Annotated in this window: 36 protein-coding genes (1 of these 36 running past the window's edge); 12 read left to right on the top strand and 24 right to left on the bottom strand. The window is 38.0% G+C overall.

All coding sequences use genetic code 11. The features are described from left to right. Nucleotides 1-528: 528 nt before the first annotated feature. The 3 genes from ATS74_RS18675 to ATS74_RS18665 form a co-directional block, all read right to left on the bottom strand. Nucleotides 529-3,675: a DEAD/DEAH box helicase gene (locus ATS74_RS18675; protein WP_058550362.1), complete on the bottom strand. Its 3,147-nt coding sequence runs from the start codon at nucleotides 3,673-3,675 to the stop codon at nucleotides 529-531. Nucleotides 3,676-4,102: 427 nt separating this feature from the next. Beyond that, complete coding sequence (locus tag ATS74_RS18670; protein ID WP_058550361.1) at nucleotides 4,103-5,065, bottom strand: hypothetical protein; 963 nt, start codon at nucleotides 5,063-5,065, stop codon at nucleotides 4,103-4,105. 15 nt (nucleotides 5,066-5,080) lie between these two features. Continuing rightward, nucleotides 5,081-6,319, bottom strand: coding sequence for an AAA family ATPase (locus tag ATS74_RS18665; RefSeq protein WP_058550360.1), 1,239 nt, complete (start codon nucleotides 6,317-6,319; stop codon nucleotides 5,081-5,083). A 773-nt stretch (nucleotides 6,320-7,092) separates the two neighbouring features. Here ATS74_RS18665 and ATS74_RS18660 point away from each other — a divergent pair. Continuing rightward, nucleotides 7,093-8,307 carry a hypothetical protein gene (locus ATS74_RS18660; protein WP_033021802.1) on the top strand — a complete coding sequence of 405 codons (1,215 nt, stop codon included), beginning with the start codon at nucleotides 7,093-7,095 and terminating at the stop codon, nucleotides 8,305-8,307. Nucleotides 8,308-8,377: 70 nt separating this feature from the next. On the opposite strand, the gene ATS74_RS18655 is transcribed toward ATS74_RS18660, so the two are convergent. Continuing rightward, on the bottom strand, nucleotides 8,378-9,253 hold the full coding sequence (locus tag ATS74_RS18655) for a DNA replication terminus site-binding protein (protein WP_058550359.1): 876 nt from the start codon (nucleotides 9,251-9,253) through the stop codon (nucleotides 8,378-8,380). A gap of 938 nt (nucleotides 9,254-10,191) precedes the next feature. Here ATS74_RS18655 and ATS74_RS18650 point away from each other — a divergent pair. Further along, on the top strand, nucleotides 10,192-11,541 hold the full coding sequence (locus ATS74_RS18650) for a class II 3-deoxy-7-phosphoheptulonate synthase (RefSeq protein WP_002962128.1): 1,350 nt from the start codon (nucleotides 10,192-10,194) through the stop codon (nucleotides 11,539-11,541). A 60-nt stretch (nucleotides 11,542-11,601) separates the two neighbouring features. On the opposite strand, the gene ppsR is transcribed toward ATS74_RS18650, so the two are convergent. Then, nucleotides 11,602-12,411 carry a posphoenolpyruvate synthetase regulatory kinase/phosphorylase PpsR gene (gene ppsR, locus ATS74_RS18645; protein ID WP_058550358.1) on the bottom strand — a complete coding sequence of 270 codons (810 nt, stop codon included), beginning with the start codon at nucleotides 12,409-12,411 and terminating at the stop codon, nucleotides 11,602-11,604. Between the two features lie 154 nt (nucleotides 12,412-12,565). Here ppsR and ppsA point away from each other — a divergent pair, with 154 nt between their 5' ends. Further along, nucleotides 12,566-14,941, top strand: a complete 2,376-nt coding sequence (ppsA, locus tag ATS74_RS18640; RefSeq protein ID WP_058550357.1) for a phosphoenolpyruvate synthase — start codon at nucleotides 12,566-12,568, stop codon at nucleotides 14,939-14,941. 686 nt (nucleotides 14,942-15,627) lie between these two features. Beyond that, the gene (gene ydiJ, locus ATS74_RS18635; protein ID WP_058550356.1) at nucleotides 15,628-18,675 is read left to right on the top strand and encodes a D-2-hydroxyglutarate dehydrogenase YdiJ; all 3,048 of its coding nucleotides are present in this window, start codon (nucleotides 15,628-15,630) and stop codon (nucleotides 18,673-18,675) included. 145 nt (nucleotides 18,676-18,820) lie between these two features. Here the strand turns inward: ydiJ and ATS74_RS18630 are convergent, their stop codons facing one another. Then, complete coding sequence (locus ATS74_RS18630; RefSeq protein WP_058550355.1) at nucleotides 18,821-20,020, bottom strand: cation:proton antiporter; 1,200 nt, start codon at nucleotides 20,018-20,020, stop codon at nucleotides 18,821-18,823. Further along, nucleotides 20,020-21,231 (bottom strand): tyrosine-type recombinase/integrase, encoded by a 1,212-nt coding sequence (locus ATS74_RS18625; protein WP_058550354.1) that lies wholly within the window; start codon nucleotides 21,229-21,231, stop codon nucleotides 20,020-20,022. Before ATS74_RS18625 ends, ATS74_RS18630 begins: the two co-directional genes overlap by 1 nt. A gap of 141 nt (nucleotides 21,232-21,372) precedes the next feature. Between ATS74_RS18625 and ATS74_RS18620 the strand changes: the two genes are divergently transcribed. Together ATS74_RS18620 and ATS74_RS18615 are read left to right on the top strand one after the other, a co-directional pair. After that, nucleotides 21,373-21,936 carry a YSC84-related protein gene (locus ATS74_RS18620; protein ID WP_058550353.1) on the top strand — a complete coding sequence of 188 codons (564 nt, stop codon included), beginning with the start codon at nucleotides 21,373-21,375 and terminating at the stop codon, nucleotides 21,934-21,936. A 167-nt stretch (nucleotides 21,937-22,103) separates the two neighbouring features. After that, nucleotides 22,104-22,502, top strand: a complete 399-nt coding sequence (locus ATS74_RS18615; RefSeq protein ID WP_152996134.1) for a hypothetical protein — start codon at nucleotides 22,104-22,106, stop codon at nucleotides 22,500-22,502. Between the two features lie 316 nt (nucleotides 22,503-22,818). On the opposite strand, the gene ATS74_RS18610 is transcribed toward ATS74_RS18615, so the two are convergent. The 4 genes from ATS74_RS18610 to ATS74_RS18595 form a co-directional block, all read right to left on the bottom strand. After that, nucleotides 22,819-23,841: a patatin-like phospholipase family protein gene (locus tag ATS74_RS18610; RefSeq protein ID WP_058550351.1), complete on the bottom strand. Its 1,023-nt coding sequence runs from the start codon at nucleotides 23,839-23,841 to the stop codon at nucleotides 22,819-22,821. A gap of 139 nt (nucleotides 23,842-23,980) precedes the next feature. Beyond that, nucleotides 23,981-25,387, bottom strand: a complete 1,407-nt coding sequence (locus tag ATS74_RS18605; protein ID WP_058550350.1) for an alanine/glycine:cation symporter family protein — start codon at nucleotides 25,385-25,387, stop codon at nucleotides 23,981-23,983. Between the two features lie 126 nt (nucleotides 25,388-25,513). Further along, nucleotides 25,514-26,425: a citrulline utilization hydrolase CtlX gene (gene ctlX / locus ATS74_RS18600; RefSeq protein ID WP_058550349.1), complete on the bottom strand. Its 912-nt coding sequence runs from the start codon at nucleotides 26,423-26,425 to the stop codon at nucleotides 25,514-25,516. Beyond that, nucleotides 26,422-27,504, bottom strand: coding sequence for an ornithine cyclodeaminase (locus ATS74_RS18595; protein ID WP_058550348.1), 1,083 nt, complete (start codon nucleotides 27,502-27,504; stop codon nucleotides 26,422-26,424). The genes ctlX and ATS74_RS18595 overlap by 4 nt, the downstream gene beginning before the upstream one ends. 167 nt (nucleotides 27,505-27,671) lie before the next feature. Between ATS74_RS18595 and ATS74_RS18590 the strand changes: the two genes are divergently transcribed. Next, nucleotides 27,672-28,103, top strand: coding sequence for an Lrp/AsnC family transcriptional regulator (locus ATS74_RS18590; protein WP_058550347.1), 432 nt, complete (start codon nucleotides 27,672-27,674; stop codon nucleotides 28,101-28,103). Nucleotides 28,104-28,148: 45 nt separating this feature from the next. On the opposite strand, the gene ATS74_RS18585 is transcribed toward ATS74_RS18590, so the two are convergent. From ATS74_RS18585 to ATS74_RS18575, 3 genes are all read right to left on the bottom strand, one after another. Next, the gene (locus ATS74_RS18585) at nucleotides 28,149-29,144 is read right to left on the bottom strand and encodes a patatin-like phospholipase family protein (RefSeq protein ID WP_058550346.1); all 996 of its coding nucleotides are present in this window, start codon (nucleotides 29,142-29,144) and stop codon (nucleotides 28,149-28,151) included. Nucleotides 29,145-29,440: 296 nt separating this feature from the next. Further along, nucleotides 29,441-30,430: an LLM class flavin-dependent oxidoreductase gene (locus ATS74_RS18580; protein WP_082660689.1), complete on the bottom strand. Its 990-nt coding sequence runs from the start codon at nucleotides 30,428-30,430 to the stop codon at nucleotides 29,441-29,443. Between the two features lie 140 nt (nucleotides 30,431-30,570). Then, on the bottom strand, nucleotides 30,571-31,314 hold the full coding sequence (locus tag ATS74_RS18575) for a siderophore-interacting protein (protein WP_058550344.1): 744 nt from the start codon (nucleotides 31,312-31,314) through the stop codon (nucleotides 30,571-30,573). Between the two features lie 124 nt (nucleotides 31,315-31,438). Here ATS74_RS18575 and ATS74_RS18570 point away from each other — a divergent pair, with 124 nt between their 5' ends. The 3 genes from ATS74_RS18570 (at nucleotide 31,439) to ATS74_RS18560 (ending at nucleotide 33,602) form a co-directional block, all read left to right on the top strand. After that, the gene (locus ATS74_RS18570; protein ID WP_058550372.1) at nucleotides 31,439-31,858 is read left to right on the top strand and encodes a MarR family winged helix-turn-helix transcriptional regulator; all 420 of its coding nucleotides are present in this window, start codon (nucleotides 31,439-31,441) and stop codon (nucleotides 31,856-31,858) included. Nucleotides 31,859-31,938: 80 nt separating this feature from the next. Next, nucleotides 31,939-32,352 carry a S24 family peptidase gene (locus ATS74_RS18565; protein WP_058550343.1) on the top strand — a complete coding sequence of 138 codons (414 nt, stop codon included), beginning with the start codon at nucleotides 31,939-31,941 and terminating at the stop codon, nucleotides 32,350-32,352. After that, nucleotides 32,340-33,602, top strand: a complete 1,263-nt coding sequence (locus ATS74_RS18560) for a Y-family DNA polymerase (RefSeq protein ID WP_058550342.1) — start codon at nucleotides 32,340-32,342, stop codon at nucleotides 33,600-33,602. The genes ATS74_RS18565 and ATS74_RS18560 overlap by 13 nt, the downstream gene beginning before the upstream one ends. A 34-nt stretch (nucleotides 33,603-33,636) precedes the next feature. Here ATS74_RS18560 and ATS74_RS18555 read toward each other — a convergent pair whose 3' ends face one another. From ATS74_RS18555 to ATS74_RS18530, 6 genes are all read right to left on the bottom strand, one after another. Continuing rightward, entirely contained in the window at nucleotides 33,637-34,104 is a 468-nt protein-coding gene (locus ATS74_RS18555) for a hypothetical protein (RefSeq protein ID WP_058550341.1), read from the bottom strand. 145 nt (nucleotides 34,105-34,249) lie between these two features. Continuing rightward, the gene (locus ATS74_RS18550; protein WP_058550340.1) at nucleotides 34,250-40,558 is read right to left on the bottom strand and encodes a M4 family metallopeptidase; all 6,309 of its coding nucleotides are present in this window, start codon (nucleotides 40,556-40,558) and stop codon (nucleotides 34,250-34,252) included. 202 nt (nucleotides 40,559-40,760) lie between these two features. Further along, entirely contained in the window at nucleotides 40,761-41,276 is a 516-nt protein-coding gene (locus tag ATS74_RS18545; protein WP_058550339.1) for a DUF4240 domain-containing protein, read from the bottom strand. Next, nucleotides 41,276-41,467 (bottom strand): YwbE family protein, encoded by a 192-nt coding sequence (locus ATS74_RS18540; RefSeq protein WP_058550338.1) that lies wholly within the window; start codon nucleotides 41,465-41,467, stop codon nucleotides 41,276-41,278. The genes ATS74_RS18545 and ATS74_RS18540 overlap by 1 nt, the downstream gene beginning before the upstream one ends. Before the next feature lie 59 nt (nucleotides 41,468-41,526). Then, nucleotides 41,527-41,808, bottom strand: coding sequence for a hypothetical protein (locus ATS74_RS18535; protein WP_058550337.1), 282 nt, complete (start codon nucleotides 41,806-41,808; stop codon nucleotides 41,527-41,529). A 3-nt stretch (nucleotides 41,809-41,811) separates the two neighbouring features. Continuing rightward, entirely contained in the window at nucleotides 41,812-42,024 is a 213-nt protein-coding gene (locus tag ATS74_RS18530) for a hypothetical protein (RefSeq protein ID WP_058550336.1), read from the bottom strand. Between the two features lie 223 nt (nucleotides 42,025-42,247). Here ATS74_RS18530 and ATS74_RS18525 point away from each other — a divergent pair, with 223 nt between their 5' ends. Beyond that, nucleotides 42,248-43,057: an ion transporter gene (locus ATS74_RS18525; protein ID WP_058550335.1), complete on the top strand. Its 810-nt coding sequence runs from the start codon at nucleotides 42,248-42,250 to the stop codon at nucleotides 43,055-43,057. Between the two features lie 87 nt (nucleotides 43,058-43,144). Here ATS74_RS18525 and ATS74_RS18520 read toward each other — a convergent pair whose 3' ends face one another. Beyond that, the gene (locus ATS74_RS18520) at nucleotides 43,145-44,269 is read right to left on the bottom strand and encodes a DUF748 domain-containing protein (protein WP_058550334.1); all 1,125 of its coding nucleotides are present in this window, start codon (nucleotides 44,267-44,269) and stop codon (nucleotides 43,145-43,147) included. A 277-nt stretch (nucleotides 44,270-44,546) separates the two neighbouring features. Between ATS74_RS18520 and ATS74_RS18515 the strand changes: the two genes are divergently transcribed. Then, nucleotides 44,547-45,707 (top strand): GGDEF domain-containing protein, encoded by a 1,161-nt coding sequence (locus ATS74_RS18515; RefSeq protein ID WP_058550333.1) that lies wholly within the window; start codon nucleotides 44,547-44,549, stop codon nucleotides 45,705-45,707. Nucleotides 45,708-45,762: 55 nt separating this feature from the next. Here the strand turns inward: ATS74_RS18515 and asd are convergent, their stop codons facing one another. From asd to ATS74_RS18500, 3 genes are all read right to left on the bottom strand, one after another. Beyond that, nucleotides 45,763-46,902, bottom strand: a complete 1,140-nt coding sequence (asd, locus tag ATS74_RS18510) for an aspartate-semialdehyde dehydrogenase (RefSeq protein WP_058550332.1) — start codon at nucleotides 46,900-46,902, stop codon at nucleotides 45,763-45,765. Nucleotides 46,903-47,105: 203 nt separating this feature from the next. Then, nucleotides 47,106-49,808 (bottom strand): TonB-dependent receptor domain-containing protein, encoded by a 2,703-nt coding sequence (locus tag ATS74_RS18505; protein WP_058550331.1) that lies wholly within the window; start codon nucleotides 49,806-49,808, stop codon nucleotides 47,106-47,108. 63 nt (nucleotides 49,809-49,871) lie between these two features. Continuing rightward, nucleotides 49,872-52,383, bottom strand: the 3' portion of a protein-coding gene (locus tag ATS74_RS18500) for a hypothetical protein (RefSeq protein ID WP_058550330.1). It continues 1,577 nt past the right edge of the window; 2,512 of the gene's 4,089 nt are visible here — the last part of the coding sequence; its start codon lies beyond the right edge, outside the window; its stop codon occupies nucleotides 49,872-49,874.

Raw genomic sequence — 52,383 nt, 5'->3', positions numbered from 1 at the left:
ATAAAAAAAGCCAGCTAAACTAGGCTGGCTCAATCATTACTAAACTTAGTAACTAAACGGGGGAAATCAACATGAAGCTTGTGTTAACTGCAATTAATCAACAAGCGTAATAGTAGACGCCCAACTTTAAATTAAGTTCAAAACTATAAATAAATATTTTTAAATATAATAATTAAGAAAAATTACAGGCATAAAAAAGCCAGCTAAAAGGCGCTGGCTCAGTGGTTACTAAAATTAGTAACTAAATAGGGGGAATCAACATGAAAACTTGTATTAACTGCAATTAATCAACAAGCATAATAGTAGACGCCCAACTTTAAATTAAGTTCAAAAATAATGATAAATATTTTAAATATAATAATTAAGGAAAATTACAGGCATAAAAAAGCCAGCTAAAAAGTGCTGGCTCAGTGGCTACTAAAATTAGTAACTAAATAGGGGGGAAATCAACATGAAAACTTGTATTAACTGCAATTAATCAACAAGCATATTAATAGACGCTTATTTTTTAATTTAGTTCATTAATATTTAATTTTTAATGAGTGATAACATTTGTTGCTCATCAAACTGTGTAAAACTCATAGATTTTTCGGTAAATAAAGCATCTACAAGCGCTTGCTTATCTTGCTGCATTTTAAATACTTTTTGCTCGATTGAATTGCTCATTATTAGTTTATATACAAATACGGGATTAGTTTGGCCTATACGATATGCCCTGTCGGTGGCTTGCTTTTCTACAGCTGGGTTCCACCACGGATCAAAATGAATAACAGTATCGGCTTGCGTTAAATTTAAGCCAGTGCCACCGGCTTTTAAACTAATTAAAAACACCGATGTTTTACCACTTGTAAACTCATCTATTACTTTATCGCGATGACGAGTTTGCCCTGTTAGCATACTAAAATTAATGTGTATTTCTTCAAGGCGTTTAGCTATTAAATCAAGTGCCGATGTAAACTGGCTAAAAATAATTATTTTACGACCAAGGCTTAACATAAGCGGTAAATGTGTTGCGAGCCACTCAAGCTTTGCTGATCCTGCTTGGGTTTCTGGGTCTATTAATTTTGGGTGGCAACAAATTTGTCTTAACTTTAATAGCGCTTCTAAAAAAGCCAACTTACTTTTTTGCACGCCTTGCTCTGCAAATAAGTCTATAAGCTTTTCTTCCAATGAGCGTGTAATGCCTTGATACATTTCTTTTTGCTTAGGCTCAAACTCAAACTCTTTTGTTAACTCTGTTTTTTCTGGTAGCTCTTGAGCAACTTGCGCTTTAGTACGGCGCATTATAAAAGGCATAATTAAGGCTTTTAGCTGCTCTGCACGATCCATATCAGCTTCGCGCTCGATAGGCGTTTGAAAATGTTGTTTAAAATGAGCCTGCGAGCCAAGTAGTGACGGCATAGCAAAGTCGAGTAATGACTTAAGTTCAAGTAAGTTATTTTCAATAGGGGTACCGCTTAAACATAATTTAAACTCGGCATTTAAGCGTTTGACTAAACGCGAAACCTGCGCTGTATTATTTTTAATATATTGAGCTTCATCGAGTATAATATTTTCAAAATAAAGCGGTGAATAGTACGCTATGTCGCGCTTTAAAAGCGGATAGGTTGTAAGTATACACTGCGCCTGAGCTAGGTGCTGTAATGGCTCATTTCGCTGAGCACCAAAAATAGTCGTTACTTTTAAACTTTTAGCAAATTTAGTGATCTCGTTTTGCCAATTACTAACTAAGCTCGTAGGGCATACTATAAGTGTAGGCCCAGCTTGAGGGCGGTTAAAAGTGCTCGCTAAAAAAGCGATTACCTGAAGTGTTTTTCCAAGCCCCATATCGTCGGCTAAAATCCCACCTAACTGATGGCGCTTTAAAAAGCTAAGCCAATCTACGCCTTGTTGTTGATACTCCCTAAGAGTAACGGAGTCGTTTAACCCATGTAAAGCAACAACAGGCATAGCGTAGTCTGTGCTATTTAGCTCTAATAAATATCGCTCTAAAGAATCGTCGTGTAGCTCTACATTTATAGCTGTTTGCTTTACCAGTTCAGGTAAGTACGATAGCGGTATATTAAATTCATCTCGCGTTTTTACAAATTCAAAACGTTCTTTAAATTCGTTAATTAAGTTAATTGCTGATTTATTAATAACCCCAAATTGTCGGCCTACTGGGTAGTAATAAAATAATTCACTTTGTCGATTTAATGACTGATATAGCGGATCAGTATTGGTAAAAAGAGGGGTCGCTTTTGCTTCACCAAGCAAAACTTTACAGTGCATTTGATGCCCTGCAGCGCGATGAACATGCAAGCTAACTTCCGATTGAGGATTAGGACTACTAACTTTGCTTACACTTACTTGCCAGCCCCGCTCTTTAAAACTAGGAAACACTTCAAATATAAGCCAGTGCAAATGAATAGGAGATTGTTTTATAAATACAAATTCACTTTGTAAACCCCCTTTACAAAATTCGAAACCGAGATTAGTAAGCTCATTGGTTACTGTATTTTCAAAAGCACTATTTATTGTATTAGCAGGGGCAGAGCCTGCTAAATAGTTTTTATTTTTATACTTAAATAATAATGAAAGCGATAAACCGCGCTCACCCATTGTTATTTTTAATACCGCATTACTAGAAGGCTTAGGCAAACTAGGCTGTAAATTAGTTGGATGCGGAATAACACCCACACCAAAATTATCCGCTAGTTGTTTATAAATACGATCAAAATTAGCATCGTGCAGGGCAGGCATGGTTTGTAGATGAGCAATTTCGTCACCACTTAATGGAGTACGAATGCGCCCAGCTTTTAAATGGTCTAAGTCTATATATGTAGGAGGCGTAGTTTTTAACAATGCCCAATTTTGGCTTTGCTCAAGCTTGATAACTAATTGCGAAAGGTCTTTATTTTGTTCCCAATTAAAACTCAATGCTTGACCAGTTTGAGCCTTTATAGGCACACGAGAACGTTGAAAAAACAAACGTTCTGTTGCGATTAACTGCTGCAAAGCACTAAAGCCCCATTGGCCTTTAAGCTCAATGTTTCCGACTGCATTTTGCGAGCGGATCCAACTAAATAATCTAAAATCGCTTTCGAGTAAATCGTTTGGAGTAACAAAGCTATTGAGCTGTTGCTCGGTAAGGTTTCTTCCTAGGGTGTAATTTTTTTTGTTTTCAACATTAGCTATTTTTGGTGTTAAAAATACTTTGTTATTTTCAATATCTAAAACAAATAAAAGTACTTGCGATGGCGTTTTTTTATCGTTGCTTTTAAGTGCACTTAACTCGCTAAACCAATCATTTATAAAGTAGTCTTCTCCGTACTCACCAGAGTGTTCTATTTTAAGTTTAAATAAAATGGCAGCCAAATGGCGACATTTGGTTTTTGCGTTACATGTACAATGAGTGTCAACAGAATAACCAGTTGGTACTTTACTGATCTCAATACGTTGATTAAACGATGAACCGTTATCGCCTTGAACCGTAGAGTCCACAACAGAAAAGTTTGGTGTGTGCTCAAGCCAGCTAATTTGACCATTTTTATAATACTCTTTGCCTTTATCAAGAACACTTTCGCGAAAAAGCTTTTTTATAAAGCGTTCAGACAGGGGAAACTGAGTTGCCTGCTCATTTTTTATTTCTTCAAAAATAGCCATTAAATCATTTTTTGATAAGTTAGCAGACATGTCACTCTAAGCATTAAATTTTAAAAATAATTCTGCCAGTATATGCCTTATGTGCGTTGAGCTAAAGCAATATTAACGCAATACAAACTGGTTGGAGCTGATAGGTTAGTAAAAAATCGGTTTATAGCTAAATATGAGCAAAAATTTTTACTAACTGAAATTTAAAACACAGCAAGCTCACAACTTGTATACAAGTTAACAACAAAACAAGGGGCATTACAGATCATAATTTTACTAACGCAGTGGGTTAAACGTGTTTGAAGCAATAAAAGTAACAATTAAGTTAGTAAAAAATTGATCTTCGGTGGGTACGTAAGGATTTTTGAGGCTGTTGGTTGGCAACAAGATCAGATTTTTACCAACTTAAGTATCTGCCAGATCACTATTTAACTAACTAAACAGCACCGGCAGATCATTATTATACTAGCTAATTAAAAGCACCTAAAAGCTTTGTAAGCTGTTCTAAACGCTTATCAGTCATAACTTTATTATCTATTTTAATAGAAACATCACCGCTTTTAATATTACGCTGTACTGATATAAATTTGTTTTCAAGGACTGCTTCACGTTTTGCAGCAACTTCAGGCTCTGCAGTTAGGCGCTTAGTTATAGCCATAGCACGCTTGTCGTCGCTTGTAATAGCATTAAGCTCTTCATCGTTAGCAAGTGCATTAACAAGCTGGTTAAACGCAGCTTCGTCTCGCTCCTTTGCAATTACCAGCTTTTTAGCTACTTCACGACCAACATGATTAGCTGTAGGATAAAGAGAAATAACATCAGCAGGAATTTGCTCATATGCTTTTACCGCATCAGCAATCGCAGTGTGTGAAACACCTTCAATGGTCGCTATTTCACGGTACGAGCCTTTTTTACCTTGCTCAATTAATTCATTTTTAGTTTGCTGATAAGCTTGGCCGAGTTCCCATAAGCTAGGCGCGATGTATTGATCAGACGATACAGCTAAAATTTTAGCATCTTGATCTGTAAAATCAGTAGAGCTAAGCACTAAGTAATCGGCGTTACCTAAAATACAAGCTTTTCGTCTACGTGAGCCTGCTAGTACTAAGCTAGTATCATTTTGCTCCCATAAAAGTGCTGGGTGTTGGTTACGACCATCTTCGCTAATAGCAGGTAATATATCCGATACCGACTTTTCGTTAAGCAGCGCTTGAACACGGCGGTTTTTACCATAAACCTGGGTACTTGCTTCAATATCGCTGTGTGGGATCACTTTACAAACTAGGGTAATTTCGCGCGTAGGATCACTTGGAGCAGGCATTCTAATTACATCGCCAGCGCTGGCTTGCTCTAAAAGTGCATCAAGACTGCTGTTACCTACAGCTGTTGCAAATGGATCTAAGCGGGTGTCGTTTTTACGTTTTCTAGCCATTTTTATTTAACATCCTTACTTAGGGGTATTGAGTGATGATTGAGTAGACTGCCAATTTGATCGAATTAACATTTCAAGTTCATCTACTACGTCTTTGATATTTTCTTGAGCACGCATTAGTGACTCTCGGCTTGCTAAACTATCAGACGCTTTTTGATCAAAAATAGTATTAAAAGACGATGAACTAGCGGTAATTGCAGAGCTATGGTTAATTGGATAACTCATTACTTGGCGACCAAAAGCACTGCGAACATCTTTTACTATATCGCGTTGAGAGTGATTACCTTTTACATAGTTGGTCACCAAAAATTGCATAAAGTCCCAACCATTATGGCCTAGGGCTGCAACAGTATGATAAATCTCACCTAATCGTTTTAAGTATTTATTGTTAGCATCAAAATCAACAGCTTCTGGATGAACAGGAATAAGCATAGCAGTAGATGCCATTAAGGCGTTATAAAACATAAAGTTAAGGGTAGGGGCTGTATCAATTAATATAATGTCAAACTCATCTTTAACGGGGTTTATTACTTTTTCAAGTAACTTATGATAATGGCGAGTTTGCTCATAATTAGAGGTATCTTTGAGTAAAGTAGCAGTTTCGTGCTCAAAATAAAAATCGTCCATACCTGATGGTAAAACACGAATATTAGGAATATGGGTTGGTAAAAATGAATTAGAAACAAACTCTGGCCAAGTTTCACCTTCGTCTAAATCAATACAATCACGCATTAAATCGCCAACAGTAATTGGATCGTGCTCACTTGAAGGAAAGAAGCTTGATGATGAACCTTGCGGATCTAAATCAATTATACCAATACGATAACGTTTGATATTTGTAGTTGCTAAAGCAGCTGCAATATTAACCATGCTCGTTGTTTTACCACAGCCACCTTTAAGCGAATTAATTACTATAACTTGTAATTTGTCGTCATCAGTACGGTGATCTGGCTTAATATCCATAATATCAGCCATAGCAAAAATGTTTACTAAAGTGTAAGCATAGTGGCCATTAGCACCGCGTTTTATATTAAGATCGTCAAAATCACCGTTATCATGTCGTCTTTTTAGGGTACGATTATTACAACCTAGTAAATCAGCTGCTGCTTTTTGAGTGTAGGTTCTTAATTCTTTTTCTTCTGATTTAAGATGAGCGCGGTAATGTTGAATACGTCCTTCTAGTGATTTTTCAGCAACTTCGGCAGTTGCTTTTAAAAGCCGGTAGGTACTTAGCGCGTTATTATTGATAGACATACTTTCTTCCTCAAAGTTAGGCTGCAAGTATAATGTCCATTCAATTAGCTGTAAACAACTATTTAAGACGACATGCATTTTAATAACAAGACATTCAAAAATATTTTTACACCATTAATATTGCTTAGTATAAATAAAGAAGTTTAAAGGTGGTTAAATATATAAGGTAATAAAGGTTAAGGGTGTATAATCTATATATAACTCTATGATTATTATAAATAATACAAAAAAAAGCAGATCAGCTTTATACTTGGTTAAGATCAGATCTTTATCTACCCTTGGATCACCTTTTTACTAAGCTATATTTAAAACATTGAGTTATGCACAAGTTACTCAATTAGTTATGAACAAAAACAGCTCGACAGATCAATTTTTTACTAAGTAAATTATAAAGTTATACACCAAGCAGTGCTTTAAAACGTGGCTTTAATTGGTATAGATCTGATCTGTAGTAAGTACAGATCAGATCTATGCTAACTCAATAAGTCTTTATCCACAGGGATAAAAAATTTAAGGCTAATTTGTCGTGCTAATTTTACAAAAAAACTAAATGTGATGGACAAAATAACACCTGAGTTAGTAAAAATTAGATTTATAACTGTACTCTTAGTAAAATAGTGATCTAAAATCATGATAAATACATTAGCCTTAGTAAAATAATGATCTGAACATTTTATTTAAACTCGGATCACTTTTATACTAACTTAAACATTTAACTTTTGTCGTTTTATGTGTTGTTATTAGCTGTCGCAATAAAAATGGAAATAAGAACAATGAGCCGAAAGGTCAACATCTCGGTAGATAACTTGCCCGATACACTAAGGGGCCAAATCCACGGGGTGGAAAGTGCAATCGATAACGAAAGTTTAGCACTGTTTACAGATAATAAAGATGTGCGAATTTCAATCGAAAATGCAGCTCATGGATTACGTGCTTACTCTAACACATTTAATCATTATGATTTGTGGGGTCGCTTTGTACGTTCTGGCCATAAAAAATTGCCTCTAGAAGAAGCTCCTAAAAAGACGATAATAACGCGTAAAATATCTGAAAAAGTAGATGGTATTTTATATGATGGCGAAATAAAAATAACGCCTGCTGTTGTTAGTACGCGTAAAGATGGTGAAGACGTTGAATATTTAGTATGGCCATCAGATAGAGAAGAAAAAGTTGAGCGCGCACTTATTCGTTTAGCCTCTAAAGGTAAAATAGTAAAAATTAATTTTAAGTCCGGTATTCAATATGCAGTCGTTTTTTCTATGAACGAATTAGCACAGGAGCTTAAAGCGGTTGGGCAGTCAATGCCTTATCCAGCAATCAAAGAATCATTAGAAGCACTTCAAGGTTCTAAACTTTCATTTAAATATTCTGCTACCGACACTAAGAATTCAGACATTGACGATTCTTTTTATGAGTCAAATATGAATTTTTTATCGTCGCTACACTTTAGTGGTAAAAAAGGTCAAGGTGGCAATGTTAAATGTGTTGCATGTTTAAATGCTTTTGTTCATAACATGATTGATAACCTTGAATACAAAGGATATTATTTTAATAGTGCCCAAGAATTAAAACGCGGCTTATCACGTTGGATGATGTTACGTTTGTATCATCTTTGGCGATATGCGGCGCCAGGTAAAACGTATCATTTTAGATTACTTTCTATTATGGAAAAATATGGCTCTATTTATTCTACAGATGATATTACTGAGAATAAATTAAAGGCATTACGTCGTGATATGACTACGACAATGAAAGATTTGATCGAAAAAGGGGCTATATCTGAATACAGCATCACAAATGTAAAAGACGATAAAACCGGAAATATTATCGACTACACATATGAAATGCATCCATCGGATCAGTTTTGCGACGAGATACTTACATTAAACAAACACAATAAACGCATAGAAATTCAAGGCGGTAAACGTATCGTTGAGAATGCAGTTTTAATTGATGAAGATAAAATTGAAGAAATAGTAGAAAAATAAAAAGGTTTATTTTAAACAATTAAACACCAAACCAAAAAGGCCACATAAAGTGGCCTTTTTAACATAATCATTATTTGTCTACTTGCTCTAAATATAACCTATCGACTAAAAAATCATACTCTCGCTTACGTGGGTGAGCATCTGGCTTTTGATAATCAGGTAAAATACCAAGCTTTACATCTGGTTCTGGGTTTATCAAAATAAAGGGTAATGCAGCACTAACGTGGTAACGATTTTGAGCTGTGTATCTAACATTTACTTGAGGGCTTACACGGGTAGGGCGTCTAATCCTTAATTTTTCTTTTTCACCTAAACTAGCTACACGCATTTGTTCTTGTGCAACTAATGATTGCCATTTTTGTTGATCAATCATTCTGGGGTTTCTGTAACCGGCCGATTTATCAAGCATCTCTAAAGCCATTTTTTTTGTGAGTGTTTTTGTTGCGTGCTTATGCATCCACGTAAAACGTACTGAAAAAGGCGAATCACTCTCAGAATGTATTTTTCTGTAGGCAGCTAAAGTAATTAAATTAGGCATTGCATTGTGTACTGCTTCAAAACGAGCATCGTTATTATCTATCGCGACAATACAAGCTTTAAAATCAGCCTTAGCCTTATTCACCTGAGCTATTCGATTATTAAGCGATTCTTTATCTGCATTTTTAATTACAAGTAAACCAGGGTGGCGCTTTAAAACACGACTACTTAAACCATCTTTTTTATAAATATCAGTGAATGAATTAAGGATAGATTTATGTGCTAAATCACCCGAAATCCTATTAGTGATAATAGACTCTGGAACAATGCTTTCATCAGCGCTACTAATATTAGGCAACTGATAATATTCAGCCTTCGAGTACTCACAAGCTTTTAGCTCTTCTACTAACAATAATGTTAGCTCATTCATTAAATCAAACTGACTTCTAATTTGTATTTTACTAACCATATACAACCAAGAACACATCTTACAATTTTGTAATTATCACATATAACCTTTTACTTGTTTATAAATACTTCAATTTTATGACCCTGCTAAGATAAATTTTTTTAAAAAAATAAGTATGATGTGTTCTTTAATTGTGAGCTATTAATATAATTACTGCATAAAAATAATTCGTTAATATAATAGCCGGTACATTAGCTGTTATCTCATTATCCAATGAGTAAATCTAACTCACTAATCTACTATAGTGATAAATAATAAACTGCAAATCATGAGTGTGAGATATTTTAATTATTTACTCTGGATGATTGAGGCTTTGGACTCAGAGGGCAAAATGAGCGGTACCAATGTATGGAACTTAACTAAACAGAGCATATTTAAGTAACCAAAGGTTTTTGGTGTGCTGGAATCATTACATAGTAGATGAACGTAAGTGCACTGAAGGGTTAGTATAAATTATAAATCGAGTACGTAGTCAGCTAAGTGGATAAGCTAGCTTTAAATAAACTAAAGCCCCATAAACACTATTGGTAATTTTTGTTAGCAATTCATTAGAGTTACCATGCCTTTAGCACATATAATCCTGCGTTCATACTGATTATCTTTTTTAATTATTTTAGTCTGTAAAGTTAAGAGTACAAACCTGTGCTTTTAAGTATGATGTGTTCCCTTGTTGTTTGTATACATGTAATGCTTGCCTTTAATTTAATATAAGATACTCAAAATATAATTAATTTGCTTTTATCTTGTTGTTATTAAGTGAATAAATATTATAAATAAAACAAAAAAATGGCATGCAAAACAGCTTATTTAAGTTATAAAATTTATATATACCTAGCTCATAACTAAATAATTGGTAAATAGTGAATTTAGTCCTTGAACTTAGGTGCCTGCATACGTTAATTTCTTCTTATCAGGTAATGTAGGAATGAGGAAAGAACATGCAATCGTGGAACCCAAATAGTTGGAGAGAGCTGCCAATACTGCAGCAACCACAGTACCCAGATCAAGAAGAGTTAAAGTCAGTAGAGGGCCAATTAAAAAGCGCTCCGCCATTAGTATTTGCTGAGGAAACAAGAAGCTTATTTAAACAGCTTGAAGATGTGTGCGAAGGTCGTGCATTTTTACTTCAAGGTGGTGATTGTGCTGAGTCGTTTAGTGACTTTAACGCAGCTAATATTCGCGATACATTTAAAACCATTTTACAAATGGCGGTTGTATTAACTTACGGCGGTAAATGCCCTGTAGTTAAAATTGCACGTATGGCTGGCCAATATGCAAAACCACGCTCTGCAGATTTAGAAACAATCGATGGAGTTTCATTACCATCTTACCGTGGTGATATTGTAAATAGCTTTGAATTTACAGAAGAAGCACGTATACCAGACCCTCAACGTTTAATGAAGGCTTACCACAACAGTGCAGCTACATTAAACTTACTACGTGCATTTGCACAAGGTGGCTTAGCTGACTTACACCAGGTAAACCGCTGGAATATGGGTTTTGTTGCCGCTAATCCGCAAAAAGAGCGTTTCCAACAACTTGCAGACAAAATTCAAGATGCACTTGAATTTATGGAAGTGTGTGGCATTAATTCTACAATTGCACCTAGCCTTAAAGAAACAGATTTATACACTTCTCACGAAGCCTTATTACTAGGTTACGAAGAAGCGCTAACACGCCGTGACCACCTTTCAGGTGATTGGTACGACTGTTCAGCACACTTTGTTTGGATTGGTGAGCGTACACGCCAGCTAGATCATGCCCACATTGAGTTTTTCAAAGGTATTAAAAACCCCATAGGTGTTAAAGTTGGCCCTGGCATGGACCCAGACGACCTAATTCGTTTAATTGATGCAGTAAATCCAGATAATATCCCGGGTCGCTTAACGTTAATTACGCGTATGGGTGCTGATGTTCTTCCAGAGAAATTACCAGCACTCGTTCGCCGCGTTCAACAAGAAGGCCGTAAAGTAATTTGGAGCTCAGATCCAATGCACGGCAATACTGAAAAAGCGACATCTGGTTACAAAACACGTAGCTTTGATAATATTATGCGCGAGATCAGCCAATTCTTTGCAGTACACAAATCTGAAGGTTCATATGCAGGTGGTGTTCATTTAGAAATGACAGGTCAGCACGTAACAGAGTGTACAGGTGGTGCTTACGGTTTATCAGACGATGACCTAGCACAGCGTTACAAAACACAATGTGACCCTCGCTTAAATGCAGACCAAGTATTAGAAGTTGGTTTCTTAGTAGCTGATTTATTAAAAGACGCTCGTAAGTAATAAGTAAAAAATTAAAGCCGCATATTGCGGCTTTTTTTAGCAAAATAGTAAATTAGTTTGTTAGTACTTACGTCGCTCAAGGTTACTGTCAATTAGGATTTTAGCAGATATTTCTTCTACCGAATGATGGGTAGAATTAAAGTACGAAATTTTATGGCGTTTATATAACATTTCTACTTCACGCACTTCTATTCGGCATTGCCTAATAGACGCGTATTTAGAATTAGCCATACGCCTATGCCTTATTGCAGCTAAACGTTCAGGGTCAATAGTCAGGCCAAACAACTTATGTTTGTAAGTGAGTAAACACTTAGGTAAACCCTCACTTTCTAAGTCGTCTTCTGTTATTGGATAATTAGCGGCTTTAATACCGTATTGTAGTGCTAAGTATAAACTGGTTGGTGTTTTACCACTGCGGCTCACACCAACTAAAATAATATCGGCTTCAGAAAAGTTTTTAATGTTGCCACCGTCATCATTCATTAGTGCGTAGTTGACGGCGTCAATTCTAAAATCATAGCTTTTTTCGTGAATAGAATGCGTGCGGTGCATTTTTGGTACTGGTGCTACATCAAGCTCTTTTTGTATTTTTTCGCTATAAGTAGAGAGAAAATCGTAAGCAACAGCATCGGCCGATTTAATAATTTCACTTAAGTTATGATTAACGAAGGTAAAGAACACAAATGGCTTCTCACCTTCTTTTGCAGCAGTTGCGTTAATTAACGCTTTAATTTCATTTGCTTTTTCTTCTGTTTCAACAAAAGGAATAGTTTTATGATTAAAATCAACCGGAAATAACGACAAAGTCGCGTGCCCAAACACCTCTGAGGTGATTGCAGTACCGTCTGATATATAAAAAGCAGTTCTCATAGTTAACCTTTTTATTACGTTTAATCCCTAAAATGGGTTACTCACGGTTTACGTGAGGACTAATGCCAGTGTAGAATGAAGGTGACCTTTATAAAAGGTTTTCTTTCTTAACTCTCACAGTTTCAACTACAATTTGTTTTTTGGAGAAAGACCCGTGCAAGAATACGTTCTCTGGTATCAAGAGCTTGGTATGCAAGATGTTCCTCGTGTTGGTGGTAAAAATGCCTCACTCGGTGAAATGATTTCAAACCTAGCAAACGCAGGTGTACAGGTTCCAGGTGGCTTTGCCACTACAGCCGACGCTTTTAACGAGTTTTTAGATCAATCAGGACTCACCGCAAAAATTCACGACATTTTAGATACACTCGATGTTGATGATGTAAATACACTTGCCAAAGTAGGTGCCGATATCCGCCAATGGATAATCGATACACCATTCCAACCTAACCTAGATAAAGCAATCCGCGACGCTTACAGTCAACTCCACGGTGACACAACAGCAGATGTTTCTTTTGCAGTACGTTCATCAGCTACCGCTGAAGACATGCCAGATGCATCATTCGCAGGCCAACAAGAAACTTTCCTAAACGTAGTAGGTATCGACTCAGTAATGGTCGCTATTAAACACGTGTTTGCTTCTTTATTTAACGATCGTGCAATATCGTACCGCGTTCACCAAGGTTATGATCATCGTGGCGTAGCGTTATCTGCAGGTATTCAGCGCATGGTACGCTCAGATAAATCAGCATCAGGCGTCATGTTTAGTATTGATACAGAGTCGGGTTTTGAAGACGTTGTATTTGTTACATCAAGCTATGGCTTAGGTGAAATGGTTGTACAGGGCGCAGTAAACCCTGATGAATTTTATGTTCATAAACCAACCTTACTGAAAAACAAACCGTCAGTAGTACGTCGTAACATTGGTTCTAAAGCCATTCAAATGATTTACTCAGAAGATAAAGCGCACGGTAAACAAGTAGACATCGTTGATGTAGACCCAGCGCTTTCAAACAAATTTTCGATTACAGATGAAGAAGTGCAAGATCTTGCCAAGCAAGCTGTAATCATCGAAAAACATTACGGTCGTCCTATGGACATCGAATGGGCAAAAGACGGTAACGACGGCAAACTATATATAGTTCAAGCGCGTCCAGAAACTGTTCGTTCAAACGAAGACGCAAACGTAATGGAACGCTTTCAATTAAACGGTACTAGCAACGTAATTGCTGAAGGGCGTGCAATTGGTCACAAAATTGGTAGTGGTGTTGTTCGTGTACTCGATTCAATTAAAGAAATGGATCAAGTACAAGAAGGTGACATTTTAGTTACCGACATGACCGACCCAGATTGGGAACCAATCATGAAACGTGCTGCAGCGATTGTTACAAATCGTGGCGGTCGTACTTGTCATGCTGCAATTATTGCACGTGAATTAGGTATTCCAGCAGTGGTTGGTTGTGGTAATGCAACCGATTTAATCAAAGCGGGCCAAGAAGTAACTGTTTCATGTGCTGAAGGCGATACAGGCTACATCTACGAAGGTATTTTAGACTTTGAAATACTAACGTCGCGCGTTGATAAAATGCCAGAACTGCCAATGAAAGTTATGATGAACGTGGGTAACCCCGATCGTGCATTCGACTTTGCACGTTTACCGCATGCAGGTGTTGGCCTTGCCCGTGTTGAGTTTGTTATTAACCGCATGATTGGTGTGCACCCTAAAGCACTTTTAAACTTTGATGCGCAAACACCCGCTCTACAAGCAGAAATTACCGATATTATTGCCGGTTACGAATCACCTGTAGAATTTTATATCTCTAAGTTAGTAGAAGGTATTTCTACACTTGGTTGTGCCTTTGCACCAGAGCGCGTAATCGTGCGTATGTCTGATTTTAAATCAAACGAATACGCAAACTTAGTAGGTGGTGAGCAGTACGAACCAGAAGAAGAAAACCCAATGATTGGTTTTCGTGGTGCTGCACGTTATATCTCTGAAGACTTCCGTGATTGTTTTGCCCTTGAGTGTGAAGCAATAAAACGCGTAAGAAACACCATGGATATGACCAACATCGAAATCATGATCCCATTCGTACGTACCCTTGAAGAAGGTAAACGCGTAATCGAATTACTAGAAGAGCATGGCCTTAAACGTGGCGAAAATGGTCTTAAAGTAATAATGATGTGTGAGCTTCCTTCAAATGCATTACTTGCAGATGAATTTTTAGATATGTTCGATGGATTTTCTATCGGCTCTAACGATTTAACTCAGCTAACACTTGGTTTAGACCGTGATTCAGGTTTAATCGCACATTTATTCGATGAGCGTAACCCTGCTATTAAAAAGCTACTTTCAATGGCTATTAAAACAGCTAAAGAAAAAGGTAAATACGTAGGTATTTGTGGCCAAGGGCCTTCTGATCATGAAGACTTTGCAGCATGGTTAGTAGAGCAGGGCATTGATTCTGTTTCACTAAATCCAGATACAGTACTAGAAACTTGGTTATACCTAGCAGATAAACTTGCTAAATAATTACGGTTTTAGTTACTAATAAAAATGCCAGCTTTATAGCTGGCATTTTTATTAGTGGCATAATTTAGCGTACTAATTTTTTATCTAAATAATTACACGATTTAGTTAAGGCTTTTTGGCATAGTTTTAAATAATGCCTCGCTTTTGGGTAGTAAAAAGAAAAGCACAGTAATCCCGCCATAAAAAATATCAGCGAGGGGCTAAGGGCGTGTTTATCTTTGTGGATTGAAATTTGTTCAATCTAGGGGCGATTAAATCGCGGCGCGAGGTTTGTAACCTAGTGGGCTAAGTAAAAATCGAGTAACAAAGAGTTAATCGTCCCTAGAAAGAACCCATTGGGCAGCGCATGTTTGGTATTTATGCTGCGTTATCGCCTATTTATGGGGAGTAACCACACTACATAGGCTCTGCCTTGCCTAAAAACCAAACATACTGCTGCAAATTCAACAACCAAAGGTCAACACGCCCTAGCTACTACAGAAAAAAACAACCCAAGCAAAATAAACAAAACACCTATGATCTGTAATAGTAATTTTTTCATATAAACCTCTACACATTGGTTTAACTTGATTATAAATACAGAACCTCAAAATACGACAAAAAGAGTGTTACAAACTGTAAAATCTTCAATTTCTATTAGCCATCACCATGATATAATTACACAAATGCCTTAAATTATCGCCGTCATGATAGCAACAATTACACAGCAAGATGCAGCGACCGAACTTGTCGCAAATTACTTAAGTACTATTAAAAATCAAGGTTTTAGCGGAGACACCGATGCAAGCTATGCAACGCGTTTAACTGCCTCTACCGATAACAGTATTTATCAGCAAATTCCGCAAGGTGTTATTTTTCCTAAAACCGAAAAAGACATTCAACTCGCTTTGCAAACCGCATCTCGCGACCCATTTTTGTCGCTTACTTTTGGCCCGCGTGGTGGCGGTACGGGTACAAACGGGCAGTCACTAACGCCTGGTATTGTTGTTGATTTATCACGTTATATGCGAGAAATTCTCGAAATTAACGTAGAAGAAGGTTGGGTAAGAGTACAAACAGGTGTAATAAAAGATCAATTAAACGACTTTTTAAAACCCTATGGTTTTTTCTTTTCACCCGACTTATCTACTAGTAATCGTGCAACTATTGGCGGAATGATCAGCACCGATGCATCAGGCCAAGGGTCAGTAGTTTACGGTAAAACCAGTAATCATGTTTTAGGCTTAACTACGTATTTAGTTGATGGCACACCTATGGTTACCTCGCCAATCGACATACAAAAAGCAAAAGTTATCGCCGAGCAAGACTCACTTATAGGTAGCTTATACAAAACAGTATTAGATATTTCTATTACGCAGCGCGATGCTATTTTAGAGAAGTTTCCACGCTTAAATCGCTTTTTAACCGGCTACGACCTAGAGCATGTGCTAAGTGATGACTTACAAACTTTTGATATGAGCAGGCTAATTACCGGATCAGAAGGCTCATTAGGTATAGTCACTGAGGCAAAATTAAACTTAACACCCATAGCCGAATTTAAAACACTTATAAATATTAAGTACGATAGTTTTGATTCTGCACTTCGTCATTCACCTTTTTTGGTAGATGCACGCGCAACATCTGTTGAAACAGTCGACAGCAAAGTATTAAATTTAGCGCGCGAAGATATAATTTGGCATTCAGTATCGGACTTAATAACCGACGTACCAAATAAGGATATGCAAGGGCTCAACATGGTTGAGTTTAATGCAGTATCGCCCGACGACATAAAAGACAAAGTTAACACACTTTGTACATTGTTAGATGAGTGCGTAGCAAATCAAACCAACGGTGTAATTGGTTATCAGTTAACCAACGATAAAAGCAATATTTTAAAAATTTACGCAATGCGTAAAAAGTCAGTCGGTTTGCTTGGTAATGTTAAAGGCAGCCAAAAGCCATTGGCCTTTGCCGAAGACACCGCAGTACCGCCAGAAAACCTAGCCGATTATATTGTAGAATTTAGAGCATTACTCGATAGCCATAATTTACAATATGGTATGTTTGGCCATGTTGATGCCGGCGTTTTACACGTACGCCCAGCACTTGATATGTGCGATCCAGAACAAGAAAAACTACTGCGTACAATTTCTGATGACGTTGTAAAACTCACAGCAAAATATGGCGGGTTAATGTGGGGCGAGCACGGTAAAGGTTATCGAAGCGAATATGGCCCTGAATTTTTTGGCGAACATTTATTTAATCAACTGCGTAAAATAAAAACTGCATTCGATCCTAATAACAGAATCAACCCAGGTAAAATATGTACACCCATTGAAAGTGAAGACTCACTTGTAAGTGTAGATAGTCAAAAACGTTCTTACTTTGATAAGCAAATATCTATCGATGTAAAAACCAGTTTTAATAACGCTATGACCTGTAATGGTAACGGAATATGCTTTAACTACGACGAAAATTCACCTATGTGTCCGTCGTATAAAGTAACCGGCGATCGTAAGCATTCACCAAAAGGGCGCGCAACATTAATGCGCGAATGGTTACGACTTCAAGAGTCTAAAAATGTAGATTTACTGAAAGTAGAAAAAGAACTTAATAAAGGTGAAGTTATTACTTGGTGGGAACGCTTTGTTCATAGCCGAGAAAAAAACAAAGGCGTTTACGATTTTTCTCACGAAGTAAAAGAATCTATGGATGAATGTTTAGCATGTAAAGCGTGTACAACTTCATGCCCAATAAAAGTGGATGTGCCAACTTTTAGAGCGCGCTTTTTAAATTATTACCATAGTTATTACGCTCGTCCACTTAAAGATTATTTAGTTGGGAACATAGAAACCTCGGCTCCGCTTATGTCAAAATTTGCACGTGTAATTAATCCTGTTGTAAAAACCAATTTAGTAAGTGGGTTAATTAAAAAAACGGTTGGCTATGTAGACACACCTCAATTAAGTATTCCATCACTTGATAAACGTGTAGCCAAAGCGCATAAATTTAATTTTGAATTATTAGATTCACTTTCAGGTGAAGAGCAAAATAATTATGTGTTAATTGTGCAAGACCCATTTACCAGTTTTTATGAAGCTGAATTAGTACAAAGTTTTATAACGCTTATAACTGCACTGGGTAAAAAACCTATGCTATTACCCTTTAAACCAAATGGTAAAGCACAGCACGTTAAAGGTTTTTTACACGAGTTTAAAGTAACAGCAAAAAATGCCGCCGAGTTTTTAAATAAACTCAGTGATATAAATGCGCCACTGGTTGGTTTAGATGCATCGTTAGTTATGTGTTATCGCGATGAGTACAACACAATTTTAGAAAGTAATCGCGGTGATTTTCATGTACAACTTGCACATGAATGGCTACAAACTCAATCTTTCAAATCGTTAAGTGCAAAGAAAAAGCAAGATACAGAATTTACATTGCTTAGCCACTGTACAGAAACAACGGCATTACCAAAAGCGGCAAGTGTTTGGAAAACTATTTTTACTGATATTGGTTTAACACTAAACACAACAAATACCGGGTGTTGCGGAATGGCCGGTACATACGGCCACGAAGCACAAAACCAAGAAAACTCTCGTACACTTTACGAAATGAGTTGGAAACCAATTGTAGATAAAAATAAACCAGATCAACTTTTATCTACCGGGTTTTCGTGCCGCAGCCAAGTTAAACGCTTTGAACAATTTAAACCTAAGCACCCAATAGAGTTACTCGCACAGGTACTTAGCTAATAAAAAGTTAAAGATAAAAAAGGCGTAACTTAAAAATAAGTTACGCCTTTTTTATTAATACCAATTCACTTAATTAAGTGATCAATTTTGAGGCTGGAAAAACGTGTTGGTACCTCGGCAAATAATTCACTAATTTTTATAAAAGTTATTTAGATTGTTTAGCAAAACTATCTGCAATTGGTTTTGTACTTATACCGTGAATAAACACACTAAATAAAATAGTTGTCATAGCGATAGTTGCAATGTCGTATTTATTTTCTATTTGTGTATCTATAACCATTAAAGTAAAAACAATCGATGCTAAACCTCGCGGTCCAAACCAAGCAAATGTAAAACGTTCTTTTGTATTAAGCGCTGTAAATTGAAGCGACAACATAACCGGAATTATTCTAATTAACGTAGTACTAAGTAACGCATAAATAATTATTTCTTTATTCATATTTGGTAAAACTAAATATGCACATACAAAACCAAACAGGCACCAAATCATTAACGATGTAAAATCAGCAATATGTTCAGAATCTTCAATCAGTTCTGCTCGAACACCCGTGTCTGAAAACTTATCAAATAACAAACCCGCAATAAATACAGCAATAAAACCACTTCCATGAAAGTACTGCGTTATTGAAAAAATAGCCATGGCAAAACCTAATAGTAAAAATGGACTAGTGTTTTGTGCAAAGTAATGACGTTTCATTGCAAAATTTAATACCGGAATAAATAAAGCAATTGATGTAACCGCTATTAATACAGCTAAACCTAACTCTCGCGAAAACACACCTAATGTTTGCGATGCTGTTATTGCTGAATCAGGATTTTTAGCAAGCAAAATAAATATTAAAAACACAGGTACGCATAAACCATCGTTTAATCCGCTTTCAGTATTTATACCTTCTCGAATTTTTTCAGGTACATTTGTACTTGCTAATAAACCTTTACTCAATGCGGCATCGGTCGGCGTTAAAATAATTGCAAGCAATGCAGTTTGAATAAGTGATAACTCTGTAAATAAAAATAGTCCAGCACCAATACCACAAAGTAAGGTAAGGGGTAGGGCAACAAACAATAATAAACTAGGATACTGAAAACTATGTTTTAAAACACTTAATTTAGATTTAGCCGCATCAGAAAATAAAAATATACTTAAAGTCAGTTCTATTAACGGTAATAAAAAATCTATGCCCGTTTTTAATTCTTCGCCTTCATTGGGCAGTAACCACGCTAAACCTATTCCACCTAAAACAAAAAACATAGGTCCTGTAATTTCTGTTCGCTCTAATTGCCTAATAGAAATTGAGTAAACTAAAAATAAAAAACCAATAAATGCTATCACTAAGTATTCCATTAAATTTTCCTTTTAACGCCAGATTTTGCTCGCTCTTTAATATTTGTTTGAATATAAATTTGATCGGTTGTCGCAATTTTAGAGTGCCCTAAATCTTCCGATAAATGTTTTAAAGGCCGTGTTTGTGCATCGTGTGTTGCACCAGTATGGCGTAGCCAATGTGCAGTTGCCGCTTCAAGTTGTTCTGCATCATCTTTAAAACCATCATCAAGTAAAGATTGTTGGGCCAAATCAAAACTTTGTTGTACTAAACGCCTAATTTGCCTAACGGTCATCCCACCTTGGCCACGAATTTTATGAACTAATGGTTCTGATTCGTCAACGCGAGGTAGGGCGGGTAACCCTCTGTATAATCGGTAGCGTTTTAAATATTCAACAAAATCGTCACTTAATGTAACATCACGAAGTTTATTGCCTTTACCCATAATACGTAAAAACCAAAAGCCGTCATTATCTTGCCAAAAGTGGGACATAACAGGCGACCACTGCGGGCGCTCTGACAATTCAGAAATTCGTAAATATAACCCTTTTAAACAAGCTAAGGTAAATAAATTACGCTCAAGATCTGGTTTTTGTTCGCATAAATCACGTGTTACACCAAATACATATTCCCACTGGATATCACTTAAAGTATCAGGAATTTGTATTTGAGACTGAACCACTAAATAGGGGCTATTTTTTTTAACCACAGGTAAAAAGTTCGCAAATGTGCGTTCTTCTAAAATCGCAAATTTAAAAAACACATTTAATGCGGTAAACATAGCCGACAAAGTTTGCTGGCTTGCTATAGATTCTTTTTGCATGAAAGGGCGCCAATTTTGGTTTAATCGGCGAATACCTTGCTCATCCTTATAGCGCCATTGTACAGAAGTTGATGCCCATTTTTTATCTGGCTCAACCATAAAATCGACATAGGCTTCAATATCTTCACGTTTTAAATCGAACACAGATTTTTCGGCAATTAACCAAGACCATAAATAAAAGCGTTCTAGCTCATTTCGAAAACGACTATATGTTGCTTCTGATTTTCGTCCGTAAACATATAAAAACTGGTATAAAAATTTAAGATCAGCCTTTGATTCAGTTACAGTCAAGCCAACTTGCTGTATAAAGGATGCAAGTTCTGGGTATTCTGATTTAAGAGTATCGTCATCAAGATGAGCAATTTGGTATCTTAATTGTTTTAACGTATCAACTAAAGCAACGAGCATAATGTGTAAATATTCAATAAAATAATAGACTTACAGCTTAACGTTAAAGTCCGATACTGTCTAGTATTGGACATAGTGAAAGTTTAATTATTTACACATTTTTACTGATTTAGTTTTGCTAGGTCTTATTAAGGAAAGTTTATGAAAAAGTTTATTATTTTAAGTGTAATTACATTAAGTGTTTTACTTACAGGTTGTGCCACAACGGGCAGTGCTTCACCAGGCGAAAAACGCTCTCTAGTACAAAGCATGAAATCAAATACGCTAGACAAATTATATGCACAAAAACCCGATGTTAAAAAACAAATTGCCAACTCGGCTGGTTACGCTGTATTTGATAACGCGAACGTCAATGTTGTTTTAGCCAGTTTTGGTGGTGGTTATGGTGTAGTAAAAAATAACTTAACGGGTAAATCAACCTACATGAATATGGGCGAAGCCGGTTTAGGCCTAGGTTTAGGTGTTAAAGACTTTAATGTTGTTATGGTTTTTCATAACCAAGCAGCAGTAAATAGATTTATTGAACACGGTTGGGCATTTGGCGGAAACGCAGATGCAGCAGCAAAATACGAAGATAAAGGTGGAGCACTGGTTGCAGAAGCCATTGCAGATCAAGTTACCGTATATTCTTTAACCGAAAATGGCCTTGCACTACAAGCTGTACTAAAAGGCACTAAATTTTGGGTAGATTCTGAGCTAAATTAACCCCTCATAACTCTCTTAAAAGCGGGCTGGTTTGTATAATCACGCTCGCTTTATTATAAACAACCTAATTTAACATAACGTAATTTATGGGCCATGATCGATAAGTTGTAAATTCTTATACAACCTTGTATATTTTTAATACTGTTAATTATTTAAAGGAATAAAAAGTGACTACTTTCAAAATATTGATGTTTTTCATATTTTTCACCCTATCCATAAGTAATGCGTTTGCAAATAGCTCAACATCTTCATATTTAAAAAATGAAATCAATGAAGCCCATAAAGCTTATTTGTTTAATGATACTGCCACCGGTTTATATGCATTAAATTCACTAGCTCGTTTATTAGAGCATATGGGCCCAGATGAGCTTTCAATTGAAGGAACAAACTTAAACCTTGCTTTAACTTACTTCCGAATTGGACTATTACATGAAAAAAATGGTGATGAACTACTTAAAGATAAATATTTTTCAAAAGCAATAGTTTTAGCTCCAAATTCAGAGGAAATTCTAACTAATGACTTTCGCTCTCTAGTTAATAAACTTGATAAAAATTTTAGTGAATAAAATTTTTTATAGATAAGAATTAGTCGATACTAAAAAAAATTTTATAAAAATGAAACCCTGAAATTTTATTTCACCAAATCGTTATATAAATAATAAAGCTAGTTATTTAGGTATTAATAATTAGCTTTTTAAATTAAAAATTACACCATATCTTATGACGCTTATCTATATTAGTGGAGCAATTCATTAGCTCAAACTATTTTTTTGACAATGATTATTTTATAAATTTTTATTTATTAGATTGGATTTATTTGCCTATCGAATCTGCCTTTACTTTCAAACACTCCTAACTTATTGTTATTTCTAAGGCATACATTTATTTAATCATTAATCTCTTATCAAATGCTTCAGCCAATTTTTCAGTTTCACTAAAAACGGTATTCCAATATTTAATACGTGTGTCTGCATCAAGATCGGTAAAGTCGTTTCTATCTGGAATTTTTCCGTAAGGTAAACCGGCTATAAATTCTTTTGATGGGGTGATCATCACCACGTTATCGTAATTTTGTGGGGACACTTTACGTTTTAAATTTTTATCAAACCACCCTGCTTTTGGCTCGCTATTAAAATGCGGATATAAAATTAAGCCTGGGTTATTAATTTTTAAATCAAAGTGGTAGTCAATTATTCCGCCATCGCGATAAATGCCGGGTGGCGAGCCTGCAATATTTTTTATGCCTTGCATAACAAGTGGTATAGAGCCTGATGCAAGTAAGGCATCTTTTAAATTTGTTTGGCTAAGTGGTATGTTTTGCGTTTTAAAATTATAACTGTCGGTTATTGATAAATTGCTGTTGGGTGCGCCAAAAATAAATCGCTCGTACTGTGAGCCTAATAATTTTCGGTTAACACGGTTGAGCATATAACTTTTTGATAAACCCAGTAGCTGTATTAATTTATTTTCGCTAGCAATAAAGCCATTAGATTTAGCCACTATAAAATGCGCTTTAAATACAGGGTTATTTATAATTTCGGTTACGCCATTGTCTCCAAAAACATCTTCAAGTAATGCACGCGCTTTTATTGTTATTTCATTTGGTGTTGGTTTATTACTTGAGTACCTAGTTTGCGAATACGATTTGGCTAAACGCTCAATGGCAGCAACGGGGTCGTTTTGTGCAAAACAGGCTGAACGAAATGCGCCAGCAGAAGAACCAATTAAATTAAGTGGTTGGGTGCGGTCTTTAAAAAACTCACCAAAAATATATTTGTCTAAGCCAAATAATGTAAACCATTTAGGCCCGCCACTTGCCCCTAAAAAAGAGGTAAATAACTCCGGTTTAAAGCCCTGCTCGTTAATGATTTTTGCTGCTGTTTTACCTGCGTGAATGTCGATCATTAAATCAATTTACCTTGTTATTCTTATATTTTAGTGCTGTTCACACAACCCAAAATTGAATAATTATGCAAAATTAAAAAGCGGTTTTATGTTGCCATAAAACCGCTTTTTATCGTTAAAATTGCTAAAAATACGGGAATCAATCCCAAATGCCGCTTTCGCATTTACCCTGTACTTTTACGTCTTTTACTTTAAATTTGGGCTCTATGCCTTTTTCTCTTTGTGTGTTGTAGTCGCGATTAACAGACAAAATAGTTGGCGTGAGCAATATAATAGCGATTACGTTAACCACTGTCATTAACCCTAATGCTATATCGGCTAAATCCCAGACTTCTTTTAAAGACGCAGATGCGCCCCACAGCATCATTGATAAATAAAGTAATGTATAAATTGTGCGCCCTACTTTGTTATCGAGCTTAAATAAATGCAGGTTACTTTCTGCGTAGGCATAATTTGCTACTACCGAGGTAAATGCAAATAAGGTAATTGCAGCTGCAACAAAATAAACACCGCCTTGTGCTAAATGGGCGGTCATAGCGCTTTGCGTTAAACGTATGCCTTCCATTTCGCCGCTTATATCTACATCGGCTAATAAAATAACTACTGCGGTACAACTACAAAGCACAATGGTGTCGAAAAACACGCCAAGCATTTGTATGTAGCCTTGTGTTACTGGGTGGTTAGGAATAGGGCTTGCGCTTGCTGCAGCATGCGGCACACTACCTGCACCGGCTTCGTTAGAATATAATCCACGTTGAATACCATTTTTAATGGCTGCCCCCATTGCACCTGCGCCTGCCTCTTGCAAACCAAAGGCCGATAAAAATACATCTTTAAGCATGGCCGGTACTTGCGGTAAATTCATAATTGTAATAATAACCGCCGCGGCTACAAATAATATGCCCATTAATGGCACTACTCGCTCAGCAAAGCGGGCAATGGCTTTAAAGCCACCTAATATAATTGAGCCTGCTAATACGGTAATAACTAATCCAGAATAAAAGGTAGGTACTTGAAAAGCATAGTTAAGCGCGTCGGTTATGGTATTGGTTTGCATGGCACTAAAGGTAAAGCCATAACCTAAAAATAAACACGCGGCAAACACAATAGCAAAGGCACGGCTGCCCAAACCTTGTTGAATATAATAGGCGGGGCCGCCTCTAAATTCGCCACCACTATCGCGTACTTTATACACTTGCCCTAATACACTTTCGGCAAAGCCGGTTGCCATGCCTAGTATGGCTATAACCCACATCCAAAATATGGCGCCGCTTCCGCCTAGTGAAATTGCAACAGCGACCCCGGCTAAATTACCTGTACCTACACGGGCACACAGGCCTGTACACAATGCTTGAAATGATGAAATGTCGTCTTTTTTACACTTGCTACTGCCTTTTAACAGGCTAAACATGTGTTTAAATTTTACTATTTGAATTGCTTTTAAACGTACCGAAAACCAAATACCTGCAAACAGTAGTATGTAGATTAGTATTTGGCCTTCTCCCCATAATAGGCCATTTACACTTTTTACTACGGTATCGAACATGGGCTAATCCTTTTGTATTTATTATGTTTTTACTCAGCGCGTAGTTGAGTAATTGGCATTTAATAATGCATGTTAGCCATAGATTAAGGCAGCTAAGCTGCCTTAGTATGTTGACTTAGTGGTAGGTTATTTACTTTGCAGGTGTATGCCAGCAATCATGCATCTAACCGAACCTCCCGCCGACTCTATGGTTCGTATAGGTAACGGAACAAGTTTAGCTGTTTTTTGTATTGCTGCTTTTTGCTCGGTTGTAAGTGCATTAAACGCCGTTTGTGAGAGTGCTAAAATACGACCATTTGTACCTTGTAACTCTATTGCGTTGCCGCAAAAGCTACTTATTTGCTCATTAGATAAGTTTATTACTTCTAAATGGCTTTGTATAAAATGGCTAGTTAATTGTTTGTGCTGACTATTTGGCACCATATCTAGGCTGATCATGGCAAACTCTGTAGCTACACACATTAATACATTAGTATGATAAACCGCAGTACCTTGCTCATCGTATGCGTTAAATACAACAGGTTTTAGCTTTAATTGCTCGCATACTGTATTAACCACTGTTTTAGTAGTGCGCTTAGACTCTACTGCATAAGCAAGCTTATGGGGGTGGTCAATAACAAGCGATCCTGTGCCCTCTAGAAATGCATTTTCTTTCGATAAAAATGAATAATCAGTCACAGACAACACTTTATAGTGATTAGTCAAAAAATCAATAATATCTTTACGATATTCTAACCTTCTGTTTTCTGCGTACATTGGGTACATAACTAGCTCGCCACTTTGATGGGTAGAAAACCAATTATTTGGAAACACAGAATCGGGCGTGTGTGTATGTTCGTCTTCAAAAAGATGAACCGTTACGCCCTCGTTTTGTAATAATTTAACCGCATTAGTGACTTCGTCAAAGGCAAGCTGACTCTGATTTTGTGAGTTGCAGGTACTTTGAAACGTGTTGTCTAACATGGTTTGTGGGTTAGATGTAAAGTGATGCGGGCGCACCATCACCACCGCTGTTGGTGCTTGCTTTATGTGGCTCATGCGACTTGCTCTTGCTTAGGTGTTTTTGATGGTTGTGTACTATTAAGTACCGAAAATAAATTACGCGGATCAGCTTGTTGTGTAATTAAATCAAGTAGTTCAAACTCACCCGCAGCCACCAGCGCGTCTTTAATATACACCAGCGCAGTAAAGTCTTCGCTTGCAAAGCCTACCCCATCAAAAATAGTAAGTTCGTTGTTACTTGTACGCCCAGGTGTTTGTTTATTAATTACTTTGTGAAACTCTGTTACGGCAAAGGTTTCGCTCATTTGCTGTATTTCGCCCTCTATTCTGGTTTGCGGTTCGTACTCTACAAACACATTTGCGCGCGTTAATAATTGTGAATCAAGCTCTGTTTTACCAGGGCAATCCCCACCAATGGCATTTAAATGCACGCCCTGGGGGATCATATCGCTGGTTAAAATAGTGGCATTTTTTTTATCGGCTGTGCAGGTGGTAATAATGTGCGCGCCTTGTACGGCCTCTTTTGCGCTATTGCATAGAGTTACATTTAAGCCGTAACCACTTAAGTTGTTGTAGGCTTTTTGTGAGGCGTTTTTATCAATATCGTATAAACGAATGTGAGTAATACCTAATACAGCTTTAAAAGCTAATGCCTGAAACTCAGACTGTGCACCATTACCAATTAATGTAAGTGTTGTTGAGTGCTTAGGCGCTAAATACTTTGCTACAAGCGCCGATGTAGCCGCTGTGCGTAAGGCTGTTAGTAAGCACATTTCGCTGATCATAACCGGATAGCCGCTATCAACATCCGACAAAATACCAAACGCGGCCACGGTTTGAAGTTCCTTAAAGGTGTTTTTTGGATGACCATTTACATATTTACAGCTAAACATTTTACCGTCGCTTACGGGCATAAGCTCTATTACGCCATCTGGAGAATGCGCTGCATAACGTGGTGATTTATCAAATTCGTCCCAGCGAGCAAAGTCGTGTTCTAATCTTTGGGTAAGCTCAAGCAATACGTTTTCTATTCCGACTTTATTTATAAGTTTGGCCATTGCCTGTACGCTAACGAATGGAACACCTTGTTTAGGTTGTGCGATAAAATGACTCATAAATACCTCTTTAATGACTAAATAAATTAATTGAAATTAGTTTATAGGCCAGAGGTGTTACTTGAAATGCCAAAAGTTTATACAAATAATGGTATTTTTTAGCAAATTGCTATGCAATAAAGTACAAATTTAGTAATTTGTAATAAACACATAACCCAAGGCGTTTTATGACCCCTTACATTTACGACTCATTAGATAACGCATTAATAGCCGAATTACGAAAAGATGGCCGCGCTTCTATTTCAGCCCTAGCCGGTGTTTTAAAGGTGTCGCGCGGGACAGTGCAAAACCGCTTAGACCGTTTAGTCTCATCGGGCGCTATATTAGGCTTTACGGTGCGTGTACACGAACACATAGAAACCGAAGCTGTAAGAGCAATAATGATGGTGGAAGTGGTGGGTAAATCTACATCGCAGGTAATTAAAACCATGCGCGGCATACCAGAGCTAACAAAGTTACATACAACCAATGGCGCTTGGGATCTAGTGGCTGAAATACAGGCGGCAAATTTAGGTGAGTTTGATGGCGTACTCAGGCAAGTACGCGAAATAGAAGGCATTTTAAATAGCGAAACCAGTATATTATTGTCATCTACTTAGGTTAGGTTTAATAATGTCCCTTTACGCTTAAGCGTTAGAACACAGCTACATTGCATAGCTGTGTGCGTAATCTACGATACGTGCGTTTTGGCTTTTTAAATACTCTCTGCCCGCTTTTACACCTAGCTTATGATCAAAGCGTAAATCGTTGTTTGAACTGCCTAATAATTTACTGTGCAGCTTTTCGTCTGCAAAAATTTGTATAATCTCTACATCACTTGGTGGGTTAGCAATAAAGTTAAGCTCATCTAAATACGCTTGCTCATGCTGAATTAAGTAGTCGAGTGTTTTTGGGCAGTAGCCTGATGCACATGCAAACGTTCTTAATTTTTGCACCCACGCAGATTGTGCCTGAAAGTGTGCGTCTACCGTTCTTATAACCACAATTTTACGTGCACCACGGTTATATGCTTCGCGTACAGGTAAGGGTGCAGCTAAACCGCCATCGAGGTAAAAGTCTTCTTCGCTTTGCTCTGCCGCTAAGTGTGCTTCGTTTGCCGCTTTTGTATCTAACCACGGTGTTAGTTTAACGCCTTGTTTGTATAAAAACGGTAATGCGCTTGATGCTTTTAACAGATCGCGCCATTGTTTGCCTTCACCGGTAGGTGATAAGTAATAGGCTTTTCTGTCGCGTGCGTTAGTCGCGGTTATTAAAAGCTCACGGTCGCCTAAACTAGTTTTAGCTGTTTTAAAGTCGAGTACTCTGTTTACCTCAGTGGTTTTATCAAAGTACCAGTCTAAATCTACTATGTGCTTACCCATTAAGCCGCGACCTAGTTGAAAAAAACGTTTATTGCGCGAAAGCCCTCTAATCAAGCGCTTAGCGTAACCTTTTTGGCGAGCTAAGTAGCTAGTTAAATTTTGCGAACCAGCAGAGGTACCAATAAATAAGTCAAATGGGTCATAGTTTTGCTCTAACCACGCATCAAGTACACCGGCTGTGAATATCCCTCGTTGTCCGCCACCTTCAGCAATCAGAGCAACTTTTGGCTGCGCTGGTTTAGTAACTGAATTAGCTGATGGGATGTTTAGAGAATTCACGGTGTACCTGCCTTTAATTTAATGATGTTTTTGTTTATACAGTCATTATAAAAAATTAAAGTGATATCTTAAAATTGATTGTTTAAATCAGTTTGATTGAAAAAACAGAACGGTATTAAATGCAAAAGTAGCCGCTTACAATTGGCATAACACTTTACGCTAACTATTTAAAAACCGAAAACAACTTAATACAGACACCACTAAAAGTTAATAAAATAGGTATAAAACAACTAACTTTTTATGATGCCTGTATATTAACAAGCCTTGGGTGTACGCTTGCTTAACTAAATAACCAATTAATGTTTTATTTCCATTAAAATTTCTAGTGCACGGTGGCGTTTTTCACTATCGTATACGTCGTTTGTAAATATAAACTCATCCACTTCAAGCTCTTTGGCTATCATCTCTAGCTTGTGTTTTATACTTACGTGCCCGCCAACAACGCTTAAGCTTAAAAAGTTCTCTACATGGGCGCGCTCTTGTTCGCTCCATAAACCTTCCATGGTATCTACCGGCGGCTTTAACCACAGCTCTTTACCACGTATTAGTTCAAGCACCCGTTGCTTTGAGGTGGTAGAAAGGTATTGAGCTTCTTCGTCAGTTTCTGCTGCCACCAGCGGTAAAGCAAGCATTACATAGGGTTTATCGAGTACGTTTGAGGCTTTAAATTCACGTTTATACAGTGCTATTGCATCATGTACAAAACGCGGTGCAAAGTGCCCTGCAAATACATAAGGCAGCCCTTTTTGCGCGGCCAACTGAGCGCTAAATAGACTTGAGCCTAATAACCAAAGTGGTACGTTTGTATCCTCCCCCGGAATAGCACGTATTGGGTGAGTACCGTTGTATGGGCCTAATAATGTTTGTAGCTCAGTTACTTCACCAGGAAAGTTTTCAGCTCGGCTTATATCGTTATTAAGTGCACGGCTTGTAACAGGGTCACTACCGGGTGCACGGCCAAGGCCTAAATCTATTCGTGCGGGGTATAAACTTTCAAGCGTACCAAATTGCTCAGCCACAACTAATGGTGAATGGTTTGGTAGCATTATTCCGCCAGAGCCAACACGTATACGCTGAGTTTTACCTGCAATATGACCTACTAATATTGAAGTAGCAGCACAAATTATACCTTGCATATTATGGTGCTCGGCCAGCCAAAAGCGGTTAAAGCCTAATTGGTCGGCGCGCTGGGCGTATTTGGTGGTTTTATTGAGCGTGTGAGAAACGCTTTCCCCTTTGATCATGGGGGCAAGCTCTAATAACGAAAAAGGAATGGAAGATAACAAAATAGCAGCTCCTAAAAATGCATACTAATAATGAGTTCATTATCAGCATAAAACACTTAAATGGGACTGCTATTAAATCAATTCAAGCTAAGGGTAAGCATAAAAGCAAAATAGGTATATGTTATTTTGCTCTAAGGTATTCAAGCAAGCTCAGCATTTTGTTGGCGCTGCTTTTTATAACCTTCAGAGTCAACGCCTTTTTTCCAGTAACCTGATGACACTATATTACAACGCGGTATGTTAAAGTGCTCACTAAACACGGCTTTAGCTTTACGTACTAAACTGGCCTCTAGCGCCATAAACACAATAGGTGGCTGCTCTGTTAGCTCAATAGTTTTAATTGCATTGAGCATTGCTTCATCGGCGTTATTGGTAATTATCCAATTAATGTTGCGTGTGGTGTCTAAATCAATTATGTCTTGCTTTGTTGGGGCATGTATAAACGCATCAATTTTTGAAAACAAAGGAAGCGTTTGTACATAGCCTTTAATAGCATTTACCGATGTTAAATCGCCAAGTAATACATAATGTGAATGCTGGTAATTATCGAGCTTTTTAGGGCCTGGGCCTGCTATACCTAGCTCATCCCCTACTTGTGCAATTTTAGCCCAATGGGTTGCTGGGCCTTGGTGCATATTAATTACAAAATCGAGCGTTAGTGCGCCGCTTTGCTCATTTACATGCTGTATTGTGTATGAGCGCATGCATGCCGTTTTTAAATTTAAATCGGCAACGCCATTTTGTGGAATAAGCACTTTTACATAATTACCAATGTGCGCACAGGTTATATCTGCAAAATCGTCTGAGCCTACAACAATACGCTGTAAGTGCGGTGTAATTTGCTCAGTGCTTAATACTTTAGCTTTGCGAACTTGTTTACCCATTTAAAATCACCTCGTTTACAAAATAGTTAACTGCTTTTTACAGCAAGCATTGCACAACGCCCCATTGGTTGATAAAATCAACTATAGCAAATTAATTGACATTGTCAACCATATTGAGAGCCCTATGAACACGCCTTTATCAAATACCTTGTTTGAACTCATGCAAAATTACCGTGTAACAATCCGTGAGGCCATTAACGCCAAAGAGTTGGGTATTAACGCTATGCACGTACGCTGTATACATATAATTGCTGGTACAAGTAATTGCACAGCTAACGATATAGTTACTAGAACACAGCGCGATAAAGCACAAATAGCACGGTTAGTTAAAGATCTTATTGCGTTAAACCTTATTAATAAGCAAGCAAGTGAGCACGACAAACGCTGTTTTATTTTATCGCTCACTGAGCAAGGCAATACATTGTTTGATAAATTATTAGCGTCTGAGCAGCAAATAAATGATCAAATGTGCAAAAATTTAAACCCTCAACAAATCAAAGACTTTTTAAATACAGCACAACAAATGATCAAAAACATGGATTGATCGTCTTTCATTTCTTGGCATAACTCATACAAAACGCATATACTGTACACTTATACAGTATATGCGTTTTAGGTTGTGTTATGTTTGTTATTCCCGTTTATATAGAAGCCGGTGTGTGTGGGTTTGAATCGCCCGCGGCGCAATATACCGAGCTAGGTGTTTCTCTTGATGAGCTATTAATAAAGCACCCAGATGCCACATTTATTGGCATTGCATCGGGTAACTCTATGCAAGAGGTAGGTATTTTTGAAGGCGACCTACTTGTAGTAGACCGTGCAGAGCAAGCCGATAATGGCGATGTTATTGTTGCCAATTTAAATGGCCTGTTTGTTTGTAAGTTACTTGATAAAACGAATGCAAGGCTGCTGTCGGCATCGCCCTTACATAAGCCTGTACAACTCACCCCAGCAGATGAGTTTCAGTTAGAGGGCGTAGTAACGCTTTCTGTACGAATGCACAGGCAAACTCCAGAGCTTTTAAAATGTACGCCTTAGTGGATGCTGTTTCATTTTATGCAAGCGCCGAAAAAGTATTCGACCCTTCCATTCGCTCCAAACCTGTTGTTGTACTTACTAATAACGACGGCTGCGTATGTGCTGTGTGCCCTATTGCTAGGCAGTTAAACATTCCTAAATTTGGTCCTTATTTTAAAGTTAAGCATTTGCTTGAGCAAAACAACGTGGTTGTACGCTCAAGCAATTACGAACTATATGCCGATTTAAGCGCCAAAATGATGAACATAATTGGCCGCTTTTGCGACACACAATACATATACAGTATTGATGAGTCGTTTTTACACTTTAATGGCTACACGCCACTGATTAAAAACTGGCACGAATACGGTCATGTAATGAGGCGTACCGTATGGCGAGAAGCAAAACTGCCCGTAGGCGTAGGTTTTGGCCCAACGCCTACCCTTGCCAAAGCGGCTAACCACGCAGCTAAAAAGCTAAGCGGATTTGATGGTGTAGCCGTTATAGATAACGAGCAAAGCCGCCAAGCCATTTTACAAAGAATGAGCTGCGAAGATGTATGGGGTATAGGCAAGCGCTTAGCTAAAAAGCTTAAAATAATGAACATAAACACAGCGTGGGAACTTGCACAGCAAAGCCCTAAAACAATGCGCCGTGCATTTAGTGTGGTTGTAGAGCGTACAGTAAGCGAGCTTAACGGTGTAGCGTGTTTAACCTGGGACGATGTACGCCAAGATAAACGAGAAATTTATTCTACCCGTAGTTTTGGCGAGCGAATATACGAGCCTAGCGCATTAAAAACCGCTCTTATGAACCATGTTACTACCGTTGCCAGTAAATTACGGGCGCAACGCTCACTAACAAAACAACTTTATATATTTGCCGCAAGCGGTAAACACGAAGACCGCTATTGTAAAAAGTCGTTTATGTATAAGTTTGCAACCCCCACTAACGATACTTGCGTAATGGCAAATGCAGTCTCTGAGGTGTTTAATAATATTTATCAGCCAGGTGTTCGGTTTTATAAGTGTGGCGTAGGCGCTTTAGAGCTTACCTCGGTGCAGTATCAGCAAAGCGATTTATTTAACCAAAGTGCCGATAACCCCAAATTAATGCAGTGCTTAGATACAATAAATAACAGATACGGAAAAGGCATGCTAAGCCTTGCTAGCAGTAAATTAAACAACCGCTGGCACATGAACCGCGATTATTTATCGCCCCAGTACACGACTCGCTGGCACGATATACCTAAAATTTACTGTTATGAATAAGCGCGATATTGCCTTTGTAAGTTAAACACTGTGTTTAATCGGCTTGTTTTTCAAAGGTGCATTGTACTTGAGGATCGTTAAGGGTGTATTTAACGGTGGTAGGGCTCACAAATTCTATACTTTGCCTAATGGTTTTTTCGTTAACGGGATCAACACAGCGACTCATTCTTAGGCTGTTATCTACCCCGTCACTTTTATACTTAAACGAGCTGGTTACAAAGCAAAAGTTAGGTTTTTTAGTTGTACGTGTGCCGTTATGCAGGCTTTCAAATACTATTTGCGAACCTAATTTAAAACCGGCATCGGGATACACTGGGTTTATTAAACTCAATTGACTATCAACACAAAGCGAAGAGCTTGCTGAAACCACCTTATAATCGCCTAGCTTTGTTTTTAATAAAGGAATAAAACGGCTCTTATTACTTGGCGTAGCAGTTTTAGCAAAAAGTACATTGCTTAGAAATAAACAGCTTAAACATAATAAAACTTTACGATAACTCATTAAAATTCCAACTCATTACTAGTAAAAATAGCATAACACACTCCTACCTATACTCACTTAAAATACATTTAGTTCATAAAACAAAAAGCCACTTGATCAAATCAAGAGGCTTTTGGTTATATAAAAAATATATTTAATTATAGCGCTACTTAAAAATAAGTGCTCGTCTATAAGCTACAGCACATGTTAAAAGTAATAACATGAAAGCTAATGAGCCACCACCGCCACTGCTATCTTCAAGACTTGAAGAAGCTGTACTTGCTACATTAGTAACAGTAACAGTTAAACTTTGCTCAGTCTCACCTTCACCATCTGATACAACAAGTTTAAAGCCTAACTCTGTAGTTTGAGAAACACTCGGCGCTGTAAACTTAAGGGTGTTAGAGTCAACATCATCAATAGCAACTTCAATTCCCATTGTTTGAACCCACTTAAACGTAAGCTCAGATGACTCTTTATCACTTGCAGAGGCCGTAACAGTAACTTGCTTAGCTTCTTCAACCGAAACAGAAGATGTACTTAGCTCTACACTCGGCAATTGATTTACATGTAAAAAAGTAACTGTAAATACTTCAGTAAACTGCTCATACCCATCAGATATTACCAAAGTAACATTTGCATCAACAGTTTGTTCAAATTCACCAACGGTAAGTACCGCTTTACCTTGAGTATCCTCAGCTGTAATGGATAACTGAGGGTGTTCAACACGCCATTCGTAAGATAACGTATCTCCATCAGGGTCAGTAGAGCCAGAAGCATCAAGCTCAATAGTAGCAAGCTCTTCTATCGTTGCTGGCATATCCACATTTAATACAGGCGCCTGATTTAGACTCTCCTGCGCTAGTTTTGCCACAACTTCAATAACCCCATTAACCTCTCCATCAAGGTCGAATGCGCTACCATCTGCGATTGCAAAGCTAAAGCAGCGTGAACACACTTGCTCATATACATTACCTGATAATACAGTGGCCGACTGCCAACCTGCAGCGGTTAGTACTCTTACTTGCATGTCTGAGCTTAAAATTGCATTTACATACTCAGGTAGTGCAATTTCTGCGGTGCTTGATGAATTAGATAACGTAACACGAAGGTTAATTACATCACTTTTAGCTTGGAAGTGAGGTTCTATTATATCTAAATCTGAGAAATAAGTGCTAAGCGCTTGTTCAGAAATAGTCATATCAGCAATATAACCCGCTGCTAGAGCCTCTTTAATGCTACCTACAGCTAAGTGATTAAACTCATCAATACTGTGAGCACTATCACCTGAAGCTAAGATAGCTGTATTAGTAGTAGAAGTGCTATCTAGGTAATCAGCAATACCATCTTTATCACTATCACCTACCCCTTCCTCAATATCAGGTATACCGTCGCCATCAGTATCTAGCTCAGGGTCATCAAATATAACGCTATCAACAATACGTAAACTAGTTTGCTTAGTTGCTAGTAGTTCATCACCTTGTTTTACACGTAAAGTTAAATCTATATTATTGGTTTGCTCAGAAAGATTTGCGCTAAATGAAACATCCCACTGTGAATCAGCTGTTTTATAAATGTAAAAATCAACACCTGTGGGGCCAATAAGCTCAAGTGATACATCACTACTTGTACTAGGTAAATTTACTAACTGAATTGTGGCATTAAAGTCAGTTATAGCGCGCTGAATAGTTCTATTAACTGCTTTACCGTTTTGATAAAAATCAGTAACAAATTCCGCCTTAGCAGCTTCACTTAAAAACACGAGTTGGCTGTTATCATTTTTGCCTATAAAAGCATTGCGATTAGGTATAACACTTATATTTGTAGCATTTGCTAAAAACTCGCGCGCTAACTCAACCTTAATAGGTCCATGCTGCTCAGCTCTAATATACTGCGTACTATTATTAGCTTTTAAAGAAAAACCGGTGTAATCATATGGATTAGGGCCACTGATAAATATGTCAACAAGTACATTACCATTTTGGTATACATGCGTAATAGGTTGAAGACTAACTTCAGGATAGATCATCGCTGTTACTTCACCCGATACGCGGTTACCTGCACCATCAACAGCAGAAACAGGAATTGGCACATTACCCGTTCTAAATACAAAGCTATCTTCTATTTCAATAAGCGCTATCCCTGACACGTCGTCAAAAACAACTCTACTGTCAATAATTGCATTTTGTATCGCTACTAGCGTATTTCCAAAAACTTCAAAACGATACTGCTGTAAAACTGGAGGCGTTGTATCAACTAGTGTAACCGTTTGAATAGCCGCTGTTTCATTGCCCACATTATCACGTGCAATCCATGTGATTTGGTGCTCACCTAGTGGAAAGTAAGACCCTGAACTTGAATATACTTGAGGCTCTAAATGACCGTTATCAGTCGCCAGTGGAGTATATAAACGGGTAATATTAGTATATTGTGAGGTCGCTTCAACCGTAATTGGCTCAAGGCTTGATACAAACTCAGGCGGACTATTTTCACCGCGGCTTGCATCACCTGGGTGGCTATCTTCACTGTCTTGAATACCATCGCCATCTGAATCAGTGCTAAGCGGATTACCCGAAAGTTGATACTCTTGTAAATTAGTCAAACCATCATAGTCGGCGTCATAATTAGCGTCGTAGGGTTCTAAAGCATTTAGCCCATATTCAACTTCCCAAAAATCAGGAATACCGTCCGAATCATAGTCGCTGGTGAGGTCTATATCTGCAGACCAGGTAATGTTATCAACTGATAACGGTTGCTGCTGAAGGTATAAGTCCTCATATTTAACTTTAATAATGTTAAAACCATCATCTACCGGTAACAATAAACGAGACTGGCTACCACGATTTACATCTACAGGGCTACCATTTAAGCTTATTTGCAGCGCTGGAGAGTCATAAACCAAATAGTCTAAATTAATAAAACCGGCTTCAAATAACCCCGCAATGGCAAACCCCCCAACCTTGCTAGTAGGCGTTAATGCTAAGCTAAGGCTTGCATCGCCCAAAGTTGACCAACTTGTATTAGCTTGCCAACCCCAAGAGTTAACGGCAAGTTCGGTAAACTTAGTCGGAAGAAGGCCATCTTCAAAGCTTTCATTTAATTGCGTAAAAGATTGCACTAATGATGAAGCATCGTTAGCTAGACTCTGAGAGTAAAACTCCTGAATATTTGTATAACCATCTTCATCGTAATCTAAATTAGCATCTGCAGCATCTAAAGGTAAAAGATCATTACTTACCTCATAGCCATCACTTAGTTCATCACCATCTGTATCTGCTGAGGTTGGATTTGTTCCTAGGTTAAATTCTTCTAGGGCTGAAAGACCGTCAGTATCAGCATCGGAGGCTGCATCACTTGCGTCAAGGCGATTTAATCCATTAACTAATTCCCAGTAATCAGGAAGTTGGTCATTGTCTGTATCTGTTAAATCAGATTGAGAAAATAAAGCAAAGTTATCAAGCCATACAGTATCAGCACCCGATGAAGCATAACCATCTTTATAATATTTAAATTCAATATTATGAAGCCCTTCGCTTATGTTAAGCAAAATAGACGTTACTTCTGAGATATTTGAATTACCTCGATCAGCACGGTCAAAAACTGGTTGCCCATCAATAGTAATAATTAAAAAGTCACAGCAAGATTCTGATTCAATTTTATAATCGAAAGCTAATACACTCTCTTCAAATAAACCTGTTACAGTAAAACCACTAAACTGTGAGTCGTTGATAATACCTGAACGAATACTTTGCACACCGTCAGTCGAAAAGTCATCTGTAATAAACCAAGGAGCACTAGAACCTTCTGTTTCAACCATCCAACTAGGTAGTGCAGAGCCTTCAAAAGAGGTCGTAAGATTTAAAGCAACAGGGAAAGAAGTATTAGACTGCGGGTCAGTGTTTGCCAAGTACTCTGTTAAGTTTGAAAAGCCATCACTGTCCGCATCTTCTGATGCATCTGAAGAGTTGGCTAAATCTAAACTATTATTATACTCCCAGCCATCAGAGATAGTATCGCCATCGGTGTCTGAGTTGTTTGGTAAACCAGCATTTAAAAACTCTAAAAGATTAGATAGGCCATCGTTGTCAGCATCAAGTGAAGCATCTTCACTGTTAGTCATATCAAGGTTGTACAGTAATTCCCAAGAATCAGACATACCGTCGTTATCTGCATCAGGAAAATTAGGACCAATATATAAATTATCTATATATACAGCATCTGCAGGAGTAGAAACGGATACATCTTTAGAATACTTAAACTTAACTGTATTAAGTCCGGCAGCAACAGGAAACGAAGCACTTTTCCACTCGCTAACGCCAGATTCATCTAAAACAACTGAACCATTTATAGAAACACTAAAGTAGTCATAACCACTTTCTGTGTCTAATGCGTAGTTAAAGTTTACGTAGCGTTGCTCGCCACTTAAAAAGCTAAATTCAACGCTGGTTGATTGATTATCGGTAATATCGTTATTAGTTAAAACAAAACCAGAACCATCATTAAATTGAGTTGTTAACCAAGGCGTCTGTAAATTTGACGAAATAAGTAAATCTGGAACAGCTGCATCATCGAAGTTAAAGGTTGTTTCAGGAAAAACGACCGGCTCAGAGCTTGCGTCTGAAGGGTCACTGTTACCAAAGAACTCGATTACATTACTCCAGGTGTCTGAGTCTAAATCAAGATGAGCATCATCTGCATTTAATGGGTCTAATGAAAACGAAACTTCCCAGCCATCAGGCATGCGGTCAGAGTCAGAGTCTGCATTATTAGGCTCAGTAAGATATACATTTATTTCATCGTAGTCTGATAAATCATCTGAGTCGGTATCTGCTGAATTTGGTAAAGTATTAGCTGTGTACTCCTCAAGATTAGTTAAACCATCTTGGTCTAAATCAAGTGCAGCATCAGCGGCATCGCTTGGGTCTAATCCGTAAAGGAGTTCCCAGTTATCATCCATTAAATCAGTATCAGCATCGATAAACTGGATGTTATCGCAGGTAACACCTACTTCATTGAATGCTGAGATTACATCGTTTGCACTGTATCTTAGGTCAATGGCTGAGTTTATAGCGCCACAGGCACCATCAATAAAGTCACTAGAGTTAACCCAATAATTTTGATTAGCAAAAAGCATTATTTCAAACGCTTTTTTAGGATCCCATCCAGTAGTATTCGAAAGTAAAAAGAAAGCGCGATTAAAAACACCGCTACTAAAATGAACATCCATGCCTGAGTAATAATCGCTCGCTCTGTCAATTGAAAGTCCATCTAGTGACGGCGTTTCAAAATAACGAAGTGCAGGATCTATTTTAGAAATATCAGCGCCAGATAGCCAATCAGTCTCTCCACGTAAAAAATATTCAGCTGTTTCACCAGCCATATCAGAGAAAGACTCGTTAATACCACCCGATTGATCTGAATATATTAAATTAGAATTTTGACTGGTAAAACCATGGCTGACTTCATGAGAAACAATATCAAGGGATACCAATGGATAAAAATTATCGGCACCATCACCAAAAGTCATTGCCTGACCATTCCATGTGGCATTTTCCCAATTGTTACCGCTGTGGACACGCATTAATAATTGAAAAGTAAGTGGCGCCGTGTTGTACCACTGTTGATACATATCAAATACAGCCGTACCAAATGCATGCGCATCATTTAAAGGAGAAAATGCCCCATTCACCTCTTTATGTGTATTGCGATCACAGGCAAAAGAGTACGCTTCACTTGGCTCAAAGCCAGACTCCATCGTAACAGTTTTAACTTTATCGTTTTCTAAAAAACACATCCCATCACGCTGCGTTATATCCAACGCTTCGGTGTCTGTACCGTATTCGTACTGGCCTGTTTTTGTATTACCACCAGGCCCCGTGCCATGCGCACTGTGAATATTATTCCACAGCTTAAATACACGGTAATCAGATTCGCTTACCAAGCCTATTGGTTTTTTTTCTACACCATTTTCAGTGACATCTAACTCAATTAAGCGAACAAAATGTGCTGCTCCGTTATCAATATAAATATAACGTTGGTTATTGATAACTTTATAAGAGGTTGAATCAACAAGCTTAGCTTTAATTAAAAGTGCATTAACAGCAGAGTATTCATCAAACTGGCTATTAGCTGTGTTGTTTAAAGATTTGAGGCTAATATTTTTAGCAAAAAAACCACTAATATGTTGATTGCTAGACTGCACTATAATTTGCTGGCCCCAAATAGGCACACCTGCAAAATGCTGCTGCATTTTTTTTGATAAACTAGTTTGCTTAGCAGAAACAGACCCAGAAGGTTCTACTTCTATAAAGTAAGAACCTGCAGATGCTTTGCTGGCTAATGCTACATTATGATTTAAAAGCGAGTTAATTTCTGATGCGGATGATTTATTAACACGCTGCGAAACCGCCGCATGTGAACTGAGCGAGTTTATAAAGCAAAACGCAATCAATCCTGATGAGAGTGTTTTATACATAACATTCCTATGTCGTATATTGTTGTTATTCAGTACTTATTCATTTAAAAACACGGAAATATAACATATTTATTAACATATTTATTAACATAGAGTCATTTGAAAAGATGAGTAAATGGGTTCGATTGTGAACAAATGTGAAGCTAAAAGCCAAGATGGTATACTCAAATACAACCACCTTGGCACAAAAAGATTGCTAAAATTACTGCCAATATTTTTGAAATAACTGTGGGTAGTTTTGTTTTAAAAATTTAGGTTTGTCTTTAAAACGTTTACCTGCTGGTTGCTCACCTGATGGAACAAACGGCAGCTCGTCATCGTTTCGTTCTTCGTAGAGTAAACCCGCAATTAAATCGTACTCGTCAATATAAGGATAAGGTTGCTCGTTTAAATAATATACCGGTGAACACTGTGCTAATGAGTCGGCATTAGTTAAAGCATTGTTAAATACTGTTTGTCCGCGAGAAATAAGCCAGCATCTAAATTCACTAAAGCCGTATTCGTCGTTACAGCCCGCCATTACAAATGCCGCGCCAAATAAATCCCAGGTAAAACATTTTCGCATGTTAATACCAAAAAATTTGTCAAAGGCAATAAGCTGCTCGTCAGTTAAATCGCTTAGTTTAGCTTTTAAATTTTCGCTTACACTTTCTGGGTCAAGCCCTAAGTCGGGTGCGGTTACTAAATCCCAAAAAGCCTGCTCTGTTAACGCTGTCATTATAAAATCTCTTTTACTCGTCCAACTTGACCATCTTCTAGGCGTACTTTTATACCATGTGGGTGATTGGGTGATTTAGTTAGTAACCGCTCAACAATCCCCTCAGTTAAAGTGCCACTGCGTTGATCTTCTTTTAATACAATATTTACTGTTGTGCCTGGTGTAATTTGCGAACGCGTAGGAACAGCCATCGTTTAAATCCTAAAAATAGTTTTAGCAATTATAGCGCCCATAGTAAGGCAAACCAATGTTAATCAACTAAAAACGATATTTGCTTAGCCGCTATAGGTAAGTTTATTTTACCAAGCTCTGCTGTAATAATATCAACAATCTGATTTAAGTGAGTTTCGCTCTCGTGGTATGCCGTGTCATCTTCAAAATAACACTTCACTTTTAATGTCTTTGTTTCGTTTTTAAAGTCAATTGTATGGGTTAAGTAGGCAAAACCTGGGTACGAGTGTTTAATGCTTTCACATGCGGTGGTAAGCGCGTGTCTAATTTTTTTATCGCGGAGTTTTTGTGTTTTGGTCATGGTTTATTTAGTTTGCTCGCTTTGCTGCTTTTTGTATTCTTCAAAGTTTTTATCTTGGTTTTCAAGACATTCGTAATACTCTTTATCGGCTTTGTAATTACATTCATCAAGGCGTGCCGATTGTATTTCGTGAAAGCGCGCATCAGAGCTACAGCCGCCAAGGAGTGAGAGCCCTAAAACTATTAATGCACTTTTAGTAAACGTGCTAATTAGCATTGAAATTCCTTACACTGTTATTGTTTAAAGTATTTTATGTATCAAAAAATAAGACCTTCGATTGTCAAATTTGTTCTATTTAAGGCAAGTTATAATATAAATAACGAATACCGTGATTAAATAGCAAACAGCTAATGTAAATTTAATAACGAAAGATAAACACACCAATAATAATATTGTATATTAGCGCCATAAAACCTTACTTTGCATAGGATTCATAATTATGATGTCGCAGTTACAAAAGTTGTTTCAGCGTATAGACAAAAGCAAGATATTTCAATCGTTTGTTATTGCTGTTATTGTTGTTTCTGCCCTTACTGTAGGTGCTCACACTTACTCACTTCACCCAACTGTAGAATTTGCCCTTAACTGGATGGATGTAGGGATCACCGCATTCTTTTTAGTTGAGTTAATTATTCGCTTTATAGCAAGTAAAGGAATAAAAGACTTTTTTTCGAAGGGATGGAATATATTCGATACCATAATTGTACTCGGTAGCTTATACCCTGCAGCTGGTTCGGCTGTATTGCTTGCAAGGTTACTGCGTATATTTAGGGTGCTGCGTTTAGTCTCTATGATCCCTGAGCTACGTTTATTAGTTAATTCCTTGCTCAAAGCCATTCCGCAAATGGGCTATATAGCGCTGCTAATGTTTGTTATTTTTTATATTTACGCGGCCATGGGCAGCATGATGTTTGCTGATATTAACCCCGTGCTTTGGAAAGATGTGTCAATTTCAATGCTTACGCTGTTTAGAATAGCAACCTTTGAAGATTGGACCGACATAATGTACGAGACCATGGCAGTTTATGAGCTGAGCTGGATTTTTTACCTTACATTCATATTTTTAACTGCGTTTGTGTTTTTAAATATGATGGTAGGCGCTATTTTAGAAGTAATGGGCGAGGAACATCGCAATGCCCGTGAAGAACTTGCAGATAGTAACTCGCTACCCGCAACGCAAGGGCAAGTAAATGAACTACAAGCTCAAATTGCAGAGCTTAAAACGCTATTGAGTAACCGCAAAAACTAATCGAGTAAGCGTACTAAAGCACCCACTTACAGTTTAAAAAGTGGGTGCCGTTTAAAGGTCTAATTAGACTAAAATTACCAAAACGCTTTAATTTCCCTCGTTATTAGGTTTATTATCAGTATCTTCAAAAGAGATAACATTATCGACTTTCATTTTAAACGCATCAAAAAACGCATTTTTTAAAACCGATACCACCGCCTGAAAAGTAGAAACGTCGGCATTATCTAACTGTCCTTCAATAGGAATGCGTGCAGCCACCAGCTTAGAATCATCGTTTTCTAATAGCGAGCTAAGTAAATCTATACTGCCTTCAAAAATAGCGGTAAATAGGCCGTCGTCATCTTTTTCAATATCTTCGCGCCACGAAAAAACACTTAAATTGTGCACACCAGCTTTTACATAACCATTTAAGTTATTGTTATTAGCAGCTAGCTCCATTGCACCATCAATACCACCGGCTTCAATATCAAATGGGGTATACACTTTAAAAACAGTTTCTAGATTTTTAACCGAAAAGCGCTGCACCTCAACATTAAAATCAAAATTAGCCTGTTCACTAAAAGGATCTAACTTCCCGTTTAATGAAAGAGCAGCCTCTCCCATTAAAGCGCCTTCTACATTTAAACTGGTGACTAACGTTTTAGACAGGTTTTGGGCATTGGTTATATTTTTAATCTCAGCATTTATATTTGAAATATACGTGGGTTTTTCACCGTCATTTATCGCATTAACTAGCGAGACTTTACCGTTATTAATACGCAAGGTATCGATTGAAAAAAGCACTAAATCGTTAGCAAGCCCAACCCATGTTGTTTCGTCTTTAACTTGTTGGTTTTGCTCTGTGGTTGATGGGTCTTTATCGTATATAACAATTTCTGGGCGAGAAAAGGCCATATTAGTGACTAAATTACCCTTTAAAAGCGCAGACCAAGCAAGAGAAAAATCAAGAGTTTGTACCGCCAATAACGGTTTAGGGGCCGATGTTGCATCTACAGCGTAAATTTCAACATCGTCAATAGCATAGGCACCGCGGTATAAATATAAATCCACATCGCCAACATGCCCTGTTATTCCTTGTGTTTGTTCAAGCTGCTGGTTTACATAATATTGAACAGCATAAGGCGCTGCCGCTCTTAGTAGAATTAAAAATAAAAAAGTAGCAACTAGAACAGAAAACCATTTATTTCGGGCATGTTTAAAAGTAAAAGCCATTTTATATCCTTGTTGTAGGGCCTAATTACTCGGAATAAGTAAATGTTACGGGCGTAAGTGAACTAAATACGCACAAAACAGCTTAAACCGAGTAAAAAACGGTGTAATACAATAACAAGAGCAAAAGCTATACCAGAAAACGCAATATAAATGTATTAGGTACAAACAAGTAATACATAAATTTTTACAAATAGCGCACTTTAATAACAACACTTTGCTCGAATTACTAAGCAACCTCAACTACAGTAAAAAGTAACTCACACAAGAAAATACCTCTATGAGCCCAATCTTTTTTATTTTAATTACTCTTTTACTTACCAGTATTGTTTGGTCTGTTATATTTTTAATGGCGTGGTATACCTTAGGTAAAAAGTTATATGCATTATTTTGGGCAAGTGCATTTATGTGCTCTGCCTGCCAATGGGGTACAATTTTATTGCAACCCTACTTTGAATCAGGTGTTACTTATTGGATGCTTGCGGTAAGTTTTTCTATGGCATCGGTTTTACTGGGAACTTGGGGGCACTGCATACGCACACGGTGCCCTATTAATATGAACTATTTGTTAGCATTTGCTGTTATTACATTTGCTGCTGTGTACTACTTTAAAGCAGTAAATGTGCATGTAGGTTTGAATATGTCATTATACATTTACTACGACATAATCCTGCTTTTTATAAATGCCATTATTATACTAAAACATAAACCAAAATCGCTTCCTGCTGAAATTGGTGCAGCTGTAACATATACCGTATGCGGATTATGTTTATTTATTGCAGCGACTATCGCACTCATGCAAGGCGCTCAAGTTAATCAGGCCTATTTAGATTTATACATACTCATTAACTTTATTACAGTCCCTACTGCGCATGTAGGCATGGCGGTATTTATTATTTTTATAATGGCTTCTGATTTAGCCCAAGAAATGCAAAAACTAGCCATGACCGATGTACTTACACAATGCGTAAACAGGCGCGGCTTTTACGAAATAGGCCAGCAAAAACTTGAAACTCAATTAAGCTGCGAACAACATGTATCGCTTATATATTGGGATATAGACTCATTTAAAAACATAAATGATGAATACGGCCATGCTGGTGGAGATGAGGTCCTTATTCAAGCAACTAAACGTGTAAGGGCATGTTTAAATAAAGACGATATATTTGCCAGAATAGGCGGAGAAGAATTTGTAATACTCATAGCCAGAGATTCAGAACTAAAAGCAAAGCAATTTGCCGATACCCTACGCACTACTCTTGCAAGCAAGCCCATTGAATATAAACAACAATGCATAGATGTTACGGCAAGCTTTGGGGTTATAAGTATTAAATGTGCCACTACGCAAATAGATAAAGCCATAGATTTAGCCGACAAAGCGTTGTACATAGCAAAACACGAAGGCAAAAATAAAGTAGCGTATGCAGTGCCGCTTAACTAAAAAAGGGTTAGCAATACGCTAACCCCTTTTAAATACATACTTTTAAATGTAAAAATTATTCACCGTCTACAATTATGCGAAGCATACGACGAAGAGGCTCTGCTGCGCCCCATAACAGCTGATCGCCCACGGTAAATGCGCTAATGTATTTAGGGCCCATAGCGAGTTTACGAATACGACCAACAGGAATACTTAAAGTACCTGTTACTTTAACTGGGGTTAAGTCAGTAGCACTAATATCGCGCTCATTTGGAATAACTTTAACCCACTCGTTATGCGAAGCTAAAATTTCTTCAATTTTTTCTACGCTAATGTCTTCACGTAATTTAATGGTCATCGCTTGGCTGTGACAACGCATTGCACCAATACGTACACATAAACCATCAATTGGCACAGGCTGTTTAGAAGAGCCTAAAATTTTGTTCGCTTCAACCTGTGCTTTCCACTCTTCTTTAGACTGGCCACTAGGCATTGGTACGTCAATCCACGGAATTAAGCTACCGGCAAGCGGCACGCCAAATTGGTCTTGTGGTAAATCGCTTGAAGCCATTTTTTCGCTCACTATTTTATCAATCTCTAAAATAGCTGAGCTTGGGTTATCTAGTTGCTCGGCAACGCTTGAATGAATAGCGCCCATTTGAGCAATAAGCTCTTTCATATTACGTGCGCCCGCACCCGAAGCCGCTTGGTAAGTCATTGGGCTTACCCATTCAATTAGGTCTTGCTCAAACAAACCACCTAAAGCAAGTAACATTAACGATACGGTACAGTTACCGCCTACAAAGGTTTTAACGCCTTGCGCTAAACCTTGTTCAATGACATCTTTGTTTACAGGGTCAAGTACAATAATGCTGTCATCAACCATACGAAGTGCAGAAGCCGCATCAATCCAATAACCATCCCAACCTGACTCACGTAATTTTGGGTAAACCGCTTTGGTGTAATCACCACCTTGACAGGTAACAATAATATCCATTTTAGCAAGTTCATTTACATCACTTGCATCTAATAACGGTTTTGCGTCGCCCGCAATATCAGGGCCGAGTTGCCCAGCTTGCGAGGTGGTGAAAAAGGTGGTGTCGATGTTTGCAAAATCACTTTGCTGCTGCATGCGTTCTAACAACACAGAGCCTACCATGCCACGCCAACCGACTAATCCTACTTTTTTCATTGTTTGTTCCACTGTTTGGTTCATAAAAGATGCCTTAATACATTAAAAATTAAAATTCATTGCGTGAGAATTAATTTTTATTAACGTCAAAATAACACCCTAAGCGCCCTAAAACTAGTGAATAAATCGAAACTTAAATATTTTTCATAGTCATAAAAAAGCCCTGTATTAAATACAGGGCTAATCGGTAGTTAGGTTTTATTATATCCCCTTCCTTGGGTATAAAATTAAAACTCGTAGCTAAAACTTAAACTAAACTCAGTGCCTTCTTCTTGACGCCAAAGTGTTAAGTTTTCTTGTTCAATTTCTTTTTCTTGGCCAAGTATATTTTTAACTTTAAAATTAACTTTAGTATTAAAGTTAGGGAAGTAAGAATAAACTAAATCAAGAGAATGAAATGACTTTTCTTCTGCGTCTTCGTTTCCACGCGTACCTGGTACTATTATGCGCGGCCCAAACACGTTATAAACAACTGAAGTTGAATGAAAACCATCAGTAGAGTCATAACCCATTTGTAAGTTTGCTACCCATTCAGAGTGACCAACTAAGCGACGTTTATTATTTGTAACAATGTTAGAGACAGAGTCAGCTTCCAACGCCTCTTTTAGTTGTTGTTCAAATAAAGAATCAACCCCATCGGCGTCATTTATACCAAGCTCTACACTTGAATCAGATAAAGTAACGTTACCTGATAAAAAAATGGCAGATAGGTCATTATGAATAAAACTAAAGTCAGTTAAAAAGTCTACCTCAATACCCGTTAGTTCACCCGACTGTGCATTTGCTGTAAGTAACTGCGGAGCAGCTCCACCAACACCCGCTAACTCAACCATCTCAATTGGGTTTTCAATATCTTTATAAAACAAAGCAACTGATAAATTGTTGCCTGAAGGCATGTACCACTCAAACCTAAAGTCAGCATTTTTTAGCTTAGAGCTTTGAAGCGTAGGTGAGCCTCGCACTAAAAACTCTGTCAATGGATCAACGTAATAGGTTGAGCTTACATCCCGCATATCTGGGCGAATCGTTGTTTCACTCAAGTTTAAACGAAACTGCATTTCTTCATCCATAATGTAAGTAATTGCTAAAGATGGAAAAAAATCATCTTCTTTTATTGCAACTTCACTCACTTCATCAATTGTTCCATCAAAGAAATTCGTATGTGCTTGAAAAGGGACTGATATTTGAGAAAAGTCTTCCCAACGAATACCACCTGTTATGCGCCAAGTGTTTTCGTAGAAAAAGTCGGCCATAAAATAATAAGCGTCTAACTTATGTGCAGCGCTATATTTATCACCATCAGCAGTACCATCATCAAAAATGCCAGAACCAGTAACACTTGTATAAAACTCACTATTAGCTAAATTATCGTCAGAAAAGATTTGGTCTATGTTTGAGCCAAATGTAAAGTCATCAGCTATACCACGGTGCGTAATACCAAATTGAATATTGCTTGCATCACGTATTTTTTCAGAAAAATCGCCACCCACCTTAAGCTCTAACTCATAGCCATCACCATAAAATGGGATACCCATATTCCAACCATACGTATCTACATCATCATGCAACGTTTGATAATCACGAGTAACGTTTGTTGCAGCAACATCTTGTAACTGCTCCGATTCAAATACACCATCATTTAAGTTAGTTTGAAAAACAACATCCAATGCGCCAGGAGCATCTCTGTTGGCGCGGCTTGTACCGGCATACCAATCAAAAAATAAATTTTCTAATTCAGGAAAGTTATGCGTCCCTTTGAGTTGCGTGGAGAACATTTCCCGCTCTTCATACATAACATCAACACGGCGTAATTCAGTAACTCCTTCTTCTGATTCGTTAGCATCGAAAAAATCACGGTTACGAACTCGGTCACTCATATCATGAAGGGCAATATTCGTTAGTTCAAACTTATGATTATTATTAAATTCATAACCCAAATTTAATGTGCCACTCCAGCGAACGGTTTGTTCAGTAGATATGCCATCATAAGTTTGTGCAAAACATTTATCTTCACAGCCTAAACTACCTAAGTTTGTACCGCTTTGCTCTTTAACTACTTCCCATTCATTGTCATAGGAAACAGCGGCAAGAACACCAAATGTACCCACATCAGACTCAAACCTATCACCTAGTGCTACTGAAAAATTCATGCCTGGATCAACGTCTTTCTCAGTAGGTCCAACTTGCCAGTCTAGTGATTGTAGGAGCACTTGACGCTGCTCAAGCGTAGTACTGCTGTCACCTTCAAGTCCTGCATCACTTTTAAGCGCTGTAGAAATTAATGAAGGTAATGAACGTGTACCATCATCGCGCCCCATCCAATCATCATCACCACCACTGTAAAAATAACCTGTGTCACTGTTAGAAGTGTTATATGAAGTACCTAACTGTATTTTAAACAAAAAATCAGAAGGAATAGATTTGGTGCGAATATTTACATTACCACCACCAAAGTGCGCTGGCATGTCAGGAGAAAACGATTTCTGAACACTTAAACTTTCAATAATATCCGATGGAAATAAATCCAGTGGAACAACTGATCGAGTGGGATCGGGGCTCGGAACATACATGCTATTAAGTTGGGTACTTGAATAACGCTCACCCAAACCACGAACATAAATATATTTACCATCGACTAAGGTTAAACCAGTCACACGACGAAGCGCTGAAGCTGCATCGCCATCACCTGTGCGTGATATTTGATCAGCGCCCATAATATCAGCAACAAATGCCTGATTTTGGCGCTCTTGTAGTACTGCGCCTGCACTACCTTTTAGTCGCTGGCCAACAGCAACTACTTCTTCTATTTCTTGAGCTTCGGCTTCGGCTTCGGCTGCTATAGTAGTGTTTACTGATAGCCCCATAATTGCAGCCATAACTGCGCAATTTAGTTTAGAAAGAACAAGAGAAGAGGGTTTAAAAGATTTCATTTTTATACTCCGAAACAAAACAAGACATTAGCCGGACTTACGTCCGGCTTTTAGTAGAGGGGATTAAAGACCTACCTTAACCCAACCTGCTGTCCAGTCTGTTTGTGCATCCATTGCACCAATGTAATCTACTGAATCAAAGTAACTATCTAGGCTTGAAGAATCAAAACCATTACCTAGCAGTAATGACTCAGCCGAAGGCATATATCCGTTATCTGCTAGATTAAGGTCTGTGGCTGCTTGCACAGAGTTACCTGTTTGGCCTAAGAACCAAGATTCAACATTACCAGTACCAATAGCTTGCGTACCAAAGTTATTTGCCGTTTCACATGCAACAACTGAGTGAGTAACAGTTAATGTACCATCCTCGGCGCGAGGCGCTGAATCTGAACCCACACGTAAACAATTTGAATAATCTGCCCCGCCTGTTACAACCACGTTTTTAAGCATACCTGCAGTACCTGCACGTAGACGTATACCGTTAACCCCTACATTACCAATAATAGTAACATTAGAAATTGTAGGCATTGTAAGTGGTGTAGCATTTGAATCAAACTCAGAGTTATCCGCCTCAATCGCATTATCACCTGTTGAATCAGCTTGTTTGATAAGTACGTATTGCGCTTTACCCGTCCAACCAAATGACCAATCTAGTGAGTCATCACCAATGTTAGTTAAAACAAGGTGACTGATGTTTGCAGTACCACCAAAAAATTCAACACCATCGTCCAGGTTTTCATGAACATGAATGTAATCAAGCTCTGTTTGGCTACCAACACCCGCAAGTGTAATGCCGTTTAACTCATCTCCGTTACCTAGCGTTTTTCCTGCTTGTTTAACTGCCACGTATTTTAAAGTACCTGAGTTATCTTCTGGGTCATTACCACCAAATTGGCCAGCGTCACCCTCAGCAGATACACCACAGTTAGCAAGTTCATCAGCGGTAGCTTCGCCTTCTTGATCGCCACACGAGTTCGCCGGTGCATTACCTAAAAGCACTAAACCGCCCCATTGACCAATAGTCGTTTCGCCACCAGTAACATCTTCAATAGACGTCATAGTAATTGGCTGAGTTGCACTACCCACGGCCTCTATTTTAGAACCACGACGAACAACTAAGAAGTCATCACCTGACTCGCCAATAAGCGTAGTACCAAATTGAACATATAAAGTCGTTTCATCAGCGCGGTCATTACCTACCGCTGTACGGCCTTTTAGAATCCAATGTGCATCGTTAGTTAATGTTACGTCTGAAGTGAATACAACATCAGAAGTTAACTGATAAACTGGCTTGTCTGTGATTGCAGGGAAGCTCGCTGATACATCAGTAGCAAAACCCTGCTCTAAGGCATTTTGAATATCATCAGGAAAACTTGGTGTTATAGCGACTGTCCAACCATCCATCCAGTTATTATCGCCATCAAACGCACCAATATAATCTGTTTTAGTAAAGAATGAATCAAGGTCTGACGAATCAACACCCGAACCTAATAATGGAGAGCTCGATTTAGGTGTAAAGCCATCGGTTGCTAAACTAAGACCAGCAGATGTAAGCGTTTGATTACCTGTTTGGCCTTCAAACCAAGATTGAACGTTACCACCAGCGATTGCTTCACTACCAAAATTATTATCTTCACTACATGCCACTACAGAGTTTTCAATAGAAAGCTCACCAGATTCTGCATTGGCTACAGAGTCAGACCCCACACGTAAACAGTTTGAGTAATCTTCTGGTCCTGTAATTACAACATTGCGAAGAACGCCAGCAGTACCGGCACGTAAACGAACACCATTTGTACCATCAGCCCCCACAATTGTAACGTTAGAGATAAATGGTTTAGTTAAAGGTGTAGCATTTGAATCAAACTCTGAGTTATCCGCTTCAATAGCGTTATCGCCACCAACAGCACTTTGTTGAATATAAATGTTTTGTGCACGACCTGTCCAACCAAACGACCAATCAAATGCATCGTCACCAATGTCAGTAAGTACTATGTTACGAACATTTACAGTACCACCAAAAAACTCAACGCCATCATCGAGGTTTTGGTGAACTTGGATATATTCTACTTTTGTTTGTGAACCAACACCTGCAAATGAGATACCGTTTAGTTCATCACCATTACCCAGTGTTTTACCTGCATGCTTAACAACAATATAACGAAGAACACCTGAGTTATCATCACTGATATCACCACCAAACTGACCCGCGTCACCTTCAGCTGATACACCACAGTTAGCTAATTCTTCTGCAGTTGTTTCACCAATTTGATCGCCACACGAGTTAGCAGGCGCATTACCTAAAAGTACCAAACCGCCCCACTGCCCAATTGTTGTTTCAGCGCCTGTTACATCTTCAATAGATGTCATTGTAATAGGTGCAGTTGCATTACCATTGGCATTAATTTGTGAACCACGACGTACAACTAAAAAGTCATCGCCTGATTCACCAATTAGCGTTGTACCCGCTTGAACATATAATGTAGTTGCATCTGCGCGGTCATTACCAACTGCAGTACGACCATTTAAAATCCAATGTGCATCGTTAGTAAACGTTACATCTGCTGTGAACGTT

The organism is Pseudoalteromonas sp. H103 (genome assembly GCF_001469205.1).
GTDB lineage: Bacteria > Pseudomonadota > Gammaproteobacteria > Enterobacterales > Alteromonadaceae > Pseudoalteromonas > Pseudoalteromonas carrageenovora.
The sequence above is the reverse complement of the archived record's forward strand: the minus strand, read 5'-3'. Positions and strand labels throughout refer to the sequence as shown.

Bases quoted from the DNA above. Each gene is read 5' to 3' on its own strand.
- ATS74_RS18675 (WP_058550362.1), bottom strand. From the start codon at position 3,675: ATGTCTGCTAACTTATCAAAAAATGATTTAATGGCTATTTTTGAAGAA.
- ATS74_RS18670 (WP_058550361.1), bottom strand. From the start codon at position 5,065: ATGGCTAGAAAACGTAAAAACGACACCCGCTTAGATCCATTTGCAACA.
- ATS74_RS18665 (WP_058550360.1), bottom strand. From the start codon at position 6,319: ATGTCTATCAATAATAACGCGCTAAGTACCTACCGGCTTTTAAAAGCA.
- ATS74_RS18660 (WP_033021802.1), top strand. From the start codon at position 7,093: ATGAGCCGAAAGGTCAACATCTCGGTAGATAACTTGCCCGATACACTA.
- ATS74_RS18655 (WP_058550359.1), bottom strand. From the start codon at position 9,253: ATGGTTAGTAAAATACAAATTAGAAGTCAGTTTGATTTAATGAATGAG.
- ATS74_RS18650 (WP_002962128.1), top strand. From the start codon at position 10,192: ATGCAATCGTGGAACCCAAATAGTTGGAGAGAGCTGCCAATACTGCAG.
- ppsR (WP_058550358.1), bottom strand. From the start codon at position 12,411: ATGAGAACTGCTTTTTATATATCAGACGGTACTGCAATCACCTCAGAG.
- ydiJ (WP_058550356.1), top strand. From the start codon at position 15,628: ATGATAGCAACAATTACACAGCAAGATGCAGCGACCGAACTTGTCGCA.
- ATS74_RS18630 (WP_058550355.1), bottom strand. From the start codon at position 20,020: ATGGAATACTTAGTGATAGCATTTATTGGTTTTTTATTTTTAGTTTAC.
- ATS74_RS18625 (WP_058550354.1), bottom strand. From the start codon at position 21,231: ATGCTCGTTGCTTTAGTTGATACGTTAAAACAATTAAGATACCAAATT.
- ATS74_RS18620 (WP_058550353.1), top strand. From the start codon at position 21,373: ATGAAAAAGTTTATTATTTTAAGTGTAATTACATTAAGTGTTTTACTT.
- ATS74_RS18610 (WP_058550351.1), bottom strand. From the start codon at position 23,841: ATGATCGACATTCACGCAGGTAAAACAGCAGCAAAAATCATTAACGAG.
- ATS74_RS18605 (WP_058550350.1), bottom strand. From the start codon at position 25,387: ATGTTCGATACCGTAGTAAAAAGTGTAAATGGCCTATTATGGGGAGAA.
- ctlX (WP_058550349.1), bottom strand. From the start codon at position 26,425: ATGAGCCACATAAAGCAAGCACCAACAGCGGTGGTGATGGTGCGCCCG.
- ATS74_RS18595 (WP_058550348.1), bottom strand. From the start codon at position 27,504: ATGAGTCATTTTATCGCACAACCTAAACAAGGTGTTCCATTCGTTAGC.
- ATS74_RS18590 (WP_058550347.1), top strand. From the start codon at position 27,672: ATGACCCCTTACATTTACGACTCATTAGATAACGCATTAATAGCCGAA.
- ATS74_RS18575 (WP_058550344.1), bottom strand. From the start codon at position 31,314: ATGGGTAAACAAGTTCGCAAAGCTAAAGTATTAAGCACTGAGCAAATT.
- ATS74_RS18570 (WP_058550372.1), top strand. From the start codon at position 31,439: ATGAACACGCCTTTATCAAATACCTTGTTTGAACTCATGCAAAATTAC.
- ATS74_RS18565 (WP_058550343.1), top strand. From the start codon at position 31,939: ATGTTTGTTATTCCCGTTTATATAGAAGCCGGTGTGTGTGGGTTTGAA.
- ATS74_RS18560 (WP_058550342.1), top strand. From the start codon at position 32,340: ATGTACGCCTTAGTGGATGCTGTTTCATTTTATGCAAGCGCCGAAAAA.
- ATS74_RS18555 (WP_058550341.1), bottom strand. From the start codon at position 34,104: ATGAGTTATCGTAAAGTTTTATTATGTTTAAGCTGTTTATTTCTAAGC.
- ATS74_RS18550 (WP_058550340.1), bottom strand. From the start codon at position 40,558: ATGTATAAAACACTCTCATCAGGATTGATTGCGTTTTGCTTTATAAAC.
- ATS74_RS18545 (WP_058550339.1), bottom strand. From the start codon at position 41,276: ATGACAGCGTTAACAGAGCAGGCTTTTTGGGATTTAGTAACCGCACCC.
- ATS74_RS18540 (WP_058550338.1), bottom strand. From the start codon at position 41,467: ATGGCTGTTCCTACGCGTTCGCAAATTACACCAGGCACAACAGTAAAT.
- ATS74_RS18535 (WP_058550337.1), bottom strand. From the start codon at position 41,808: ATGACCAAAACACAAAAACTCCGCGATAAAAAAATTAGACACGCGCTT.
- ATS74_RS18530 (WP_058550336.1), bottom strand. From the start codon at position 42,024: ATGCTAATTAGCACGTTTACTAAAAGTGCATTAATAGTTTTAGGGCTC.
- ATS74_RS18525 (WP_058550335.1), top strand. From the start codon at position 42,248: ATGATGTCGCAGTTACAAAAGTTGTTTCAGCGTATAGACAAAAGCAAG.
- ATS74_RS18520 (WP_058550334.1), bottom strand. From the start codon at position 44,269: ATGGCTTTTACTTTTAAACATGCCCGAAATAAATGGTTTTCTGTTCTA.
- ATS74_RS18515 (WP_058550333.1), top strand. From the start codon at position 44,547: ATGAGCCCAATCTTTTTTATTTTAATTACTCTTTTACTTACCAGTATT.
- asd (WP_058550332.1), bottom strand. From the start codon at position 46,902: ATGAACCAAACAGTGGAACAAACAATGAAAAAAGTAGGATTAGTCGGT.
- ATS74_RS18505 (WP_058550331.1), bottom strand. From the start codon at position 49,808: ATGAAATCTTTTAAACCCTCTTCTCTTGTTCTTTCTAAACTAAATTGC.